The sequence below is a fragment of the Mesorhizobium sp. M0518 genome (genome assembly GCF_040321125.1).
Taxonomy (GTDB): Bacteria; Pseudomonadota; Alphaproteobacteria; order Rhizobiales; family Rhizobiaceae; genus Mesorhizobium.
The window spans coordinates 56,534-112,809 of record NZ_JAMYQY010000022.1 but is presented as its reverse complement, the minus strand read 5'-3'; the positions used below and the strand labels follow the sequence as shown (position 1 = coordinate 112,809).

The 56,276-nt window shown below is 62.8% G+C and carries 55 protein-coding genes (2 of these 55 running past the window's edge); 21 read left to right on the top strand and 34 right to left on the bottom strand.

Annotation, left to right across the window (positions count from 1 at the left end; all coding sequences use genetic code 11):
- The 9 genes from NKI66_RS26760 to NKI66_RS26720 all read right to left on the bottom strand — a co-directional run.
- Positions 1–2,764, bottom strand: the 5' portion of a protein-coding gene (locus NKI66_RS26760; RefSeq protein ID WP_023809414.1) for a nitrate reductase. Its footprint begins 113 nt before the window's first position; only the first 2,764 of its 2,877 coding nucleotides appear in the window; its start codon is at positions 2,762–2,764; its stop codon lies off the left edge, out of view.
- Between the two features lie 4 nt (positions 2,765–2,768).
- Positions 2,769–3,098, bottom strand: a complete 330-nt coding sequence (nirD, locus tag NKI66_RS26755; RefSeq protein ID WP_023809415.1) for a nitrite reductase small subunit NirD — start codon at positions 3,096–3,098, stop codon at positions 2,769–2,771.
- A 62-nt stretch (positions 3,099–3,160) separates the two neighbouring features.
- Positions 3,161–5,611: a nitrite reductase large subunit NirB gene (nirB, locus tag NKI66_RS26750; RefSeq protein ID WP_023809416.1), complete on the bottom strand. Its 2,451-nt coding sequence runs from the start codon at positions 5,609–5,611 to the stop codon at positions 3,161–3,163.
- 4 nt (positions 5,612–5,615) lie between these two features.
- Complete coding sequence (locus NKI66_RS26745) at positions 5,616–6,413, bottom strand: ABC transporter ATP-binding protein (protein WP_023809417.1); 798 nt, start codon at positions 6,411–6,413, stop codon at positions 5,616–5,618.
- 10 nt (positions 6,414–6,423) lie between these two features.
- Complete coding sequence (ntrB, locus tag NKI66_RS26740) at positions 6,424–7,314, bottom strand: nitrate ABC transporter permease (RefSeq protein WP_023809418.1); 891 nt, start codon at positions 7,312–7,314, stop codon at positions 6,424–6,426.
- Between the two features lie 70 nt (positions 7,315–7,384).
- Positions 7,385–8,701, bottom strand: a complete 1,317-nt coding sequence (locus NKI66_RS26735) for a CmpA/NrtA family ABC transporter substrate-binding protein (protein WP_023809419.1) — start codon at positions 8,699–8,701, stop codon at positions 7,385–7,387.
- 356 nt (positions 8,702–9,057) lie between these two features.
- Entirely contained in the window at positions 9,058–10,296 is a 1,239-nt protein-coding gene (locus tag NKI66_RS26730; RefSeq protein WP_031212563.1) for a CmpA/NrtA family ABC transporter substrate-binding protein, read from the bottom strand.
- Positions 10,297–10,298: 2 nt separating this feature from the next.
- The gene (locus NKI66_RS26725; protein ID WP_013530455.1) at positions 10,299–10,901 is read right to left on the bottom strand and encodes an ANTAR domain-containing response regulator; all 603 of its coding nucleotides are present in this window, start codon (positions 10,899–10,901) and stop codon (positions 10,299–10,301) included.
- A gap of 82 nt (positions 10,902–10,983) precedes the next feature.
- Entirely contained in the window at positions 10,984–13,053 is a 2,070-nt protein-coding gene (locus NKI66_RS26720; RefSeq protein WP_023809421.1) for an oxidoreductase, read from the bottom strand.
- 279 nt (positions 13,054–13,332) lie between these two features.
- Here NKI66_RS26720 and argE point away from each other — a divergent pair, with 279 nt between their 5' ends.
- Positions 13,333–14,493, top strand: a complete 1,161-nt coding sequence (gene argE, locus NKI66_RS26715) for an acetylornithine deacetylase (RefSeq protein WP_023809422.1) — start codon at positions 13,333–13,335, stop codon at positions 14,491–14,493.
- Between the two features lie 6 nt (positions 14,494–14,499).
- Here the strand turns inward: argE and NKI66_RS26710 are convergent, their stop codons facing one another.
- The 9 genes from NKI66_RS26710 to NKI66_RS26670 form a co-directional block, all read right to left on the bottom strand.
- Positions 14,500–15,456, bottom strand: coding sequence for a LysR family transcriptional regulator (locus NKI66_RS26710; RefSeq protein WP_023809423.1), 957 nt, complete (start codon positions 15,454–15,456; stop codon positions 14,500–14,502).
- Between the two features lie 151 nt (positions 15,457–15,607).
- The gene (locus NKI66_RS26705; protein ID WP_352721124.1) at positions 15,608–17,098 is read right to left on the bottom strand and encodes an aldehyde dehydrogenase; all 1,491 of its coding nucleotides are present in this window, start codon (positions 17,096–17,098) and stop codon (positions 15,608–15,610) included.
- A gap of 20 nt (positions 17,099–17,118) precedes the next feature.
- Complete coding sequence (locus NKI66_RS26700) at positions 17,119–17,793, bottom strand: DUF1028 domain-containing protein (RefSeq protein WP_352721126.1); 675 nt, start codon at positions 17,791–17,793, stop codon at positions 17,119–17,121.
- Between the two features lie 4 nt (positions 17,794–17,797).
- Complete coding sequence (locus tag NKI66_RS26695) at positions 17,798–18,214, bottom strand: RidA family protein (RefSeq protein WP_352721128.1); 417 nt, start codon at positions 18,212–18,214, stop codon at positions 17,798–17,800.
- Positions 18,215–18,256: 42 nt separating this feature from the next.
- Complete coding sequence (locus tag NKI66_RS26690) at positions 18,257–19,531, bottom strand: flavin-containing monooxygenase (protein WP_023809427.1); 1,275 nt, start codon at positions 19,529–19,531, stop codon at positions 18,257–18,259.
- 203 nt (positions 19,532–19,734) lie between these two features.
- On the bottom strand, positions 19,735–20,436 hold the full coding sequence (locus tag NKI66_RS26685; protein ID WP_352721130.1) for an ABC transporter ATP-binding protein: 702 nt from the start codon (positions 20,434–20,436) through the stop codon (positions 19,735–19,737).
- Positions 20,429–21,214 (bottom strand): ABC transporter ATP-binding protein, encoded by a 786-nt coding sequence (locus NKI66_RS26680; protein WP_352721132.1) that lies wholly within the window; start codon positions 21,212–21,214, stop codon positions 20,429–20,431. The genes NKI66_RS26685 and NKI66_RS26680 overlap by 8 nt, the downstream gene beginning before the upstream one ends.
- Positions 21,211–22,386 (bottom strand): branched-chain amino acid ABC transporter permease, encoded by a 1,176-nt coding sequence (locus NKI66_RS26675; protein ID WP_023809430.1) that lies wholly within the window; start codon positions 22,384–22,386, stop codon positions 21,211–21,213. The genes NKI66_RS26680 and NKI66_RS26675 overlap by 4 nt, the downstream gene beginning before the upstream one ends.
- 1 nt (position 22,387) lies before the next feature.
- Complete coding sequence (locus NKI66_RS26670) at positions 22,388–23,305, bottom strand: branched-chain amino acid ABC transporter permease (RefSeq protein ID WP_023809431.1); 918 nt, start codon at positions 23,303–23,305, stop codon at positions 22,388–22,390.
- Between the two features lie 193 nt (positions 23,306–23,498).
- Here NKI66_RS26670 and NKI66_RS26665 point away from each other — a divergent pair, with 193 nt between their 5' ends.
- From NKI66_RS26665 to NKI66_RS26630, 8 genes are all read left to right on the top strand, one after another.
- Positions 23,499–24,629 carry a branched-chain amino acid ABC transporter substrate-binding protein gene (locus tag NKI66_RS26665; RefSeq protein WP_127271535.1) on the top strand — a complete coding sequence of 377 codons (1,131 nt, stop codon included), beginning with the start codon at positions 23,499–23,501 and terminating at the stop codon, positions 24,627–24,629.
- 84 nt (positions 24,630–24,713) lie between these two features.
- The gene (locus NKI66_RS26660; RefSeq protein WP_352721134.1) at positions 24,714–25,808 is read left to right on the top strand and encodes an ABC transporter ATP-binding protein; all 1,095 of its coding nucleotides are present in this window, start codon (positions 24,714–24,716) and stop codon (positions 25,806–25,808) included.
- On the top strand, positions 25,805–26,704 hold the full coding sequence (locus tag NKI66_RS26655) for an ABC transporter permease (RefSeq protein WP_031212568.1): 900 nt from the start codon (positions 25,805–25,807) through the stop codon (positions 26,702–26,704). Before NKI66_RS26660 ends, NKI66_RS26655 begins: the two co-directional genes overlap by 4 nt.
- Positions 26,701–27,489: an ABC transporter permease gene (locus tag NKI66_RS26650; protein WP_127292325.1), complete on the top strand. Its 789-nt coding sequence runs from the start codon at positions 26,701–26,703 to the stop codon at positions 27,487–27,489. Before NKI66_RS26655 ends, NKI66_RS26650 begins: the two co-directional genes overlap by 4 nt.
- Positions 27,490–27,593: 104 nt before the next feature.
- Positions 27,594–28,625 (top strand): extracellular solute-binding protein, encoded by a 1,032-nt coding sequence (locus NKI66_RS26645; RefSeq protein WP_023809436.1) that lies wholly within the window; start codon positions 27,594–27,596, stop codon positions 28,623–28,625.
- A gap of 56 nt (positions 28,626–28,681) precedes the next feature.
- Complete coding sequence (locus tag NKI66_RS26640) at positions 28,682–30,292, top strand: GMC family oxidoreductase (protein ID WP_352753523.1); 1,611 nt, start codon at positions 28,682–28,684, stop codon at positions 30,290–30,292.
- 81 nt (positions 30,293–30,373) lie between these two features.
- Complete coding sequence (locus NKI66_RS26635) at positions 30,374–30,763, top strand: hypothetical protein (protein WP_155930552.1); 390 nt, start codon at positions 30,374–30,376, stop codon at positions 30,761–30,763.
- 176 nt (positions 30,764–30,939) lie between these two features.
- On the top strand, positions 30,940–32,067 hold the full coding sequence (locus NKI66_RS26630; RefSeq protein WP_128303908.1) for an NAD(P)/FAD-dependent oxidoreductase: 1,128 nt from the start codon (positions 30,940–30,942) through the stop codon (positions 32,065–32,067).
- Here the strand turns inward: NKI66_RS26630 and NKI66_RS26625 are convergent.
- The 6 genes from NKI66_RS26625 to NKI66_RS26600 all read right to left on the bottom strand — a co-directional run bounded on the left by NKI66_RS26625 (position 32,057) and on the right by NKI66_RS26600 (position 38,461).
- Positions 32,057–32,878, bottom strand: a complete 822-nt coding sequence (locus NKI66_RS26625) for a carbohydrate ABC transporter permease (RefSeq protein ID WP_352721141.1) — start codon at positions 32,876–32,878, stop codon at positions 32,057–32,059. The two genes, NKI66_RS26630 and NKI66_RS26625, sit on opposite strands and share 11 nt — an antisense overlap.
- Positions 32,879–32,880: 2 nt before the next feature.
- Positions 32,881–33,747 carry a carbohydrate ABC transporter permease gene (locus tag NKI66_RS26620; protein ID WP_352721143.1) on the bottom strand — a complete coding sequence of 289 codons (867 nt, stop codon included), beginning with the start codon at positions 33,745–33,747 and terminating at the stop codon, positions 32,881–32,883.
- Between the two features lie 56 nt (positions 33,748–33,803).
- Positions 33,804–35,099, bottom strand: a complete 1,296-nt coding sequence (locus tag NKI66_RS26615) for an ABC transporter substrate-binding protein (protein ID WP_245273091.1) — start codon at positions 35,097–35,099, stop codon at positions 33,804–33,806.
- 82 nt (positions 35,100–35,181) lie between these two features.
- Positions 35,182–36,750: a putative N-acetylmannosamine-6-phosphate 2-epimerase gene (locus NKI66_RS26610; protein WP_031212571.1), complete on the bottom strand. Its 1,569-nt coding sequence runs from the start codon at positions 36,748–36,750 to the stop codon at positions 35,182–35,184.
- Between the two features lie 46 nt (positions 36,751–36,796).
- Entirely contained in the window at positions 36,797–37,546 is a 750-nt protein-coding gene (locus NKI66_RS26605; RefSeq protein ID WP_023809444.1) for a GntR family transcriptional regulator, read from the bottom strand.
- Between the two features lie 129 nt (positions 37,547–37,675).
- Positions 37,676–38,461, bottom strand: a complete 786-nt coding sequence (locus NKI66_RS26600) for an IclR family transcriptional regulator (RefSeq protein ID WP_352753520.1) — start codon at positions 38,459–38,461, stop codon at positions 37,676–37,678.
- A 129-nt stretch (positions 38,462–38,590) separates the two neighbouring features.
- Here NKI66_RS26600 and NKI66_RS26595 point away from each other — a divergent pair, with 129 nt between their 5' ends.
- The 8 genes from NKI66_RS26595 (at position 38,591) to NKI66_RS26560 (ending at position 48,773) form a co-directional block, all read left to right on the top strand.
- A complete protein-coding gene (locus NKI66_RS26595; RefSeq protein ID WP_050592648.1) occupies positions 38,591–39,658 on the top strand; it encodes a succinylglutamate desuccinylase/aspartoacylase family protein in 1,068 nt (355 codons plus the stop codon).
- On the top strand, positions 39,648–40,586 hold the full coding sequence (locus NKI66_RS26590; protein WP_023809447.1) for a threonine ammonia-lyase: 939 nt from the start codon (positions 39,648–39,650) through the stop codon (positions 40,584–40,586). The genes NKI66_RS26595 and NKI66_RS26590 overlap by 11 nt, the downstream gene beginning before the upstream one ends.
- A 159-nt stretch (positions 40,587–40,745) precedes the next feature.
- Positions 40,746–41,765 carry a sugar ABC transporter substrate-binding protein gene (locus tag NKI66_RS26585; RefSeq protein ID WP_023809448.1) on the top strand — a complete coding sequence of 340 codons (1,020 nt, stop codon included), beginning with the start codon at positions 40,746–40,748 and terminating at the stop codon, positions 41,763–41,765.
- Between the two features lie 116 nt (positions 41,766–41,881).
- Positions 41,882–44,425: an ATP-binding cassette domain-containing protein gene (locus NKI66_RS26580; RefSeq protein ID WP_352551557.1), complete on the top strand. Its 2,544-nt coding sequence runs from the start codon at positions 41,882–41,884 to the stop codon at positions 44,423–44,425.
- Between the two features lie 11 nt (positions 44,426–44,436).
- On the top strand, positions 44,437–45,459 hold the full coding sequence (locus NKI66_RS26575; protein WP_023809450.1) for a Gfo/Idh/MocA family protein: 1,023 nt from the start codon (positions 44,437–44,439) through the stop codon (positions 45,457–45,459).
- A gap of 10 nt (positions 45,460–45,469) precedes the next feature.
- A complete protein-coding gene (locus NKI66_RS26570) occupies positions 45,470–46,444 on the top strand; it encodes an ABC transporter permease (RefSeq protein ID WP_023809451.1) in 975 nt (324 codons plus the stop codon).
- Positions 46,441–47,247, top strand: a complete 807-nt coding sequence (locus NKI66_RS26565) for a creatininase family protein (RefSeq protein ID WP_352753518.1) — start codon at positions 46,441–46,443, stop codon at positions 47,245–47,247. The genes NKI66_RS26570 and NKI66_RS26565 overlap by 4 nt, the downstream gene beginning before the upstream one ends.
- Positions 47,247–48,773 carry an aldehyde dehydrogenase family protein gene (locus tag NKI66_RS26560; protein ID WP_031212579.1) on the top strand — a complete coding sequence of 509 codons (1,527 nt, stop codon included), beginning with the start codon at positions 47,247–47,249 and terminating at the stop codon, positions 48,771–48,773. The genes NKI66_RS26565 and NKI66_RS26560 overlap by 1 nt, the downstream gene beginning before the upstream one ends.
- Before the next feature lie 67 nt (positions 48,774–48,840).
- Here the strand turns inward: NKI66_RS26560 and NKI66_RS26555 are convergent, their stop codons facing one another.
- Positions 48,841–50,403, bottom strand: coding sequence for a GMC family oxidoreductase (locus NKI66_RS26555; protein ID WP_352753515.1), 1,563 nt, complete (start codon positions 50,401–50,403; stop codon positions 48,841–48,843).
- A gap of 23 nt (positions 50,404–50,426) precedes the next feature.
- On the opposite strand from NKI66_RS26555, the gene NKI66_RS26550 reads away from it, so the two are divergent.
- Together NKI66_RS26550 and NKI66_RS26545 are read left to right on the top strand one after the other, a co-directional pair.
- Positions 50,427–50,810: a hypothetical protein gene (locus NKI66_RS26550; protein ID WP_352753513.1), complete on the top strand. Its 384-nt coding sequence runs from the start codon at positions 50,427–50,429 to the stop codon at positions 50,808–50,810.
- A 29-nt stretch (positions 50,811–50,839) separates the two neighbouring features.
- Positions 50,840–51,358, top strand: a complete 519-nt coding sequence (locus NKI66_RS26545) for a YciE/YciF ferroxidase family protein (protein WP_013530428.1) — start codon at positions 50,840–50,842, stop codon at positions 51,356–51,358.
- 125 nt (positions 51,359–51,483) lie between these two features.
- Here the strand turns inward: NKI66_RS26545 and NKI66_RS26540 are convergent, their stop codons facing one another.
- On the bottom strand, positions 51,484–51,681 hold the full coding sequence (locus NKI66_RS26540; RefSeq protein WP_013530427.1) for a hypothetical protein: 198 nt from the start codon (positions 51,679–51,681) through the stop codon (positions 51,484–51,486).
- Positions 51,682–51,939: 258 nt separating this feature from the next.
- Between NKI66_RS26540 and NKI66_RS26535 the strand changes: the two genes are divergently transcribed.
- Positions 51,940–52,266 carry a hypothetical protein gene (locus NKI66_RS26535; RefSeq protein ID WP_023809457.1) on the top strand — a complete coding sequence of 109 codons (327 nt, stop codon included), beginning with the start codon at positions 51,940–51,942 and terminating at the stop codon, positions 52,264–52,266.
- A 31-nt stretch (positions 52,267–52,297) separates the two neighbouring features.
- Here NKI66_RS26535 and NKI66_RS26530 read toward each other — a convergent pair whose 3' ends face one another.
- The 8 genes from NKI66_RS26530 to NKI66_RS26495 form a co-directional block, all read right to left on the bottom strand.
- The gene (locus NKI66_RS26530) at positions 52,298–52,630 is read right to left on the bottom strand and encodes a hypothetical protein (protein WP_352551568.1); all 333 of its coding nucleotides are present in this window, start codon (positions 52,628–52,630) and stop codon (positions 52,298–52,300) included.
- A 2-nt stretch (positions 52,631–52,632) separates the two neighbouring features.
- Positions 52,633–52,992: a hypothetical protein gene (locus NKI66_RS26525; RefSeq protein WP_352551665.1), complete on the bottom strand. Its 360-nt coding sequence runs from the start codon at positions 52,990–52,992 to the stop codon at positions 52,633–52,635.
- A complete protein-coding gene (locus NKI66_RS26520; RefSeq protein ID WP_023809459.1) occupies positions 52,992–54,212 on the bottom strand; it encodes an NRAMP family divalent metal transporter in 1,221 nt (406 codons plus the stop codon). Before NKI66_RS26520 ends, NKI66_RS26525 begins: the two co-directional genes overlap by 1 nt.
- Positions 54,209–54,664 carry a hypothetical protein gene (locus NKI66_RS26515; protein WP_352551570.1) on the bottom strand — a complete coding sequence of 152 codons (456 nt, stop codon included), beginning with the start codon at positions 54,662–54,664 and terminating at the stop codon, positions 54,209–54,211. The genes NKI66_RS26520 and NKI66_RS26515 overlap by 4 nt, the downstream gene beginning before the upstream one ends.
- Positions 54,665–54,821: 157 nt before the next feature.
- Positions 54,822–55,052 carry a hypothetical protein gene (locus tag NKI66_RS26510; RefSeq protein ID WP_031212583.1) on the bottom strand — a complete coding sequence of 77 codons (231 nt, stop codon included), beginning with the start codon at positions 55,050–55,052 and terminating at the stop codon, positions 54,822–54,824.
- Between the two features lie 84 nt (positions 55,053–55,136).
- On the bottom strand, positions 55,137–55,355 hold the full coding sequence (locus tag NKI66_RS26505) for a hypothetical protein (protein ID WP_352753510.1): 219 nt from the start codon (positions 55,353–55,355) through the stop codon (positions 55,137–55,139).
- Positions 55,356–55,359: 4 nt separating this feature from the next.
- Entirely contained in the window at positions 55,360–55,578 is a 219-nt protein-coding gene (locus NKI66_RS26500; RefSeq protein WP_352753508.1) for a hypothetical protein, read from the bottom strand.
- Positions 55,575–55,841 (bottom strand): hypothetical protein, encoded by a 267-nt coding sequence (locus tag NKI66_RS26495; protein WP_023809464.1) that lies wholly within the window; start codon positions 55,839–55,841, stop codon positions 55,575–55,577. The genes NKI66_RS26500 and NKI66_RS26495 overlap by 4 nt, the downstream gene beginning before the upstream one ends.
- 326 nt (positions 55,842–56,167) lie before the next feature.
- Between NKI66_RS26495 and NKI66_RS26490 the strand changes: the two genes are divergently transcribed.
- A protein-coding gene (locus NKI66_RS26490) for an SDR family NAD(P)-dependent oxidoreductase (RefSeq protein WP_352753506.1) crosses the window boundary here: on the top strand, positions 56,168–56,276 show its 5' end (the start). 677 nt of this gene lie beyond the right edge of the window; only the first 109 of its 786 coding nucleotides appear in the window; it begins with the start codon at positions 56,168–56,170; the stop codon falls past the right edge of the window.

The window sequence follows — 56,276 nt, the reverse complement described above, 5'->3', positions numbered from 1 at the left end:
AGCCGCCGCGCACCGCTTCCGCGATCTGGTTGGCGCCGACGCCGAAACAGGAGCAGACGATGGCGCCGCGGTCGACGTCGATCCCGCCCGGTCGTCCGGCTACGATCGCCAACCTGCCGCGCCGGTCGACATGATCGGCACTCAACTGTTCCGCCGCCCAGCCGCGCGACACGGCGACCGGGCCGGGTGCGACGAACAAGGCGGCTGACAGTTGATCGCCGTCGAAGGCGGCGATGCGATGCTGGCCGGCGTCGCGGTCATGATAGGCGAGCATTTCCGCACCCGGTGACACGCCGAACAGTGACCCGGCAAAGCCAGCCCAATCGATGTCGTCTTCGGCAAAGGCAAGCTCGACCCGCCAGCCGCCCTTGCATTTGGCCACGGCCCAGTAGGCCGCGGTATCAGGCTCAGGCCTGCGCCGCGTCACCGCAAAGCCAAAGGCCTTTGCGGCGAATTTCTCGATGCGGGCGGCGACATGTTTCAGCGCCGGCTGGCCGGAAATGGGATCGGTCAGCGGCGCGGTCAGCGTGTCGAGCCGGCCCCTTGCCGCAAACTGATCGGTCCAGTGCATCGGCGCAAACAGGCTGCCCTGGCGCTGGCGCGCCGTCACCAGCGCGCGCACCAGCACGTCGCCGCGCGGGCTGGAAACCCGCGCGATGTCGGCGTCGCCGATGCCGAAGCGCTGCGCATCCGCCGGGTGGATTTCTACGAAGGGCTCGGCGATGTGCTGCGACAAACGCGGGCTTTTGCCGGTTCGCGTCATGGTGTGCCAATGGTCGCGGATACGGCCGGTATTGAGGATCAGCGGATAGTCCGGGCTGGTGCGGACTTCCGTGGTGGGGCGGATGGCGATGAAGCGCGCTTTGCGGTCGGGCGTGTAGAAATTGCCGTCGGCGAAGAAGCGGGTGGTGTTACCTTCCAGCCTCTGCCCGGCCCGAAGATGCTCGTCCGACTGATGTCGAGCTTGAGCACCCCCCTCTGTCCTGCCGGACATCTCCCCCGCAAGGAGGGAGATTGGCAGCTTTGATGCTCGCATATCTCCTGCATTGTTTGTAATTGGCGAAGGCCGTGGTGGCAGCCGATCTCCCCCCTTGCGGGGGAGATGGCCGGCAGGCCAGAGGGGGGTGGCTGGGCTCGGCGCCGGCCATTGGAACGGCTCCAGCGCCTCATACTCCTCCGCATCAACCCCGGCATAAGCACCAATATCGAAATCCCGCGCGCCATCATTCTCGAATCCTGACAGCGCGGCATGCTCGGCAAACACCTCCCCTGGCGTCGCATAGGAAAACGCCTCGCCAAACCCCATCCGCTTGCCGACCTCAGCGACAATCCGCCAGTCGGGCCTTGCCTCGCCGGGCACGGGCAAAAACGCGCGCTGGCGCGACACACGGCGCTCTGAATTGGTGACGGTGCCATCCTTCTCGCCCCAGGCGGCGGCGGGCAGCCGGACATGGGCGTGGCGGACGGTGTCGGTCTGGGCCAGCACGTCCGACACCACCACGAACGGGCACGCCTTGATCGCCGCCTCGACGGCATCGGCGTCCGGCATCGAATCGACCGGGTTGGTGGCCATGATCCACAGCGCCTTGATCCGCCCGTCGGCCAGCGCCTGGAACATCTCGACTGCCTTCAGGCCGGGCTTTCCGGCAATGGCCGGCGCGTTCCAGAAGCGCTGCACGCGGTCGCGATGGTCGGGGTTTTCGATTTCCATATGCGCGGCGAGCATGTTGGCCATGCCGCCGACCTCGCGGCCGCCCATGGCGTTGGGCTGGCCGGTCACCGAAAACGGCCCTGCTCCGGGTTTGCCGATGCGGCCGGTGGCGAGATGGCAGTTGATGATGGCGTTGACCTTGTCGGTGCCGGATGACGACTGGTTCACACCCTGGCTGTAAACCGTCACCGTTTTCGCCGTTGCCGCAAACAGGCTGTAGAAACGGCCAAGCTCGTCCTCGCTCAGGCCCGTGCCGGCAGCGACGCCGGCCAGGTCGAGCGCGGAGGCCGCGAAAAGCGCTTGCCCGAAGCCGGTCGTGTGCGTCGTGATGTAGGCGCGGTCGAGCGCATTGTGCTGGCCGAGATAAGCGAGCAGCCCGGTGAACAAAGCGACGTCGCCATCCGGCGCGATCGCCAGATGCATGTCGGCGATGTCAGCGGTCATGGTGCGCCGTGGATCGACCAGGACGATCTTCATCTCCGGCCGCTTTTCCCGGGCAGCCGCGATGCGCTGGTAGAGCACCGGATGGCACCAGGCGAGATTGGAGCCGACCAGCACGATCAGGTCGGCCAATTCCAGATCCTCATAGGTTCCCGGCACGGTGTCGGAGCCGAAAGCGCGGCGGTGGCCGGCGACCGAGGAGGCCATGCACAGGCGCGAATTGGTGTCGATGTTGGCCGAGCCGACAAAACCCTTCATCAGCTTGTTGGCGACGTAATAGTCCTCGGTCAGCAACTGGCCCGAAACATAGAAGGCGACCGCATCCGGGCCATGCTCGGCGATGGTTTGCGAGAAGGTCGAGGCGACAAGGTCGAGCGCCTCGTCCCAGCCGGCGCGGCGGCCGTGGACCTCCGGATGCAGCAGCCTGCCGTCGAGGTCGATGGTCTCGGCGAGTGCCGAGCCCTTGGAGCAGAGCCGGCCGAAATTGGCCGGGTGGTCGGGGTCGCCGCGGACGGACACCTGCCCGTCCGCGGTGGCCTTCGCCAGCACGCCGCAGCCCACCCCGCAATAGGGGCAGGTGGTCCTCACCTCGCGCGCTTCGTCGATCTCCATGGGTTCAGGCCGCGCGGCTGGCCAGCGCTTCCAGCGCAATGAACAGACGCTCGCCTTCGACCCGCACCGGAATGGTGCGCACCGCGCCCTCGTCGGCGCCGAGCGCCTTGCCCGTCTCCAACGAAATCACCCAATTGTGCAAGGGACAGGTCACCGCCGCACCGTGCACGATGCCCTGGCTGAGCGGTCCGCCTCTGTGCGGGCAATGGTCGTCGATGGCATAGACCTGATCGTCCAGGGTGCGGAATACGGCGATTTTTCCCTCGGGCGTTGCGACGCAGCGCGCGCCGCGGCGAGGGATGTCGGAGATGGAGCCGATTGCTACCCAGTTCATCTAGATTTCCTCTTTGCGCGTGTTCTTGACCGAAAACCGGTTTCCACTTTTCGGGAACACGCTCACTCCGCCGCCTGCGCAAACCCGACCGAGGCCATCGGCCGGAATTCGTGCTTGTCCTTGCCGGAAACGCGTTCCGACCACGGGTCGACCTGGGCGAATTTCTGGCTGAAGACGAAACGGTCGTAATAGGCCTTGCGCTTGTCGCCATCGTCCATGATCTGACGCTTGATCTCGGGGATGCCGATGCGCTTGGCCCATTTGTAGATGCGCTCGAGATAGCGGCCCTGCTCGCGATACATCTGCGTCAGCGCCACGATATGCTCCAGCGCCTCGTCCTCGGTCCTGACCAGGCCGAGCACCTCGGTGCCCTTGATGTCGAGGCCGGCCGCCCCGGCAAAATGGATCTCATAACCACTGTCGACGCAGATCACGCCGACATCCTTGCAGGTCGCCTCGGCGCAGTTGCGCGGACAGCCCGACACCGCCATCTTGACCTTGGCCGGCGTCCACGAGCCCCACATGAATTTTTCGATGCGGACGCCGAAGCCCGTAGAATCCTGCGTGCCGAACCGGCACCAGTCTGAGCCGACGCAGGTCTTCACCGTGCGCAACCCCTTGGCATAGGCGTGGCCGGAGACGAAGCCGGCCTGACCGAGATCGGCCCACACTGCCGGCAGGTCCTCCTTGCGGATGCCGAGCATGTCGATGCGCTGGCCGCCGGTGACCTTGACCATCGGAATTTCGAACTTGTCGACGACGTCGGCGATGGCGCGCAGTTCGGCGGCATTGGTCACCCCACCCCACATGCGCGGCACCACCGAATAGGTCCCATCCTTCTGGATGTTGGCGTGGACGCGCTCGTTGATGAAGCGCGACTGGTAATCGTCGGCGTAGTCATCCGGCCAGTCGCAGACGAGGTAGTAGTTGAGCGCCGGCCGGCATTTGGCGCAGCCGCAGGAGGTCGTCCATTCCAGTTCCTGCATGACGGCGGGAATGGTCTTCAGGCTCTTGGCCTTGATCAGCCGGCGCACCTCGTCATGGCCGAGGGTGGTGCAGGAGCACATCGGCTGCACGGCGGCGGGGTTGTACGTGTCGCCGAGGGTCAGCACCATCAGCTTTTCAACCAGCCCGGTGCAGGAGCCGCAGGAGGCCGACGCCTTGGTGTGGGCGCGCACGTCGTCAAGCGAGGTCAGGCCCTTGGCCGTGATCGCGCCGGTGATCTTCCCCTTGCAAACGCCGTTGCAGCCGCAGATTTCCGCATCATCCGGCAAGGCTGCAACGGCCGCCATAGGGTCCAGCGGGGCACCCCCCTGGTAGGACTGGCCGAAGATGAGCGTGTCGCGCATTTCGGAAATGTCGGTCTGCTTCTTCTTGAGGTCGTTGAACCAGGCGCCGTCAGCCGTCTCGCCATAGAGCACGGTGCCGATGATGCGGTCATCCTTCAGCACCAGGCGCTTGTAGACGCCTGCGGCGGCGTCGCGCAGCACGATCTCCTGGCGATCCTCGCCCTCGGCGAAGTCGCCGAGCGAGAACAGCTCGATGCCGGTGACCTTGAGCTTGGTCGGCGTGTCCATATGGACGAAGGCCGCCGCCGCGTCGCCGGCAAGCTGGCTGGCGGTCACGCGCGCCATCTCGTAGAGCGGTGCGACGAGGCCGTAGACTTGGCCGTTGACCTCGGCACATTCGCCGAGCGCGTAGATGTCGGGATCGTTGCTGCGCATGCCGGCGTCGACGACGATGCCCCTGTTGACGGCGATGCCGGCCTGTTTCGCCAGCGCCGAATTCGGCCTGATGCCGACGGCCATCACCACAAGCGTTGCTGGGATAATGGTGCCGTCAGCGAGCTCCACCTGCCCGACCTTGCCGTTGCCTGTGATCGCCTGTGTGTTGGCCTTGGTGATGACCTTGATGCCGCGCTGTTCCACCGCACGCTGCAAGAGATAGCCGGCCGCGGGATCGAGCTGGCGCTCCATCAGCGTCGGCATGACATGCAGCACGGTGACGTCCATGCCTTGCGCGTTCAGCCCTGCTGCCGCCTCCAGCCCGAGCAGGCCGCCGCCGATGACCACCGCCTTGGCCCGCGACTGGGCGGCAAGCATCATCGCCTGCACGTCGTCGAGATCGCGATAGGTCAGCACGCCCGGCAGGTCATGGCCGGGCACCGGAATGATGAACGGCACCGAGCCGGTGGCGATGACGAGCTTGTCATAGGGTTCGGTGACGCCATGATCGGAGGTGACGGTCTTCGCCGCTCGGTCGATGGCGACGATCTTGTGGCCCTTGTAGAGGGTGATGTTGTTGGCGATGTACCAGCCGTCGCCGTGGATGATGATCTCCTCATAGGCTTTCTCGCCCGACAGCACCGGCGACAGCATGATGCGGTCGTAATTAACGCGCGGCTCGGCGTTGAAGATGGTGACGGTGTAGCGGCCCGGAGCCTGTTCCAGCAGGTGCTCCAGCATGCGCCCCGGGGCCATGCCATTGCCGATGATGACAAGTCTTTCGCTCATGGTGCTACTCCGCGGCTTCGACGAAGCGGTGGCGTTCGTAGAGGAACTTCAGCACCGCCTCGCGGCAGCGCAGGAAGGTCCGGTCGGAAGAGAGTTCGACGCGCCGGCGCGGCCGCGCCAGCGGCACGGCAAGCACTTCGCCGATGGTTGCCGCCGGGCCATTGGTCATCATGACGATGCGGTCGGACAGCAGCACCGCCTCGTCGACATCATGGGTGATCATGATCGTCGTCGAGCCGAGCCTGGAATGGATGTCCATCACCGCGTCCTGCAGATGCGCGCGCGTCAGCGCGTCGAGCGCGCCGAACGGCTCGTCGAGCAGCAGGATCTTCGGCTCCATGGCCAGCGCCCGGGCGATGCCGACGCGCTGCTTCATGCCGCCCGATATCTCGGCCGGGCGCTTGTCCTTGGCATGCGCCATCTGCACGAGGTCGAGATTGCGCATGATCCAGTCATGCCGCTCGGCCTTGCTTTTCGAGCGACCGAAAACCTTCGACACCGCCAGGTTGATGTTTTCATAGACGGTCAGCCACGGCAGCAGCGAGTGGTTCTGGAACACCACGGCGCGTTCGGGACCGGGGCTGTCGACCTCCTTGTCCTCGAGCAGCACGGCGCCGGCGGACACCTTGGTCAGCCCGGCGATCAGATTGAGCAGGGTCGACTTGCCGCAGCCGGAATGGCCGATGATGGAGACGAATTCGCCCTTGTCGATGGTCAGCCTGATGTCCTTCAACACCTCGCTGACCTGGGCACCACGCGAGAAGGATTTGTCGATATGGTCGAGCTTCAGATAGGCCGTCATCGCCCTCTCCTCACTTTGCCGTTGTGCCGCGGGTGACGAAGGCGCCGACCGCCGCGACCAGACGGTCGAGGCAGAAGCCGGTGACGCCGATATAGGCGAGCGCCACGATGATGTCGGGCAGCCGCGACGAGTTCCACGCGTCCCAGATGAAGAAGCCGATGCCGACGCCGCCGGTCAGCATTTCGGCGGCGACGATGGCGAGCCAGGACAGGCCGATGCCGATCCTCAGGCCGGTGAAGATGTAGGGCGCGGCGGCCGGTACCATGATCTTGACGAAGAATTCGAACTGGTTGAGCCGCAGGATGCGCGAGACGTTGCGGTAATCCTCGGGGATGTTGCGCACGCCGACGGCGGTGTTGATGATGATTGGCCAGATCGACGTGATGAAGATGACGAAGATCGCCGACGGGCTGGAATCGCGGAACGCCGCCAGCGACAGCGGCAGCCAGGCCAGCGGCGGCACCGTGCGCAGGATCTGGAACACCGGGTCGAGGCCGCGCATCGCCCAGATCGACTGGCCGACCAGCGCGCCGAGCGCGACGCCGACCACCGCCGCCAGGCCGAAACCGATGGCGACACGCTGCAGCGAGATCAGCACGCGCCATGCCAGGCCGATATCCTGCGGGCCATTGTCGAAGAACGGATGCGCGATCAAATCGTAGGCCTCGTTCCACACCTGGGTCGGCGGCGGCAGGCTTGATGTGGGCGACGAACAGGCGATCTGCCAGACGACCAGCATGACGGCGATGACTACGATCGGCGGTAGCAGCGCGCTCGCCAGTTTGCCGGCAATCGCCAGCGGATCGAAGCGACGTCGTGCCTTTGCGGTGAAGGCGATGACCTCCGCCGGCTTCGCAGGAAAGGCCTTCACCTTGGTGTCCTCGATAGTCTGGATCGACATGTCTGGGGAAAACTCCGTGGGGCAGATAATTCGAGCGACAAACGGCGCAATGCGCCGTTTGCGCAGAGGTTCAAGCCGATGCCTTGATCTTCAGGCTGTCGAGATAGGCCGACGGGTTGGCCGGATCGAAGATCTTGCCGTCGAAGAAGGTCTCGACGCCGCGCGACGACGACGCCGGAACGTCGGCTGCCGCGACGCCGAGATCCTTGGCCGCCTCGCGCCACAGATCCTCGCGGTTGACCTGATCGACCAGCGCCTTGATGTCGGTGGTCGGCGCGAATTTGCCCCAGCGGATGTTCTCGGCGAGGAACCACGCATCATGGCTCTTGAACGGATAGGAGACGCCACCTTTCCAGAACTTCATGTAGAGATCGGTGCCGTTGGCGACGCGGCCATTGCCGTAGTTGATGTCGCCCTTGAGGCGGCCGATGATGTCGGCGACAGGCACGTTCATCCATTGCCGCTTGCCGATGATGGCGGCCATCTCGTCCTTGTTGTCGCTGGCCTCGCACCATTGCTGGGCTTCCATGACGGCCATCAGGATCGCCTTGGTGGCGTTCGGGTATTTCTCGATGAATTCGGCACGCAGGCCGAGCGCCTTTTCCGGATGGCCCTTCCACAATTCGCCCGTCGTGGCGGCGGTGAAGCCGACGCCCTGATGGACGAGCTGCTCGTTCCACGGCTCGCCGACGCAGAACACGTCCATGTTGCCAACCTTCATGTTGGCCACCATCTGCGGCGGCGGCACGACGATGGTCGAAACGTCCTTGTCGGGATCGATGCCGCCGGCGGCCAGCCAGTAGCGCAGCCAGAGATCATGGGTGCCGCCCGGGAAGGTCATGGCGGCCTTGATTTCCTTGCCGGCCGCCTTCTTGGCGGCAAAGGCGTCTTTCAGCTTCGAGGCATCGAGGCCGACGCCGGTGCCGGCATATTCCTGGGCGACCGAAATGCCTTGGCAGTCGTAGTTGAGCCGCGCCACGATCGCCATCGGCATCGGCTGGTTGTTCTGTGTCACCTTGCCGGTGTGCATGAGGTAAGGCAGCGGCGTCAGAATATGGGCACCGTCGATGCCGTTGGCGGCGCCGCCGAGCATCAGATTGTCGCGCGTCGCGCCCCAGGAGGCCTGCTTGAGCACCTCGACATCGGGCATGCCGAACTTGGCGAACAGCCCCTTCTCCTTGGCGATCATCAGCGGTGCCGCATCGGTGAGGGCAATGAAGCCGAGCTTGGCGCCGGTGACCTCCGGAGTGGCGGTCGCAGCATAGGCGCCGGAAGGGAAGAGCTTGCGGGCCGCCACGAACAGGCCGGCCGTCATTGCACTGCTGACCAGAAAATCGCGGCGCGTCATGTCTTTGAGGGTCGTTCCAGTCCTGATCCGTTTCGTCATCGTCGTCTCCGGTTGGGCGCGGCTTGGGATCCGCGTCGTCGATTGTGTGTTGATCAAAACAAAAAAGCCGCCAGCCAGGTCTTCGCGTCCGGGTGACCGGGAGCGCGTATTAACCTGAGCGGCAGCTTTGCCTGTGGCGCCCGCCATTGGGCGCCTGTTCCGTGACCCGCGAAGGGCCTGTCTATTTCAAAGCAGGAACCGTGCCAGTTTTGAGAGAGGCGAAAAAGATCAATTAAATCAGTAACCAGCGCCGATCGCGGACGCGCCGGGTCCTATGGCCGGAAGGTCAAAGATTGCTCATTCGGGCAATCGCGCGCACAATTTTTGTGCAATGCACAAGAATGACGCGGAAATGATCAGGCTTCCGCGCGAGCCGATTTCTGGCCGGTAATGTACGCGTCGACCTCGTCCGGATCGAAGATCTGGCCGTCGAAGAAACCGTCCGGACCGAGCACAAGGCCGGCGCCTGTCGCGCCGACCGCGGTTGCAACTTGGAGCGCGCCCTCGACCTTCGAATTGGCGCCGGGAAGTGCGATGCCGAGCGGCTTCAGCGCCGAACGATAGAGATCGGGACGATAGCAATCCCGCGCGATGGCGAGGTTTTCAGGCGTATGCGCCACATGCCCCCAACGCACCATCTGCGTGTAGAACCACAGCGCATGGCTCTTCCACGGAAAGTTCGCCGCCTTGTCGAAGGGGAGGAAGAAGTCGTCGATGCTCCGCTCCGCGCCGCCGCCCAGTCGGAGATGGCCGGTCAGGATCGGCATCTGCACGGCCGGCGGCAGGCCGAGAAAGCCGGCCTGCGCCATGACGGCAGCCAATTCGCCATGGTTGGCCGGATCCTGGCACCAGCGTGCCGAGTGATGCAGCGCGCGCAGCAGCGCCGCCAAGGCCTCGGGGTTTTCGTCTGCCCAGGCCTTGCGCACGCCGATCACCTTCTCCGGGCTGTTACGCCATATCCGCGCCTTGACGGTGACGATATGCCCGGTGCCGGCGGCAACCGCAGCACTGTTCCAGGGTTCGCCTACGCAGTAGCCGTCGATGCGGCCGGCGGCCAGTGCATCGGCCATGAAGGGCGGCGGCACGATGACGATCTCGATTTCGCGCGTCGGATCGATGCCGCAGGCGGCGAGCCAATAGCGCAATTCGTAATTGTGCCCGGAATGCGGATGCACCACGGCGAAGCGCAGCGGGTCGCCACCGGCCGCAGCGCGCTCGCGAATGAGCGCGCGCAGCGCCGCACCGGCGCGCGCGGGGTCGAGATCGGCTTCGGCGCTGTGCGCCACCATTCCGGCCCACACAGTGTTGGAGACGGTGACGCAATTGCCTCCGAGTCCGAGCGAGAACGGCACGATGGTTTCCGAAGCGAGCGGCGTCAGCCCGAGATTGCAGGCGAGCGGCATCGGTCCCAGCATATGCGCCAGATGGAAGTGACCGATGGCGATGCGGTCGCGGATGTTAGCCCAGGACGTCTCGCGGTGCAGGGTGAGGTCGATGCCTTCTCGTGCGGCAAAGCCAAGCTCACCGGCCGCGACCAGCACGGCGCTGTCGAAAAGCGGCATGAAGCCAGCGGTGATCTGGTGCGCGGCGTCCATGCTCATTCGTCCTCCGCCGGTCCCAGCAACCCGGCGGCAGTCACCAGGCTCTGGGCGATGTCGCCGATCTTGCGGTTCTGGTTCATCGCCGTCTTGCGCAGCAGCGTGTAGGCGGCCTCTTCGGAGAGGCCGCGCGACTTCATCAATATGCCCTTGGCACGATCGATCACCTTACGGCTCTCGAGCTCGCCGCGAACCTCTTCCAGTTCGCGCGCCATGCGCGAAAAAGCGTTGAAGCGGCTGACCGCCATGTCGAGAATGGGTTTGACGCGCTCTTGCCGCAGACCGTCGACGACATAGGCCGAAACGCCGGCATCGACCGCCGCCTCGATCGAGGCCTGGTCCGAGCGGTCGACGAACATGGCGATCGGCCGTTTTACGGCACGCGAAAGCTGGAACATGTTTTCCAGCATGTCGCGATTCGGGTTTTCGAGATCGATGACGATGACATCGGGCTCGATCTCGGCGATCCGCCGCGCAATGCCGGTCACATCATGGATGACGGTGACCCGCTCATGGCCGGCCTCGCGCAACCCCGCCTCGATGATCGCGGCGCGGATGCGGTTTTCGTCGATCACCAGGACGGCGAGTGCGGTTCGAACCATGCCTGCATTGTGACCAAGCGAAGGAATTGTGCAATGCGGTATGGTTGAACAACCCGAGATTCGCTAACCGCGCCGCAGGCGCCTAATCCGCCGCCAGCGCCGTGACCTCGCGGCGGAAGGGCAGTGCGTCGCCGATATCGGCTTCGTCCAGCTCGCGCGCGAAGCGGTGGCCGGCGTAGGTTGCCCAGGCGATCGGACCCGGCGCCTCGGCATCGCCGATGATTTTGATCGAGCGGATGCCGCTGTCGGCCCACTCGTCGCGCCGCGCCTTCAGCTCGTGCCAGACGCTATCGTCCTGCTGGCGCGATGTCACCAGCACTACTGCGTCCACGGCGATGTCAAATTGGCTGCCCGTATAGGCGCAGGCCGTGGCAACACCGCCCGGTACGATGCGCGTCACGATCCGGTTCAACACGATCTCGACGCCGAGTTCGGCCAGCCGGCGGTGGATGGCGCCCTGCTCCAGCGTGTTGCGGGTCCAGTCGGACACATAGGCGGACGGCGTCACCAGCGTCACCTTCGCGCCCTGGCGCGCCATCAGCTCGGCCAAAACGCCGCCCATGTAATAGTGATCGTCATCGAACAGCACGACAGTGCCGGTCGGCACATTGCCGCCCATCAGATCGTCCGGCGTATAGACCGGCATGGCCGGGTCCGCCGGCATCGGCACGACATGCGCGCGCGCCACGCCGTCACGGCGCCATGTCGAGCCGGTGGCAAGCGCAATGTTCTGAAAGCCGAAGTCCAGTATCTCCTGCGCCGACAATCGGCTTTCGAAATAGACATCGACATTGGACATCTGGCTGATCTGGTACTGGCGGTAGTCGCGCACGCGTCCCCATGCCGAGAGACCGGGCAAGCGGCATTCGCGCGCCACGCGGCCGCCGAGCTCGGTGCCGGCTTCGGCGATGGCCACCTGATAGCCGCGCAGGCCGAGCGCACGCGCCGCCTCCAGCCCGGCCGGGCCGGCGCCGACGATCAGCACGCTGTCGCTATCGCCCTTGGCCTGCATGCGTTCGGGATGCCAGCCCTTGCGCCATTCCTCCATGAAGGTCGGGTTCTGCGTGCAGCGCGAGATCGACATGGTCATGTCGCCGGTGATGCAGATGTTGCAGCCGATGCATTCGCGAATGTCCTCGATTCGCCCCTCCTCCACCTTCTTCGGCAGGAAGGGATCGGCGATCGATGGCCGCGCGCAGCCGATGAAATCCAGCGTGCCGGACTTGATCATCTTCACCATCACATCCGGCGAGGTGAAGCGACCGACGCCGACGACCGGCTTCGAGGTCAGTTTCTTGATGCCGGACACCAGGCTCTCCTGCGCGCCCTCCTCCTTGAACCGCGACGGCCCCGAACAATCCTCCCAGGCGCCATGTGCCAGGTCCCAGAGGTCTGGCAGGTCGGCGTGCATCTCGATCATGTCGCGCACTTCGGAGTTGGCGAAGCCAAGCTCGCCGATCATCTCGTCCAGCGACAGCCGCAGCGTCAGGCCGCAAGTGCCGCCGATGGCATCCCTGCCCTCTTCGATCAACTCACGCATCAACCGCGAGCGGTTTTCCAGCGAGCCGCCATATTCGTCGCTGCGCTGGTTGGTGGCGGTGGACAGGAAGTGCTGGATGATGCCGAAGCCATGCGCGCCGTAGAGGCAGACCAGGTCGAAGCCCGCAAGCCTGGCACGCTTGAATGCATTGCGGTGCCAGCGGCGCAGGTCGCGTATATCTTGCTTGTCCATGGCGCGCGCCTGAACCGGATCGTTGGTGAAGGTACGGATCGGCAAGGCCGACGGCCCGCGCGGCACTTCCTTGGTGTAGAGGTTGGGACCGTTGATGCCTGAATAGGCCAGCTGGATACCGGCCAGCGCGCCATGCTGGTGCATGGCCTTGGCCATCTTCGCCAGTGCCGGGATATCGGCATCGTCCCACAGCCTGAGCTCGATGAAGGGCGTGATCTCCGAAGTATGGTGCATCTCGGTCTGCTCGGTGAAGATGACGCCCCAGCCGCCTTCCGACTTGATGCGGCGCATCTCGGCTGCGGCCGAAGGGTCGCGGTAGCCGCCGCCATTGCAATGCGGAACCTGGTAGAAGCGGTTCTTGGCGGTCACCGGACCGATCTTCACGGGCTCGAACAGAATGTCGTAGCGCGGATCGCGCATGGAACGTGCCTTCCTGCCAGCGTCGCCTTGCACATGCCCGATCATGGTTTCGAGCCAAGGTGCAAGCCGGCCAGCCCAGTGGGTTGATGCCGTGAGACCATTCATAAATTGCGACAAGCGCCGGGAAACAACAGATTTCTTCTGTGCCGGTTAGGACGCGCCTAATCGATCAGCACTGCCTGGATTAGCATCCGCTGAATCCCGGCTGAGCCAAATGCGACTTCAAGGCCGCGGCCGCGCGATGCTAGAAGTGCCGACGGCCAATGAGACACAAGACGCATGGACAGCATCCAGATCCTTGAAAAACTGATCGCGTTCCCGACGGTGAGCCGCGATTCGAACCTCGCCCTCGTCGGCTACGTGGCGGAGCTGCTGGACGCGCATGGCATTGCCAGCCAGATCATCCACAGCGAGGACGGCCACAAGGCCAACCTCTTTGCCACCATCGGACCGGCCGACGCTTCCGGCATCATGCTGTCCGGTCACACCGACGTCGTCCCCGTCGACGGCCAAGCCTGGACGCTGCCGCCCTTCGAGATGACGAGCCGAGACGGCAAGCTTTACGGACGTGGCACAGCCGACATGAAGGGTTTTGTGGCCTGCGCGCTCGCGGCGTGCCTGAAAGCCTCGAAAATGACGCTGCGCACGCCGCTGCATTTGGCACTCTCCTACGACGAGGAGATCGGCTGCATTGGTGTGCGCAGCCTGATCGACATGCTGCAAGCAGCCCCGCAGCGGCCCTTGCTGTGCATCGTCGGCGAGCCCACCGATATGCAGGTGGCGACGGGCCACAAGGGCAAGCTTGCCGCACGCGCGCTCTGCAAAGGCCGCGAAGGCCATTCGGCGCTGGCCCCGTTGGCGCTCAATGCCATCCATCTCGGCTGCGACTTCGTCGCCGCCTTGCGCCGCGAGCAGGATCGGCTGGTGCGCGATGGCGCCCGCGACGGCGACTACGACATTGCCTACACGACCGTCCATGTCGGCAAGATCAACGCCGGCGTGGCGCTGAACATCGTGCCGAACCTCTGCCAGGTCGACTTCGAGATCCGCAATGTCGCGGCCGACGATCCGCACGAGATTCTCGACCGTCTGCGCAAGGAGGCTGCTCATATTGCATCCGAAGCCTCGGCCACCGCCCCCGAGGCGGCGATCGACATAGACATCACCAACACCTATCCCGGCCTGGACACGCCGGCCAGTTCGCAAGCCGTCGCTTTCATCAAATCGCTGACCGGCGCCAACAACACCATCAAGGTTGCCTACGGTACGGAGGGCGGCCTGTTCAGCCGCGATCTCGGCACGCCGACGGTCGTGTGCGGACCGGGATCGATGGCGCAGGGACACAAGCCGGATGAGTTCGTCAGCGTCGAGCAGATGCGCCGCTGCGACGGCATGCTGGAAAAATTGCTGCAGCGGCTTGCCGACCAGCAGTTGGCTTAACCGGGGCTACTTCTGTGGAAGTGCTGCCTGGCCGACAGCCCGCTCGGCGCCGAACACGCCTTGCTCGACGACGAAATGCCGGCAGTGGTCGATGAACGCCTGGACGGTTTGCGTGCGGTGTTCGGAACTGGGCAAGGCGACGCCCATGGTCAGCGGCCGCAGATCGCCGTCCAACGGCACGAAGACCAGCGGCTTGCCGTCCGGCGCCAGCGTGTTGAGCGGCCGCATATTGGCGATGCCGTAGCCGAAGCCGTTGGCCACCATGGAACGCATGACGGCGATGTCGCCGGTGCGCTCGGCAATGTTGGGGCGGATCCCGCGCTGGTGGAATGCAGAAAGGAAATATTCGCGGCTGAACGGCAGGTCGAGCAGCACCATCGGCTCATCGGCCAATTCCTCCGTCGTGATCGACGCCTTTGCCGCGAAGCGATGCCCCGCCGGCAGCATGACATAGGCCGGCACCAGCATCAGCGGCTCGAAGGTCATGTCCTGCGACAGTTCGAGATCGTAGGTCAGTGCAAGATCGATTTCACCGCGCTGCAGCATCTCGAGCAATTGCCCCTGATTGCGCTCGAACTGGCGCACGCGCACATCGGGATAGGCGCGCTCGAACCGCATGCGCAGCGCCGGCAGCACGATCTGCGCAAACGTCAGCAGGCATCCTACCGCCAGCGGACCACGCACCTTTTCGGCAAAGTCGCCGGCGACGTCGTGCAAGGCGTCGGCATCGTTGAGCAGCCGGGCGGCTTCCTTGAGGAAGACGCGGCCGCCGGCCGTGAGCGAGAGACCGTGCGAATGCTTGCGGACAAAAAGCTGGACGCCGAACTCGGTTTCCAGTTGGGCGATGGAAGCCGAAATCGACGGCGGCGAGACATTGACCTGTTCGGCCGCCTTGGCGATGGAGCCGGCTTCGCCCACGGCGACGAAATATTCCAGCTGTCTGAGCGTGAAGCGTAGCGGCATGGCTGGCTATGTTGCCGGTTTGAGGGCTTCGATCAAGCCTAATGCATGTCGCGCAAAAGTGGCCCCGGTTTTGCGCAAACGACATGCATAGAGCAAAGGCCTAAAGCGCATCGCGTGAATCCGTTCAATCGCGATGCGCTTTAGGCGCCCATCAGTACTTGATCCATGTCGTTTTGAGCGCGGTGTATTTGTCGAGCGCATGCAGCGACAGGTCGCGGCCGAAGCCGGATTGCTTGAAACCGCCGAACGGCGTCATCGGGCTCAGCGCGTCGACCGTGTTGACGGAAACCGTGCCGGCATGCAGCCGGCCCGCGATACGATGCGCGCGCGACAGGCTGTCGGTCCACAGCGATGCGGCCAGCCCATAAGGGCTGTCATTGGCGATGCGGATCGCGTCGGCCTCGTCGTCGAAGGCGATGACCGAAAGCACCGGCCCGAAGATCTCGTCGCGGGCAATCGGATCGGCAGACGCGACATCGTCGAAGATGGTCGGCTGGACAAAGCTGCCGCGCCCGTTGACCGTGACCAGGTCGCCGCCCGCGACCAGGCGCGCGGTTTTCTTGCCGGCCTCGACGAAGCGCATGACGTTGGCGGCGTGGCGACTATCGACCATCGCGCCCATTTTCGAAGCCGGATCGAGCGGATCGCCGGGCTGCGTGACCGCCGCACGTTGCACCAGTTTCTCCACCAGAGCATCCTTGATGCCGCGCTGGACGAGCAGGCGTGAATTGGCGGAACAGACCTCGCCCTGGTTGAAGAAGATGCCGAAGGCCGCCATGTCGGCTGCCGCGTCGAGATCGCCGCAATCGGCAAAAATGAGGTTCGGGCTCTTGCCACCGGTCTCCAGCCAGACCTGCTTCATGTTCGACTGGCCGGAATACTGCAGGAACATCTTGCCCACGGCGGTCGAACCGGTGAAGGCGAGGCAATCCACATCCATATGGCGGCCAAGCGCCTGGCCGGCGGTTTCGCCAAGGCCGGGCACGACATTGAGCACGCCTGCAGGCAGGCCCGCTTCCATTGCCAGTTCCGCCAGAAGCAGGGCCGACAAAGGCGACTGCTCGGCGGGTTTCAGCACCACCGAATTGCCTGCCGCCAGTGCCGGCGCGCATTTCCACGTCGCCATGTCGAGCGGGAAATTCCAAGGCACCACCGCGCCGACCACGCCAAGCGGTTCGCGCCGTACCAGCACCAGATCACCTTCGCCGGTCGGCGCCACTTCGCCATAGATCTTGTCGATGACCTCGCCATACCATTGGAAGATCGCTGCCGAGCTGGGGACGTCGACCGCGGCCGCATCCCTGACCAGTTTGCCCATGTCGAGCGATTCCAGCAGGGCCAGTTCATGCAGGTTTTCGCGCAGCAATTGCGCCAGCCGCAGCAGAACCTCCTTACGGTGCGCCGGGCTGGTCCGCGACCAGACGCCGGTGTTGAAGCTGCGCCGCGCTGCGGCAACCGCCAGATCGATGTCTTCCTCACCGCAGGACGCCACTTCGGCCAGCACCTCGCCAGTTGCCGGATTGACGCTGGCGAAGGTCCGGCCCGAACGCGCCGCAACCGTCTTGCCGTCGATGAACGCCTTGTCGCGAAAACGGATCGCGGACGCCTTGCCGATCCAGTCCTTGTGGCTGAGTTCGCTCATCGCAGGTGACCCTGTCTTGACTATTCGTCGCCCGGCACGCCGTAGCTCGGCGCATCGGATGGGTTTATGGCGCGGGTCACATAGGCATCGAGCTGCGGCTTGTAGAGTTCCCACAGCGTCGCCAGCTGCTCGATCGGGCAGTCATCGGTCCAGTCACAGCGCAAATCGGCGACCGGCCACGCAACCTCGCGCACCAGCTTCATGCCGGCGGAATGGACAGGACCAGCCTCGCCGCCCGCTTTCAGCGCGGCGCGCATGGTCGCGATGAGGCGGTCGCCCAGATGCCCTTCCGACGCCAGGAAGGCGTCGACCATGGCTTGCGGAACGCCGTCATGGGCCAGCATGTTGCCGCCGCAGGCGACATTGTCCGCACGCGCCTCCGCCCAGATGCCAAGCGCCTTGGGACCCGAATGGATCGCGGTCTTTCCAGCGGCATCGACAGCCAGCACCTGCCGGTATTCGGGATAAGCGCCGGTGCGCTTCAGGATGGCAACCGCCTCGGCGGCCGACGCACCGCGCGCCAACAATTCGAGACCTCGCAGCCCCAGCGTCGGATCGGTGACGTTCTGGCTGGCAATGGCGCCGGCGCCCGCCTGCGCATAGCCGCAGCGCGCCGCCACAGCAGGCGACGAGGAGGACACCGCGACCCCGAACATGCCGGTGCGGCTGCACCGCGCGACGATGGAGAATGTCATGACTTTAATCCGGGATAACTGCGGTGCCGTCGATCTCGACCAGCCAGTCCGGCCGCGCCAGGGCCTGCACGACAAGGCCGGTCGAGACGGGATGCACGCCTTTGATATACTCGCCCATGGTGCGGTAGACCCCCTCGCGATGACGGACATCGGTAATGTAGACCACCACCTTGACCAAATGCTCCATGGTGCCGCCGCACTCCTCGATCAGCTGGCGGATGTTCTGCATGACCTTGTGCGTCTGCTCGACCGGATCATGGCTTTCGATATTCTTGGCCGTGTCGAGATCCTGCGGGCATTGGCCGCGCAGATAGACCGTCCTGCCGCCCCGCGTAACGACCGCCTGGCACAGATCATTGTCGAGTTTCTGCTCGGGATAGGTGTCCTTGGTGTTGAACTTGCGAATTCTTGTATGCGCCATCTTGGTCTCCGTCAGTCAGGCTCGAGGTCGGGACGTCCGTTTCTATGCTACCCTGGTCTCGCGCTTTGCGGACGCATGGTAGGCCAGGTACTTGCGCTGCGTGGAGATATGGTCTGCCACATGCTGTGCGTCGTGCCAGACGCCCCAGATGAAGCTCGAGCCCCGCCGCGATTGCCACGGCAGGCCCAGGAAATAGATCCCCGGCTCGGTCGACACGCCGCGCTGGTGCTTCGGCTTGCCCTTTTCGTCAAACACATCGACTTTCAGCCAGTTGTAATCGACGGTGAATCCCGTTGCCCAGATGATCGAACCTATCCCGGCTTCCGCCAGGTTCAGCTCGAGAATGGGATCAGTCATGCATCGAGGGTCCGGTCCGATCTCGCGGGCCGCGGGCTCCTCGGGAAGGTCGAGGCCGTTGCGAGCGACATAGGCGTCGGCCTCGTCCAGCACCGACATGTAGTTCGCATCGCCGCGCGCGATATTTTTAGCCAGATCCGGAGCGAAGGTCATGACCCCTTCCTTATAGGATTCCGTCCGGCCAACCAGCGTCATCCCTTGCGCGGCAAGACGCCGGAAGTCGATCGTCTGGCCGCCCCGCGCGCCGCTCACCGCGATGGTGACGTGTTCGGTGCCAGGCGCCGGCGCTTGGGCGTCCCATTTGCCCAAAACCCCCAGCCACCAGCAGAAGTCACGCTCGCGATAGGCCCGCGGCGGCCGATCATGCGGCCCGACCGAGAGGTAGACGCGCCGTCCCGCGCGCTGGAGTTCGTCGGCGATCTGCACCCCCGAGGACCCGGAGCCGACCACCAGCACCGCACCTTCGGGCAACTGGCCCGGATTGCGATAGGCGCTGGAATGGATCTGCATCGCTCCGGCATCCCCGGGGACAACCGCCGGAATGACCGGATGCTGGAAAGCCCCGGTAGCGGCAACCACGCTCCTGGCCTCGATCACGCCATCCGAGGTTTCGACCCGGAAGCCGGGACGGCCGACAAGCCTTTCCACGCTCCTGACCTCCACGCCGCAGCGGATGGGGGCAGCGATCATGCCGGCGTAAGCGACAAAATAGTCGGCGACCTTCTCCTTGCCGACAAAGGCGTCGGGACCGGCGTCCGGAAATTCCATGCCGGGAAAACGATCATGCCAGGCGGGACCATTGGCAACCAACGAGTCCCATCTTTCGGTACGCCAGCGTTCGGCGATGCGGCTCCGCTCGAGCACGAGATGCGGCACCCCGCACTTGCTCAGATGCTCGCTCATGGCCAGCCCCGCCTGGCCGCCGCCAACAACAAGCGTGTCTACCGTTTCGACTGGCATTTCAGCGGCCCTTTCTGGCTCTCCCCGGGAGTGTCTGCGGATGCGGCGGAGATCTGATCGTTGGTTTACTGGAGGCACCGGGCAGCGAAAATTATGATTTCATGTGGCAGTGGTTAGCTTGTCCCTAAATGCCGGAAAGCATGGCCGAAGATGTGGAGCGCGGGGCGTGGATCATCACTGTCGAGACAGAAGAAACGGACGGCTCAGAGATAAAGGCTTCTGGCCGCCTTGGACGAGAGCAACTCCTTTGCCGGCCCCTCCTGGGCGACCTTACCCTTGACCAGCACATAGCCGCGATCGGCGATGCCCAGCCCCATTTCGGCATTCTGTTCGATCAACAGGATGGTCGTGCCTTGGCGATGGATCTCCCTTGTGATCTCGAAATACTCGCCGATGAGTTTTGGCGAGAGACCGAGCGACGGCTCGTCCATGATCACCAGTCTGGGTTCGCCGATCAGGGCGCGCGCCAGCGCCACCATCGCCTGTTCGCCGCCCGACAAAGTCCCGGCGACCTGGCGCAGGCGCTCCCGGATGCGCGGAAACAGCTTGCACATCTTGTCCAGTTGCACCGCGAAGTTGGGTCCCCTGCCCGACACCGCGTCATAGCCCAGGCGCAAATTCTCCATCACGGTCAGGCCGGGGAACAGCCGGCGCCCTTCGGGAACGAGCCCGACGCCGAGCGACGCGAGGTTTTCCGTGCCGAGCGTCGCCATGTCCTTGCCCATCACCTCGACCTTGCCCCGCTGCGCTCGCACGACGCCGCAGACTGTCATGAAGGTTGTCGTCTTGCCGGCGCCGTTCGGCCCCAGCAGGCAGACCAGTTCGCCGGGGCGCACGCTCATCGCCACGCCGCGCAGCATCGGCACCGCGCCATAGGAAGTATCGACATCCCTGAGTTCAAGCATGGGCGAAAGCCTTCCCGAGATAGGCTTCCTGGACGCGCGGGTCGGCGCGCACCGCCGCGAAGTCGCCCTCGGCGATCTTGCTGCCATAGTCGATGCAGGTGACATGCTGCGGGAACGCTTCGACCACCCGCATGTCGTGCTCGATCAGGATCACCGACAGAGCAGGGTTTTGTACGCGCAGCCGCGTGATGTCGGCCACCAGTGCGTCGGTTTCCGTGTCGTCCATGCCGACCGAAGGTTCGTCGAGCAGCAAGAGCTTGGGCTGTGATGCGAGCGCGCGGGCAATTTCCAGCCGCCGCCTGTCGGCTTGGGCCAGCGTGCCCGCTGGCCGGTAGCGTTGTTCGAACAGGTCGCCGGAGCCGAGCTTGAGCAGGGTTTCGGCCTTTTCCACGCAGGCCGCCATCTCACGGCGCGACGCGCCGGGCCGAAACAGCGCGGTCAGCACGCCGGTCCTGGTGCGGGTGTGCATGCCGATGATCACGTTGTCGAGGACGCTGAGGTCGGAGAACAGACGCGACGACTGGAATGTGCGGGCGATGCCGCGGTCGACAACTTCGTAGGACGGGCGGCCGGTGATCTCGGCGCCGTCGAAGGTCACGCGACCGGAGGTTGGCCGGTAGACGCCGGTCACGACATTGAACAGCGTCGACTTGCCGGCGCCGTTCGGGCCGATGACGGCGAGCACCGCGCCCTTGTCGATCGACAGGCTGACATCGTTGAGCGCGACCAGGCCGCCGAAGCGCATCGTCAAATTCTCGACCTTGAGAAGCGCGCTCACGGCTCGCCTCCGTAGCGCCGCATGCGTTGCGGGAACAGGCCTTGCGGCCGGATCATCAGGAAGCCGATGATGACGACGCCGAAGAACAGCAGGCGGTAGTCGGCGAACGCGCGCAATTTCTCCGGCAGGATGGTCAGCAGGAACGCACCGACGATGACACCGAAAATATTGTCCATGCCGCCGACGATGACCATGGTCATGATGGTGACGGAGACCAGGAAGGTGAAATTGTCGGGAGAAATGTAGGACACGTAGAAGGCGTAGATCGTGCCGGCAAAAGCGGCGAGAAAGGCATCGACCGCGAAGGCCAGCACCTTGAACCACGCCACGTTGATGCCTTGCGCCTTGGCGGCGATCTCGTCGGCGCGCAGCGCGTTCCAGGCCAACCCGATGCGCGAGCCGTGCAGCCGGTGCGCGGTGACGATGGCGACGACGACCAATGCAGCCGACAGATAATAGAAGTTCGCCTGGCTCGGCAGCTTCCAGCCGAAGATCACCAGCGGATCGGCAAAGGAATGGCCGAACAGGCTGGGCGCCGGAATGCCGACCAGTCCGTTCGGTCCGCCGGTCCAACTGAAATTGTTTAGCAATTGCTGGACCACGACACCGAAGGCGATGGTGACAAGCGCCAGATAAGTGTCGCGCGTGCGCATCGACGGGATGCCGATGATGAAACCGAACAAGGTCGCGGCCAGCGCCGCGACCGGCAGCGTCAGCCAGAAGCTGACGCCGAAATTGATCGCCAGCAGCGCCGACACGTAGGCGCCGATGCCGTAGGAAGCGCCGGTGGCGAAGTTCGGGATGTTGGCGCTGCCGAGCTGGAAATTGAGCGCCAGCGCCAGCACGGCATAGAGCTCGGCGACGATCAGCAGATGAAGGATATAGGTGTTCGAACCGACGAAGAACGGAAAGGCCAGGACGATGACCGCCGCAGTGATCATCGCCACGAGCGGAACCCGGGCAAAGCTCGCCAACGCATAGTCGGCGATCCACGGCAGCCTCTCCAGCAGATAGAAACCGAGGCCGAGCAAGGCCAGCAGGCCGACCACCTGCCAGCCGCCGTCGACTCTGAGGATGAGGTACAGGAACGCTGCCCCGATGATTTGCGAGGCGATGGCGAAGACCGTGGCCGCGGCTATGCCCGGCACGTCGGGTGAAGCACGACCCTGCATGCTAGACTTTCTCCATGACGGTGCGCCCAAGCAGGCCGGCGGGGCGGAAGATGAGCACGGCGATGACCAGCAGGAAGACGAAGACCAGCCGGTAGGAAGCGCCGTCCGGCACGAATGTCTGCGCCAGCACTTCGATGCCGGCAATGATCAGTCCGCCCAATATGGCGCCCGGCATCGAGCCGAGGCCGCCGATCACCGCGGCGGAAAAGCCGAGCAGGCCGGCCATGACGCCGAAGTCGAACCGTGTCACGCCGGCATAGCTTGCGAACAGAAGTCCGGCGATGGCGCCGATAGCCGAGGCAATGAAGAATGTCGCACGGAAGACGCGTGCATCGCGGATGCCCATCATGCGCGCTACAACCCGGTCCTCCGAGGCCGCCCGGATGCGCAGTCCGAGCGGGGTCATGCGCAGGAAGACAAACAGCATGGCAACCAGCGCGACGGTCAGCACCACCACCAGCAGCGCGAACCAACTGATGGCAACACCGGAGATTTCGAAAGCCATGCCCGACACCAGGCGCGGGAAGGCATGCGGGTTCGATCCCTGCGGATAGAGATGGCGGATCAGCTCGCGGATGACGATGCCGAGCGCCACCGTCGCCACCAGCGCCATCATGGCGGGCGCATCGCGGAAGCGCCTGATGACCACCTTGTCGAGCAGGACGCCGATCAAACCGACGGCGAGCACGGCGACCGGAACCGCAAGCACCAGCCAGGCGGGCCCCGAGGCGCCAAGAGCGGTCGCCAACGCCTGGGCAAGCGCCAGCGTGATGAACGGCGCCGTCATCGCGACATCGCCATGCGAGAAATGAATGACGTTCAAGACACCGAAGATCAGGCTGAATCCGATCGCCAGCAAGGCATAGATGCAGCCAAGGGTTATCCAGTTCACCAGTTGCTGGACAAGCAGTTCCGCCATGCGGTCCGTCTCTCGATTGAAGCCGACAGGTATCAACCGCCATCCCGGGCGGACAGAACGAATCTCCGAACTCACGAGTCACAATTTCCGAATTTCGTCACTGAATACGCGCCCGTACACTGATGATCAGCCGACGATCACGATCGGCCGGGTCGCTACGACGGCGGCAGATAATTCTGTTTGAGGTGGAACCATGCAAAACAGGCGCAGTGCGCTTATCCGCGTATCGTCAATTCTGGCCGGCTCTCTGTTTGCCATCGCCCTGGGCGCCGCCCAGGCGCAGGCCGACCAGATCAAGCTCGGCTTCATCGGGCCGCTCTCCGGCGGCAACGCCCAGCAGGGCCTCGGCGCCCGCAACGGCTTCCTGCTCGCCATCGAGCAGGCCAATGCCAGCGGCTATCCGCACCAGGTGGAAGGCGTCGTGCTCGATGACGCCTCCGATCCGGCCGTCGGCGTTTCGGCGGCGCAGAAGCTGGTCAACGATCCCGCGGTGGTCGCGGCAACGGGGCATTGGAACAGCTCGGTCGCGCTGGCGACGATCCCGGTCTTCAACCGCTCGCAGATGCCGTTCATCGTCTGGGGCGCGGTCAGCCCGAAGATCACCGAACAGAACTTCCCGAACGTGACCCGCGTGACGCCGACGCTGGTCAACGAGAACAAGCCGCTGGCCGAAGCCATCGCCAAGCAAGGCAAGATCAAGAAGATCGCCATCATCTCCGACACGACCGACTACGGTGCGGCCAACACCAAATGGTTCGGCGATTTCTTCAAGGCGGCCGGCGGCGAGGTCGTTTCTTCGGATGCCGCGGCTGTCGGCACGACCGATTTCCGCGCTATGCTGACTACCGCGAAGGCAGCGTCGCCCGACGCGGTCTATTTCGGCGGCGTCGTCACCGAAGCAGCGCTGGTGCGCAGCCAGATGGCCGACCTCGGCATGGGCAATCTGCCGATGTACGGAATTTCAGGCATCTACGACCCGAAATTCATCGAGATCGCGGGAGCTGCAGCCGAGGGCACCATCGCCGGAACTCCGGCCGTCCAGTCGAACCCCAAGCTCGAGGAATTCAACAAGGCCTATGAAACCAAGGCTTATCCCGATCCTGCCGGCTCCTATGCGAAATATGCCTACGAGGCGACGCAGATCCTGCTTCAGGTCATCAAGGAAAAAGGCCTCGACGACAAGGAAGCGCTGAGCAAGGCCATTCGTGACATCCACCACGACGGCATTCTGGGAGACGTCTCGTTCGATGCCAACGGACAGACCAACATGGCCATCGACATCGACATGTTCGTCGTTCGCAGCGGCAAATGGGAGAAGATGTAACTACCTGATCGACGCCGCCCGTTCTCGTGGCGCGGCGTCGATCACCGCCGAGCTCGCAAAAAGTCCTGACCGGAGCGCCTGACCATGAATGACGAGGCCGGCAACGGCGCACCTCGAAAGGCCGTCGAGATCAAGGGCGTCTCCAAGGTGTTCGGCACCTATCAGGCGCTGAAGCCTGTTTCCTTCGACATCTACGACAACGAGTTCTTCACGCTGCTCGGCCCGAGCGGCTGCGGCAAGACCACCCTGCTGCGCATGATCGCCGGTTTCGAGCGGCCGACGGCGGGGCAGATTTTCCTGCACGGCTCGGACATACAGGGACTTCCCCCTCATAAGCGGCGGGTCAACACCGTCTTCCAGAGCTACGCCCTGTTTCCGCATATGAGCGTCGAACAGAACATCGGCTTCGGGCTCGAAAACCTCGGCTGGTCAAAGGACCGCCGCGATACGCGCGTCGCCGATATGCTTCGTCTCGTCCATATGGAGGCCTTTGCCGGGCGCAAGCCGCAGCAATTGTCGGGCGGCCAGCGCCAGCGCGTCGCGCTCGCCCGCGCTCTGGCGCCGGAACCGGAAGTGCTGCTGCTCGACGAACCGCTCTCGGCACTCGACCTGAAGCTGCGCCAGGCCATGCGCGACGAACTGCGCATCCTGCAGCGCAAGACCGGCATCACCTTCGTCTTCGTCACCCACGACCAGGAAGAAGCGCTCGACATGTCGGATCGCATCTGCGTTCTCGGCGATGGCGAGATCCAGCAGCTTGGCACACCCGCGGCGATCTACGAGGAGCCGTCGAACCGCTTCGTCGCCGATTTCATCGGCGAGACCAACTTCCTCGATGCTGACGTGATTGCCGTGGACGGCGAGCAGGCAACCGTGAAAACGCAGCTCGGCATGACCTTGACGGCCTCTCACAAGAAAGCGGTCGCCGGGCAGAAGGCCTTCATCTCGATACGTCCGGAGAAAATCAGCCTGCCCGCCCAGGACAACCCGATCGCTATCGACGGCACGATCATGAGCACCAACTATCTCGGCGGCTACACATACTATCTGATTGAAGCGGGCGGCACCAAGCTGCGCATCTCCAAGCGCAACAGCGTCAGCCGCGGCCAGATGTTCGAAATCGGGCAATCGGTAAAAGTTGGCTTTGCCGCCGAATCCGTGCGGATCCTCGGCGCATGAAGGCACCCACAAAAACTCCTGACTGGAATGTCCTCGGCCTGCTGCCGGCCCATCTCATCATGCTGCTGACGCTGATCATCCCGATCGGTATCATCATCGTGGTGTCGTTCTCGACGCGCGGACCTTACGGCGGGTTCGAATATGTGTTCACCACCGCGCCCTACAAGCAGCTGCTGTTCAACGAAGGCTGGACCGGCGAGCTGGAGTTCAATCCGCAATATCTCATCGTCGTTGCCAGGACGCTGGTCCTGTCGGCCGTGACAACATCGATCTGCCTGCTTCTGAGCTTCCCGGTCGCCTATTTCATCGCGCTGCAGCGGCCGGCGATCAAAGTGCTGCTGATCTATCTCGTCACGCTGCCATTCTGGGTTTCAATGATCGTGCGCGTCTATTCCTGGATCATCATCCTTGGCAAGGATGGTGTCGTCGAAAAGACCCTTCGCGGTCTCGGCCTCGTCGACAACATGGACTCGCTGCTGTTCGGCAACACCGCCATGCTGCTCGGTCTCGTCTACAGCTACATTCCGCTGATGATCCTGCCGATCTTCGCCTCGATCGAAAAGCTCGATCCTGCGCTCATCGAGGCGTCGCATGATCTCTATGGCAACCGCCTCACCACATTGCGCCGCGTTATCCTACCCCTCACCCGGCCCGGCATGATCGCCGGCGCGATCCTGGTGTTCGTTCCAAGCCTCGGCGCGGTCCTGGAGCCGACCCTGCTCGGCGGCGGCAAGACCATGATGATGGGCAATCTCATCCAGCTGCAGTTCGGTGGCGCCCGCAACTGGCCGCTCGGCGCCGCCATCGCCATCGTGCTGATGGCCGCGGTCATGGTCTTCCTGATTTTCCAGGGTCTGCGCTCGATGCGCACCGAAGGCCTGGAGCGTGCGGCATGAACGCGGACGATGATGTCAGGCGCTATCCGGGCTTCGGTCTCTTCAGCGCGATCTTCTTCGCCTATCTCTATTTGCCCATCGCCGTCGTGGTGTTCTACTCTTTCAATGCGAACCGGATCGTCTCCAATTGGGGCGGCTTCTCATTGCACTGGTACGCCACCGCTTTGTCCAACGCGAACCTGATGACGGCGGTGAAGACCTCCCTGCTCGTTGCCGCGGTCGCCACAGTCGCCTCGACGCTTGTCGCGTTGATGGCGGCATTGGTGCTGGTGCGCGGCCGCGATGTCCGGTTCCGCCGGATTTCCGAAGCGGTGGTGAACCTGCCGCTGCTCCTGCCCGAAATCGTCGTTGCTGTCGCCGTCCTGATCCTCTTCTCCGAGATCGGGCTCGCCAACGGAATGGTGAAGCTGATGATCGCCCACACCACCTTCTGCATCCCGTTCGCCTTCCTGCCGATACGCGCCCGCCTGCAGGGAATGGACTTCGATCTGGAGGAAGCCGCCCGCGATCTCTATGCAACCGGTTGGGTCGCCTTTCGTCGCGTCACGCTGCCGCTCATCCTGCCGGGTGTGTTCGCCGGCGCCATGCTCGCCTTCGTCATCTCGATGGATGATTTCATCACCAGCAACCTGTTGAATTCCGGTGGCGCCACCACGCTGCCGGTCTACATTTTTTCCCTGATCAAGCAGGGCGTGTCGCCGCAGCTCAACGCAATCTCGACCTTGATCATGATTGTTTCGGTAGTGCTGGCGACCGTGGCCTTCCTGCTTCAGCGACGGCAGTAGCAGCGGCGTAGTTTTTCCTAATCAAGGCGTCGGGCAAATCGAATTTATCGAACCCGACGGTTTGTTATCGTCGCCCTTGGGAGAACAACAAACAGGGGAATGACATGACGACTAAAATTGCAGCGCTCGCCATGGCCGGTGCCATGAGCCTCGCCTTTAGCGTGCCCGCTCTCGCCGAGGGCAGCCTGGCCATCTACGCATGGGCGGATTCCATCTCGCCCGAGATGGTCACGAAATTCGAGAAGGAAACCGGCATAAAGGTCACGGTCGACGCCTTCTCATCCAACGAGGACCTGCTGACCAAGCTGCAGGCCGGCTCGTCGGGCTACGACATCGTCACGCCTTCGCAGCACTTCGTGAAGATCATGATCGATAGTGGGCTGCTCGAGGATTTCGGCGCCAGCTCGATGGCGGCCTACAGCCAAGTCCTGCCGGACTGGCAGAAACCGTGGTGGGATGCGACAGGCAATCATTCGATCCCGCTCGCCTTCGGCAATGCCGGCTACACCGTTAACCGCGACCTCTACAAAGGCCCGGTCGACAGCTGGAAGACCTATTTCGAGCCACCGGCGGAGCTGCGCGGCAAGATCGCCAGCCTGGCGCAGCCCGACGAAGTCATACCGGCAGCGGAAAACTATCTCGGCATCAAATATTGCAGCGAAGACCCGCAGGAGATGAAGCGCGTGCTCGACCTCTTGCTGGCGCAGAAGCCATTCGTGGCGGCCTATTCCAGCGACAACATCGAAAACCGCATCGGCAGCGGCGAGGTTGCCGCCCATTTCTGGTGGGACGGCAACACCATGAGGCTTCGCCGCAACGACAAGGCCAATGTCGAATACGCGATGCCGAAAGAAGGTCTGGTCGGCTGGCTGGATTCCTATGTCGTGCCGAAGGGCGCGGCCAATATCGAGAACGCCAAGAAGTTCATCGATTTCATGACCCAGATCGACAACGCGACGGCGCAGTACAATTATTACGGCCACTCTTCGCCGGTGAAGATCGACGAGAGCAAGGCGCTCTACAACAAGGAGAACGCTCCGGAGCTGTTCCCGACCGTTCCCGTCAAGATGGGCCAGGCCTGCTCGCCGGCGGCGCAGGAACTCGTCACCAAGGTCTGGACGCAGCTTCTGCAATGAGCCGCTCAGCCGGGGCGCGCGCCGCCCCGGCATCTCCATTCTCAAAGGGGCTGGCCATGCAGACCGAAAATCTTGACTACGACTACATCGTCATCGGCGCAGGCTCGGCCGGTTGCGTCCTTGCCAATCGCCTGAGCGCCAACCCGTCCCACAAAGTGTGCCTGATCGAAGCCGGCGGCAGCGACAGCGGCCTGCGGGTCAAGGTGCCTGCCGGCATCCTCTCGCTCTACGGCAATCCGAACTATGACTACTGCTATGTCGGCGTGCCTCAGCCCAACCTCAAGGGCCGCAGGATTCCGGTCAATCGCGGCAAGGCATTGGGCGGCTCCAGTTCGATCAACTCGATGGTCTACATCAGGGGCGCCGCGCAGGACTATGACGAGTGGTCGCGACTCGGCTGCGCAGGCTGGGCATTCAGCGACGTGCTTCCCGTCTTCAAGAAGCTCGAGCGCAACCTGCTTGGCCAAGACCCGCACTACCACGGTACAGGCGGGGAACTGCTGGTCGACAAGCCGCGCGATCCGAATGTGCTGTCGTCGATGTTCGTCAAGGCCGGCAACAATGCCGGTCTTCCGGCCAACAGCGACTTCAATGCCGAAAGCCAGTTCGGCCTCGGCATCTACAATGTCACCCAGGATCGCGGCCAGCGCTTCAGCAGTTTCACCGCCTTCATGCGCCCGGTGCTCGATCGCAAGAATCTCACAATCCTCAGCGAATGCGAAGTGATCGACCTCGATATAGCCCAGGGGCGCGCGACAGGGGTACGGGTGCGGCACAAGGGCGAGCAGAAGACGCTGTCGGCCCGCCGCGAAATCGTGCTTTCGGCCGGGGCCATCAATTCACCGAAGATCCTGCTGGCGTCCGGCATCGGCGCAGCCGCCGAGTTGCAGGCGATCGGCATAAAGCCGGTTGTCGATCTGCCGGGCGTGGGCAAGAACCTTCAGGACCATATCGACGGCATGATCACGGTCCGCTCCTCGAGCACGAAGACGCTCGGCCTGTCGCTGCCCAACTTGCCCCGCGTGCTGGCTGCGCCTTTCCGGTACTTTGCCGGCCGCAAGGGCATGCTCACCACCAACTATGTCGAAGCCGGCGGCTTTGCCCGGACGAAGTATGCGATCGGCACTCCCGACATCCAGTTCCACTTCGTGCCCGGCTATCGCAGCCATCGCGGCAGGCTGGTGGAGTACGGCCATGGCTACGCAATCCACACCTGCGTGCTCAGGCCCAAAAGCGTCGGCGAACTCAAACTGTCAGGCCAGGCATCGAAGCGGGATGTGCTGATCGATCATCGCTTCTTCTCGAACGACGAGGATGCCAGGGTGTTGGTCGAAGGCATCAAGATCGCGCGTCAAATCTTTGCCGCATCCGAGTTCGACCCGATCAGGGGGACGGAGATGCTGCCGGGCAAGGATGTTCGCAGCGATGACGAGATCCTCGCCTATTTGCGTGCCGAAGCGCTCACCGTCTATCATCCGGTGGGGACGTGCAAGATGGGGACCGACGCGATGGCCGTCGTCGACCCGGCAACGCTCAAGGTGCGCGGCATCGGTGGCTTGCGGGTCGCGGATGCGTCCGTGATGCCGAAGCTGATCGGCGGCAACACCAATGCCCCCAGCATGATGATCGGGCAGCGGGCAGCGGAGATGATCCTGGGCCGGGGATAATTTCTGTAGCGCAACTCCAGGAAAGGCGTACAGCGGCCTTCCTTCAGTAGCCGCGCAAAAACAATAAGTTGGAGCGGTTCAGTGAATCAAACATTGAACCGCTACCTTTTGCAGCTGGGCTGCGGCGGGCACGCGCCATCGAATTCAAGCGGCTTGATCGTCCCGCTCATCCGCCTCGCCGTTGATCTCGCGCAGCAGCCTTTCGATGTCGGCCTTCGCGAACCGCTGGCGAAACCGACGGTCGAAGGTCGTGAAGATGCCGACGAAGGAGTTGGCGCAGTGCTCCAGCATCGTATCCGCCTCCTGCGCGGAGATGCCGAGTTGCCCTTGCAGAAAGACGATGAACTTTCGCCGCGCGTCTGGGTTCTGAAGCACGACCTTGGCAGGGCCGCCGAGATCGCGGTTGGCATCAATGCAACGGGACGCAAACAAATTGCGCTGCGTGCGCCACACAACGCAAGTTTGAATTGAACCCAGCAGCCGATGAACGGCATCGGTCTGGACATCTCGTTCTATTTGCTCGGCGGTGGAGTGACATGTCATGCTTGTGGTGACATCTCATGCTGGCGGCGCCTTCGGTGGGTCCGCAATTCTGGTGAGGCCTGCTTGCACGTCCTGCATTGTTCCCTAGGGTCTGGCGACTGACGATGGAGGTCCCCGACGAGAAAGTCGATTGCATCGTCATCGGCGCCGGCGTCGTCGGCCTGGCGATTGCGCGGCAGCTGGCGCTCGATGGACGCGAAGTTCTTGTCGTGGAGGCCGAGGACAGCCCCGGGCTGGGCACGTCGAGCCGCAACAGCGAGGTCATCCATGCCGGCATCTACTATCCGAAGGGCAGCCTGAAAGCGCAGCTATGCGTCGAAGGAAAGAACGCGCTTTACCGCTATTGCGAAGCGCGCGGGATTCCGCACAAACGCATCGGCAAGCTGATCGTCGCCGCCAGCGACGCGGAATTGCCGATTCTGGAGGGGATCCGGACCAAGGCTGCGGACAATGGTGTTGCGGACCTGGAGATGCTCAGCCGCTCGGATGTGGAACGCCTTGAGCCTGAACTGGACGTTGCCGGCGCGCTTTTGTCCCCAAGCACGGGGATCGTCGACAGCCGCGCGCTGATGCTGGGGCTACAGGGCGATGCCGAGAATGCCGGTGCCACCTTTGCGTTTCGCGCGCCGGTTCTCGGCGGGAGCGTCGACGAAACGGGCTGCGAGCTCCAGTTTGGCGGCGATATGGAAGGCTATAGGATCGCCGCAAATCTGGTCATCAATGCGGCCGGATTGTCAGCCCATCTCGTTGCCCGAAGCCTCGCGGGCGGGCATGGCGGCAAAATCCCAGATGTCACCTACGTCAAAGGCAATTATTTTGCGCTTGGACGCCGCCCGTCCTTCAACCATCTTGTTTATCCGGTTCCGGAACCAGGCGGCCTCGGAGTTCACCTGACGCTGGATATGGGCGGATCGGTTCGTTTCGGGCCGGACGTCGAGCCCGTCGATGAGGTCGGCTACGCGGTCGACCCAACTCGGGCCACGCCATTTTACGCGGCCATCCGACGCTATTGGCCGGGGCTGAGGGACGGGGAACTGGAGCCGAGCTATTGCGGGCTGCGGCCTAAAACGAACGGGTTGCAGTTCGGCGATTTCGACATTCTGGCAGATTCGTCCGGACGGCTGATCAGTCTTTTCGGAATCGAGTCACCTGGCCTGACAAGTGCGCTCGCCCTGTCGGATAGGGTTGTCCAACTAGTCAGAACGACGAACTCGTCTTGCCTTAGCCTTTGACCGCTCCAGCGGTCATGGATCCTGATATCTGCCGATACATCACAAGACCCAGCAAGGCCGGCGGCAAGGCGCCCAGCATCATGACCGCGGAAGCGGTTCCCCATTTTACGCCGCCGCCGCTTGCGGCGAAAAAAAACGATGCGCCGACCGTCATCGGGACGGCACGGCTGGTTGTCAGCATGAGGCCGAAGAGGAACTCGTTCCAGGCAGTGATGAAGCCGAAAATGAAGGTTGTGACGAGCGCCGGTCGGATGACGGGCCGGACGATCATCATCATCACCTGCAAGGAACTTGCGCCATCGACTTTCGCCGCCTCGTCGAGTTCGACCGGTACATCTGAAATCGCGTTCACCAGGATGACGAGCGCAAGCGGCGCGTTGACGATGGTCAGGATGAGCCCGAGCCCGATCCGCGTATCGAGCAGGCCCAGCCACTGGTACATCATGTAAAGCGGGATCGCGAAGATGATCAGCGGCACGGCGCGAAGGTTGATGACGATCGGCAGGACCAAGCGCTTTCCCGCCTCGCTACGCGCGATCGCATAGGCAGCCGGGAACGCGAGCGCGATCGCAAGGCCGGTTCCAATCAGCGCCGCCACGGTGCTGTTCAGCAGATAGGCATAGATGTTGAAGCGGCTGGTCTGCGTCAGGACCTCCAGATAGTTTTCGAGCGTCGGCTGGCTGATCCACAAACCGGGGTTCGTCGAAAGCTCGCGCTGGCTTTTGAGCGATGTGATCAGCGTCACGATAATGGGGAAATTCATCGCCAGCACGGCGATGGCAAAAACGATCCAGCGCAGTGCCCTGACCATCGTCAAAGCTTCCTGCGGCCGGCAAGCCGGTTAAGGCCGTGGAGAACGATGAACGAAGCCAGGAACAGCACAACCGAGGCGGCGACCGCCTTGCCGATAGCCCCTTCCTTGAAGAAAGCCTGATAGATGTAGATCGACAAGGACGTCGTTGAACCGCCAGCGCCACTGCCGGTCAGTGCGTAGACATTGTCGAACACCCTGAAACCGTCGATGAAACGGATGAAAAACGCGATGACCAGCGTCGGCTTCATCAACGGCAGGTCGATCCAGCGGACGATCTCAAACTGTGATGCGCCATCGAGCGAGGAGGCTTCGCGCACGTCGAGCGGTATGGCCGAATAGGCCATGTAGAAGAGCAGGAAGGCGAAAGGCGTCCATTGCAGCGTCTCCACGACGACAAGGGTGCGGAAGGCATTGTCGATGTCGAGGAAGGCCGGGCTGTCGCCGAACCATTCGAAGAGATAGTAGGGGACGGGGCCCGCGAATTCATGCAGCACCAGCCGGTACATGAGACCGACCATGGCCGGCGCGACCATCAGCGGCAGCATCAACGGCGCCATCAGGACTGGACGCTTGCTCAGAAGCGGCGCCAGGAAGATGGCAAGGAAAAGGCCGATCAGACATTCCGCCGATGCGGTAAGAATACCGAAGCGCAGAGAGAACCAGGCCGAGCTCCAGAATTCGCGGTCGTTCAACACCGCGACATAGTTACCGAAACCGCTCAACACCGGACTGCGCAACGTCTCGAATGTGACGGTCGAAACGGAATAGATCAGATTGACGATCGCCGGAAAGCCGAGAAACAGAAGCAGGAAGCCGACCAGCGGCGTCAGATACTTCCTGCCTTCGGCACGTGTCACAAGGGCCATGTCGATCCGCCAAACGCGCCGGATACCGGGCCTCGGCCCGGCGTCCGGCCAATAATTTATTTCTTCAGAAGGTCCTGCATGCCCGCCTTGGTGTGGGCGAGCGCATCCTCGAGGCTCTGCTGGCCGGACCAGTAGCCGGTGAACTCCTTTGCCTGCAGCTCATAAACCGGGAGCGCACTCGCGGACGTCGCTCCGGTCATGACATAGCCGTACTTGCTGGCGAATTCGCCGAGCTTGACGAGGTCGGGACGTTCCTTCGCAACCTTGCCGACGACATCGGGAGACAATGCCGGCGAACCGCCGCTGCGCGCATAGAGCAAGGCCGCATCCTCGGTGGCGAGCCACTTCAGGAACTTGACGGCGCCTTCCTTGTTCTTGGCGTTCTTGTTGAGGCCCAAACCAAGGCCGTGGATATGATCGGCGCGTCCGTCGGGACCTGCCGGCGGCGCGATGATCCCGGTCACCTCGGCGACGGCCGGGGATTTTTCGGTGCTGGTCAGATCCGCCGCCGCGGCGTTCCACTGGAGCGCTGTCGCGGCCTGGCCGGATGCGAAGGCCGCGTTGGTTTCCGCATATTCGTAGCTCAGCGAATCCTTGGGCGACGACCCGGCATCATAGAGCTTCTTGTAGAGCTCGAGGCCTGTCCTGTAGGCATCGGAATCCACCGTGACATTGCCGTCCTTGTCCATCCAGTCGCCGCCGTAGGAGCGCGGCAGCGACTGGAAGACCATCATGTTGAACAGCAGGTTCTTCATCTGCAGGACCGTGCCGTAGCGCACCGGGCTGTCGGGGTTCACCCGCTTGGTGAAATAGAGGGCGGTGGCCCCCCAGTCGTCCCAGGTCCAGCTGTCCGGGTCTTTCGGCTGCAGCGGCTTGCCGAGATACTTCTGGGCGATTTCACCATAGGTCTTCCTGGCGGCGTCATCCCTGATCAAGGCGTCGATGAGATCCTTACGGTAGTACATGAAGTGCAACGAAAGGTCTGTCGGCACGCCGTATTGCTTGCCGTCGAACTGCATCGTCTTGAGAACGGATTCGCCGAAAACCTTGGCCGCGTCCGCGCCAAGATCGATCGGCTCCATATAGGGCGCGTAGCGACCGAGCGAGTAGGTGGCGACGAGGTTCACGTCGAAGGCACTGGATCCGGCCGCCATGTCGGCCTGCAGCTTGTCGTAAAAGCCTTCGCGGTTGAAGAACAGCAACTCCACCTTGTCGGCATCACTGGCCTGCGTGTTGTAGGTTTCCACGGTTGCCCGCAGTGCGGTTTCCTCGGAGCCGCCAGGCCAGCCGAGCACGGTCACGGTTGCGTTGGCAGAGGTCGGCAAAGCCGTCCCCGCAAGGAGGGTGGCCATAAGCGCAAAAGACGTCCTGCTCAATTTCATGATCGTTCCCTTCTTTTTTGATGATTTTTGCATGACATGATCGGGCGCGCCGTTACCTTGCCCATTCGGCAAGATCGGCAACACCGATGACGCCGGCGTGGCCTCCGAGCTTCGCCGCTACGAGATCGGGGGAAAGGCGCGGCGGGACCTCGCTCAGATGTGCGCGCACCCGGTCGAGATAGCCTTCTGCAAGACCGATGCTGCCGCCGATGACGATCAATTTGGGATCGAACATCATCTGAATGTCCCGGCACAGCGTCGCGACCCGCGAGGCGCTCTGCGAGACGATGGCGCCGGCCCAGGCCTCGCCCTTCAGCGCACGCCTGAACACATCGACGGCATCGGCCTTGAAGCCGGCCTTGAGGGCTTGCGAAGCGATCCAGCGGCCGGAGGTGCCGTCCTCGAGCGGAGCCCGGTCTTCAGACAGACTACGGATCAGACCGAAGTGACCGGCAAGACCGGACAGCAATCGGCCGTTGCAAACGATGCCGCCGCCAATTCCGGTCGAGATGGTTAGAAAGACGATGTCGCGACCTTGCCCGGCGCCGAATTTGTATTCGCCCCAGGCAGCTGCCTGGGCATCGTTGACCGCACAGACCGGCTTGCCGAAAACAGAGGACGCCCTTTCGACCAGCGGGTAGCCGTCGGGAATGCCGAGGGTTGCCGGATTCAACGCCGACCAGCGTCCATCCTCTACCAATCCGGTCACCGCAATGCCGATACGACTGAAGCGGCTCGACCAGGCCGACGTGCTTTGCGCCAAGGATGCAAGCCAGGCGTCGGGTCCAGCCTCTCGCGCGGTCGGCACGATCATGTCCTCGATCACCTTGCCGCCGCTGACCAGCGCGGCCATGGTCTTGGTTCCCCCGATGTCGATGCCCAGAACGGTTGGGCCCAGGACACTTGTGCCAAGGGCGGTTTGCGCGCCCCTCGCCACATAGGCGTCGGAAAGCGCCTGATGGAACCATGAGGTGACGTGCTCGGTACGGGTGATCGCCGAGCCGACAACCACGGCACAGGCGCCGGCGCGCGCGGCGGCAGCCGCCTGCTCAGGCGACCGGATACGCCCTTCAGCAATGACGTAGGGGGTCAGGGTTCGCATTTGAGCAATGAGGGCGATGTCCGGATCCTCCGGCTCCGGCCCACCGACATAGCCGGAAAGCGTCGTGCCGACGAAATCGACACCCGCGGCAAGGGCCCGGCGCGCATCGTCAAGGCAAGAGCAATCGGCCATGGTCAGCTTGTTCCTGGCCTTGACGGCTTTCACAAGCGCTTCGACAGGAACGGGACGGACACGGTCCGTCGCATCGAAAGCGATGATATCGGCGCCCGCCTCTGCCAAGGCCTCGATATCGGCCAGATAGGGTGTGATGCGCACCGGGCTGTCGGTGAGATCCCGCTTGACGATACCGATGATCGGCACGCGGACGGCCAGGCGTGCGGCCGCGACATAGAACACGGATTCGATGCGCAGGGCCTTGGCTCCGGCTTCAACAGCGGCCCTGGCAAAGCCTGTCACGAATTGCGCACTATCCATCGGGCCGCCGGGAACCGGCTGGCAGGACACGATGAGACTGTTGGTGATGTCTTCCCGCTGCACGTCGGCACTCCCTGTCGCCATCACGATAAATGGAAAATACCAGATTACAACCAGTTCATAACTGGTATTATCTTTGCAGCTCGAAGACGAAATCGTAGACGTCGCCCTTGTATCGTGTCTCGCAGTATTCGACGATTTGTCCGTCGGCGAGAAAGCAGCGGCGCTCGGTCATCAGCAGCGGTGCGCCCGGCTCGCAATGAAGATGTTTCGCATCCTCCAGCGACGCGCCGCGCGAGCGCATGCGCTGGACTGCCCTCTGAGGCAGGAAGCCGCGTGCATCAAGCGCTTCATAAAGGGAATCCTGAACCATCTCGGGCGAAGGAAGGAAGCGAACCGGCACGGCCGAGACCTCGACGGCGATCGGCGCGCCATCGGCCGTCCTCACACGACGCATGCGAACTACATTGGTATTGCCTGCAATACCCAAGGCCATCATTTCGGCTGGGGATGGGCGGCTTATCTGCTTGGAAAGCCATAGACATCCAGGCTTCAGGCCGCGCGCCAGAATGTCCTCCGAAAAGCTCGTCAGCGTCGAAAGCGATTTCTCGACCCGCGACCCGATCTCGGTTTTGGAACCGTGCCGGCGATTGAGCTGCCCTTCCTCTTCGAGCAGCGCCAGGGCCTTTCTCACAGTGACTCGCGAGATCGACAGGGCTTCCGCCAGAACCCGCTCGCCTGGCAGAACCGCGCCGGCCTTCAATGCATTGGAGCGGATCGCTGCCTCGATCGCCGATTTCAACCGCCTGTAAAGCGGCACATCGGACGCTGTCGCTTCCATTTCCCGACTGACAAGCCCGATCAGGTTCACGGTTGTCATTGCCTTTCCTCCGCGCGAGAAGCACCCTGGATCGGAACATTCCTGACTGGACCTATACTGGTATTACCAATCCGGTGCAAACGGCCAGCGGACGGTGCTTCGTCCGCGCCCCCGGCCCACCACGATCCCTCAGCGAACCCGCGGTGACAACTTCATGGAGATGCGATCGCAGGCCGCGCGCAGGACCTCCAGAGTAAAGGCATGGCGGCTTTCACGCGTATGGCGATTGATATAGGCGACGATAATGGAGGCGACGGCGCTGCCGTCCGGTCCGATGACCGGACAGCAGATATCGGTGATGCCGACGAAGTCGCGGCTTTCGCGCATCCAGCAGCCGTCCGCGCGGATGATCCGAAGCTGCTTTTCCAGCGCGTCACGATCCAGCGGCGCCGGGGAGTGCGCCTCACTTTCATCGATCATCCGCGCCGCGACCTTTGGCGGCTGGAAGGCAAGTATCACATGGCCGGAGGTCGCGTCGGTGGCCAGACGACCGTATCCAAGGCGAAGCGTGAACGCCATGTCCTCGCCCCCGGGAACGGCCGCGGTTACGACGGTCAAGCCGTGATTGAAGACGACCAGGTGCGGCGACTGATTTGAGTCCCCGGCAATCTGCGTCAGTTCGGGCATGGCGGCGGACATGAGATCCTGAGCGCTCGGCGTGTGCAGCCCCAGCTTGAAAAGCTTGTCGGTCAACGAATAGGCGTCGGTCTCGGCGTTGCGCTCGATATATTGACGCTCCTGGAGCGCGATCAGCATCCGGAAAATCTCATTCTTCGAACGGCCGAGGCCTTCCGCGATCTCCTTCATCGTCAAGGGCGCCCGCGCCTCCGCCAGCAGCTCCAGGACATCGAGGCCCTTGGTCAGCGCCGGGGCCGAATAGGTCGGTTTGCCACTCTCTTTTGCGTCATCTGCCATTCGAAGAATCCCCGGTGGTCCGCGCACGATAGAGATAAGAAATCGGAATTGCCATTGGTTTTATATCCAAACTTGACACCATATATAAAACTGACATGATGGCCGGACAATGAATTCGAGGCCGACCCGATGACCGTACCGAGACCTGCAAACACTGTGCGCGCAACCATCGCTCCCCGGAACAACAGTGTTTACACGTCGGTCGATTTCGATCGCGAGGGCAAGCAGATCGGCTTCTTCCATGTGCCCCAATCGCCGCACGACGATGCCTGGGGCACGGTCCGCGTTCCGCTCGCCGTCATCAAGAACGGAGACGGTCCGACGGTCCTGATCGAGGGCGGCAACCACGGCGATGAATATGAGGGGCCGATCGCGCTCGGCGAGCTTCTGCGCGAGATCGATTCACGGGATATTGCCGGTCGCATCATTGCGATTCCGGCCATCAACATTCGGGCTGTCGAGGCCGGCACCCGCACCTCCCCGGTCGACGGGTTGAATTTCAACCGCAGTTTCCCGGGCGATTTCAACGGCACGCTGACAAGCCAGATCGCGGCCTATGTGCATGACATCCTGTTTCCGAAGGCCGACTACTTCCTGGATCTCCATTCCGGCGGTTCGTCCCTGATGATCTTGCCGAGCGCAATCATTGAGCCATCCCCGACCGCGCAAGGGCATCGCAAGAACATCAGGGCGACGCTCGCCTTCGGGGCGCCGACCGTTGTCATGGTCGACAATCTCGGTGAAACCCGGACTTCGACCGCGTCCGCCAACCACCAAGGGCTGATCGTTATCGGCAGTGAGATGGCCGGCGGCGGCCTTGTCAGTCCGGATGCGCTGGCCATCTGCCGCAGGGGCATCCGCAATGTGCTGAAACATGCAGGCGTCCTGAAAGGCGCGCCTGACATCGCCCCTGGCGCCAACGCGCGCGTGCTCAAGGTGCCCGGAAGCGAAGGCTATCTGCTTTCCGAGGAGGACGGTGTCTTCGAGCCCTTGAGCCCGCTCGGCAGTGCCGTCAGCAAAGGCGACCTTGCCGGACGCATTCACTTCCTCCACACGCCGTCACGCGCGCCCATCGATCTCCTTCACCCCATCGACGGCATCGTTTTCGCCAAGCGTCAGCCCGGCCGCGTGCGTCCGGGGAATTGCTGCTTCGTGCTTGCCAACGAATATCCGGAGGCACTGACCGATGAGCCATGAGGACATCATTGCGGCTGCCCGGCGCATTGCCCCCTTCATACGGCGCACCCCGGTCGTCAAGCTCGACCATGCCACGGGCGCAAACCTTCAAAATGATGTCTATCTGAAACTGGAATGCCTCCAGGTAAGCGGCTCCTTCAAGATTCGGGGCGCCACGAACCGGGTTAAAACGCTCGAGCCAAGCCGGATCGAAAACGGACTGATCGCCGCATCCGGTGGCAATCACGGCCTGGCCACCGCCTATGTGGCTGCCCAGGCCGGCGTTCCCGCCACCATTTACCTGCCGAACAATGCAAGCCCGCTGAAGGCGGAAAAGCTGCGCAAATGGGGCGCTGACGTTCGCTTCGCAGGCAATGTCTGGGATGAAGCGCATGAGGCGGCATCGGCCGAGGCAAAGGCGCGCGGCGCCTTCTACATGCATCCATTCGCCGATGCGCAGATCGTGTCCGGTCAGGGAACCGTGGCGCTGGAGATGGTCGAACAGATTCCCGATGCCGACATCTATATCGTCGCGATCGGCGGTGGCGGCCTTATCAGTGGCATGTCCGAAGTCCTGAAGCACGTCAAACCTGAAGCCAGGATCATCGGTGTCGAGCCGACCGGTTCACCGACCCTTCACGCCTCCCTGGCTGCCGGCCGTGTCGTTCGCTTGCCCGAGATAACGACGAAGGTGGCGACCATGGCCTGCGGCCGCACGGATGAAAGCATCTACGCGATCGTCGCCAAGCACGTCGACGATATCGTCCTTGTCGAGGATGCGGACATGCAGAAGGCCGCTGAATTACTCTGGTTCGAATTCGGCATTGCCGCCGACCTCAGTGGGGCGGCATCGCTGGCCGCGTTGACGAGCGGAGCTTTCAAGCCACCGCGCGGCGCCCGCATCGCCGGGCTTGTCTGCGGCGCCGGTGTCGAAGGCCTGAATGGCTGAGGTTGAACAAGGTCGGTCCACGCAGGACGCGGCCCTGACATGGATACGGCACGAGTGCCGCGGAATACCGCCGGAATGCCTGTCGCTGGGACGGTCGTCGTGCGGGACATGAAAAAGAGGCGAAGAATCGCCCTGTCGCAACAAGAGGAGAACTGAAACATGCGCCTTTCCTTAAAAGCATCCATTGCTCTGCTCGCACTCGCCACCGCGACGCCCTCGCTTGCCGCGGAAAAGGTTCTTGGGCTTGCGGCAATCGACCTGCAGAATTCCTTCTTTGTCCGCATGAAGGAAGCGGGCGACGTGGCTGCCGCCGACTATGGGGTGAAATCCACCTGGCAGAGCGCCGAGGGCAGCCTGGAAAAACAGGTCAGCATCATCGAGAATTTCATCAATCAGGGCGTCAGCGCGATCCTGATCGATCCGATCGACAAGAACGCGGTCATTCCGGTCATCCAGAAAGCCACCGCCGCCGGTATTCCGGTGATCACCATGGGCAACAAGGTCGAGGCCGGCTCGAACTACTCGACGCTCTATCCGGACTACGACAACATGTCGATGGTTGCCCGCGCGCTCGGCAAGTCGCTTGGCGGCAAGGGCGAAGTCGCCCTGCTCGTCGGTTCGCGTGGCAACTTCGTGTCCGACACGCGCGAAAAAGGCTTTGTCGAAACCCTGAAAAAGGAGTTTCCGGACATCAAGGTAGTCGGCATCGAGCCGACAGGCTGGGACGCAGCCAAGGCAACCAATGCCGCCCAGACCTGGCTCACCACCTATCCGGATCTGAAGGCCATCGGCTGCATCTCCGACAGCCTTTGCCTGGCCGCCGATTCCGTTGCCAGCTCGATGGGAACCCAGCTGCTCTACGGCGGCTATGACGGCGACGCCGAGATGAAGCCGCTGATCGACGACGGCAAGATGGTGATGGACGTGCTGACCGGCGCCTACCGTGTCGGCTACTGGAACATCGCCGTTGCCGCTCGCCTGGCCAACGGCGAAAAGCTGCCGCAGGATCTCTACATGCCGACCTATTTCGTGACCTCGGATGCGACGGCGGCGAAGCTCAAGGCGGATGGCCTCACCTTCGAATACATCAATACCGACAAGGAGGCGGTGGAAGCCAAGAACTATACCGAGCAACTCGGTCCCAAGGTTCCGGCGACCGCCATGACCCTGGCAAAGTAACAGCCTAAAGCGGCTCAAGCGCCGGATGACATATCATCCGGCGTCCCCTTTTCCTGACGATCGCCGTCGCCGCTTCCGTGGTGACCGCGCATGATGCTCGACAAGAGGACCAACCCATGTTCCAGTCCTGGACCTCTCCGTTACTGCGGCGCAACGAACCGGTTCTCATCGCGGTGCTGCTGGTCGCCATCGCCGTCTTCGGCTGGATCGATCCGCGTTTTCTGTCGACCGGCAATCTTGTCAGCATCGCGCAGCAGAGTGCGGTCATCGCCCTCATCTCTTTTGCCATGACGGCCGTGATCATCGCGCGCGGCATTGATATTTCCGTCGGCAGCAACCTTGCCTGTTCCGGCATCGCCGCGGGCCTTGCCTACACGGCAACCGGCTCGGCGAGCTTGAGCCTTCTCGCCGCGATCGGTGGCGGTGCCGCAATCGGTCTGCTCAATGGAGCGCTGATCGGCTTTGCCGGCATCTCTCCATTCATCGCAACGCTCGCCACCATGGCGTTTGCGCGCGGCCTGGCGCTCAGTCTCTCAGGCGCATCCAGTATCGCGGTCGCCGATCCGGTCCTGCTTTTCGCGGGACGCGAGACGATCGGCCTCCTGCCGGTCTCCGTCATCATCGCCGCCATCTGCCTAGGCCTCTGGTGGTTCGTGCTCAATCGCACGGTGTACGGGCGCTGGATCTATGCGGTCGGCGGCAATGCGGGAGCAGCGCGGGCCTCACTGGTTCCCGTCGACCTCGTGCGCATCTCCGTCTACCTGATTGCCGGCGCAACGGCCGGGCTCGGCGCGATACTCACCATCGGCCGCCTTGGTTCGGCACAGCCGCTTGCCGGCACCGGCCTCGAATTTACAGCCATCACAGCCGCCATCATCGGCGGCACGAAACTGTCCGGCGGCCAGGGCTCCATCTGGGGAACGGCGATCGGGGCGCTGCTGCTGGGCGTCATCAACACCGGCCTGTCCTTCCTGCAGGTACCACAGATCCTGATCTACTTCGTGACCGCGAGCCTCATTCTGGTGGCCGTTCTCACCAGCCAGCCGGAGAGTGTCGCCGCCCTGTTCAAAACCAGTGGCCGCAAGTCCACCCCGTCGCCCCGCAACACCGCCGCAACACCGGTCGGCAAACACAGCATCGCCTTGCGCGGGCTTGGCAAGTCTTTTCCGGGCGTCAAGGCACTCGACGGTGTCAGCTTTGCCGTCTCGGCCGGCGAGGTGGTAGGACTTGCCGGCGAGAACGGGGCCGGAAAATCGACGCTGGTGAAGTGCATTTCCGGTCTGCATCGTCCGGACGAGGGTGAGATCGTCATCGACGGCAACGCCGTCCAGTTCCACTCCCCCAGCGACGCCAAGGGCATCAGCGTCATCCATCAGCATTTCAGCCTTTCGCCGGACCTGACGGTGGCGGAGAATCTCTTCATCGGCCGCGAACCGCATACCCGCCTGGGATTTCTCGACCGGGCCCGGATGCGGCGCGATGCGAAATCCATCATGGACGAGCTGTCGCTCGATATCGACATTGGCGCGGAGCTGCGAACGCTTTCCGTCGGGCACCGGCAGATGGTGGAAATTGCCCGTGCCGTTCTGTCCGATGCCTGGTTCTTCATCATGGACGAGCCGACCAGCGCGCTCTCCAACCGCGAGCGCGACCAGCTCTACGACCTGATCGACAGGCTGAGAGCTCGCGGCGCCGGCATCCTCTACATCTCGCACAAGATGGAAGAGATCTTCAGCCAGTGCGACCGCGTCGTCGTTCTGCGTGACGGACGGTTCATCGGCGAGCGCCAGACCCGCCAGACCAACGAGGCCGAGATCGTCTCCATGATGGTCGGGCGCGATGTCGGCGACATCTTCCCCTATCTCGAAGCGCAAGTCGGCGAAACCGCGATCGAGATCAGCAACATCTCCGATGGCAAGCTCTTGAAGTCGGCCACGCTCAGCGTGTGCAGGGGCGAAATCGTCGCGCTCGCCGGCCTGATGGGAAGCGGCCGCTCCGAGGTGCTCAGGCTGATTGCCGGCCTCGAGACCATGCATGGCGGCACGCTCAGAATTTTCGGCGGGCAGCAGACCGGCGGCGACACCAAGGCCGCCAATCGCGCCGGCATCGTCTACATACCCGAAGACCGGCATCTGGAAGGCTTCGTCGGCACGATGTCGATCAGGGACAATCTGTCCCTCGCCTGGATTCGCGATAACAGTCACTTCGGCCTGCTGAGACCTCGCCGCATCCTGGCACTCGCCCGCGATCTCATCGGCTCACTCGGCGTGCGGCCGGCCCAGCCCGACAAGATGACCATCGAGCTTTCGGGCGGCAATCAGCAGAAGGTCGTCATCGGCAAATGGCTTGCCACTAAGCCGAAGATCATCCTGCTCGACGAGCCGACACGCGGCGTCGACGTCGGCGCAAAATCCGAACTCCATCACCTAATCGCAAGATTGAAGGCCGAGGGCGCGGCGATCCTCATGGTGTCGAGCGAGTTGCCCGAGGTTCTCGGCGTTGCCGACCGCATCGTCGTCATGCGCGAAGGCCACTCTGTCGGCACGCTGGCTCGTGGGGCGACGGAAGAAGACGTGATGACGCTGGCCTTCGGTGATCGCACGATCACACCACAAGCTTGCGCACCCCGGCCAGCATCCAACCTTGCACCATGCCTGTAAGGAGAAACCCTTTGAGCAAGCTGAAAATCGCCATCGTCGGTGCCGGCTACATGGGTCTCCTGCATGCGCAGGTGGTTGCCGCGAGTCCTGTCGCCGAACTGTCGGCATTCGTTGATCCGAATGCTGCCACGGGGAGCAAGGCCGCGTCGGATTTCGGTGCCCGGTATTTCCGCGATGCCACCACCGCGCTGACCGCCAATGCCGCCGACGCCTATATCGTGGCGGCACCCGACACGCTGCATGAAGACGTCTGCCGCATTCTGCTCGATGCCGGCAAGCCGGTGCTGCTCGAAAAGCCGATGGCTCATGATCTGTCCCCTGCCAAGGCGATCGCGAAAGCAGCGGAGAGAAGCGGCGCACGCCTGTTGGTCGGCCACATCCTGCGGTTCGACCCTCGCTATTGCGAGGCCGCGGCAGCGGTAAGATCCGGGCGGATCGGCGAGCCGATCCACGGCAGCAGCGGCCGTTTCACCAGTCGCGAAGTCGGTCTTCGCATGAACGGAAATTCGAGCGTCTGCTTCTACCTCGGCGTGCATGACGTGGATGCGCTGCAATGGATCTCGGGTTCGGACATCATCGCCGTCTACTCCCGGCCCGTCGCCAAGCTCATGCCTTCGCTCGGAGTTAGATCCGAAGATGCGATCTTCTCCACCGTCGAGTTGTCGAACGGAATGAGCGGACAGCTCTATTTCGGCTGGACGCTGCCACCGACCGTTCCGACCGGCATCTGGGCACGCACGGAAATCATCGGCACCGAAGGCATGATCGACCTCGACGTGCGCGACCACGGTCTACGCATCCTGTCGCATGGACAGTGGTCGCAACCCGACGCCCTGCACTGGCCGACCGTCAATGGCCGTATCACCGGGGATCTCTTCGAGGAGGTCCACCATTTCATTTCGGCGGTTCGCGACGATACCCCTTTCGTGATGCCGGTTGGCGACGCCCTGCGCGCCGTCGCCCTCAATGATGCAATCCTGCGCAGCGTCAAATCAGGCCTGCGCGAACCGGTCGAAGACTGGCACATCCGATGAGAGAACCCTCATGACCCGCCAACAGAACATCTGGTGCAGGCGCTTTCTCGACCTCTCGCCGTTGATCCTGCTGGTCATCCTGCTGGCGATCTTCGCGCTCATCGACGCCCGCATCGTTTCAACCGCCAGCCTCATCAACATCGTCGCCCAGGCGACCCCGATCGCCATCCTGGCGCTTGGGGCTCTGATCGTTCTGCTGACGGCGGGCATCGACCTGTCCGCCGGCGTCGGCGTCGCCTTCTGCGCCGTCTTCATCGCCAGCCTGATCGACGGCGGCGCCGGCCTGCCGCTTGCCTTGCTCGTCGGCTTTGCCGTGATGGTGGTGATCGGCCTCGCGAACGGCGCCGTTATCGCACTGTTGAAGATACCGCCCTTCGTGACGACACTGGCCACAATGGTCGCGCTGCAGGGCGCAACGCTTGCCGTTGCCTCCAAAGGCGTCCTGATGCTGAAGGATCCGACGCTTCGCGCGGTCGGCATTGAGCGCAGCTTTGGCATTCCCAATGTCATCTTCGCAACGCTCCTGATCGTTGCCGTAGCAGCAATCCTGATGCGGCACAGCCGTTTCGGGCTGCGTACCTATGCGCTCGGGTCGGATGCCGGAGCCGCGGAACTTGCCGGCATCCCGGTGACGAAACACACGATCCTCGTCTATTGCGCCTCCAGCATCTTCGTCTTCCTGACGGCCGTGATCATGATCAGCCGGGTGCCTGTCGTGACGCCCAATATCGGCGGTACCTCGCTGCTTCTGGACGCGATCGCCGCTGCCGTGCTTGGAGGCACCAGTATCTTCGGCGGACGGGGAACGGTGTGGGGGGCGGTCGTCGGCGCCCTGATCGTCAGTCTGCTGACAACTGCGCTTCGGGTGTTCGGCACGGATCCTTCCAGCCTCGAACTCTACAAGGGTGCAATCATCATGGTCGCTCTCCTGGCCGATTCCGGCATGACTTACGCCAAGGCGCGGCTCGTCGAGGCAGCACGATGAGCGAGCCAGTTCCGGCCTTGCCGATCCCGCCCAGGTCCAGCTTTGCGCTGATGACCTCGCCGGATACGGAAAGACACGCGACAGCCGGCGTGCATAAACCCGTCGTCATTCTGCCGCTCGGGGCTGTCGAGCAACATGGCCCGCATCTGCCTCTCGGCGTCGATTGCTGGCTTGCGGAAGCAGTCGCTCTCGCCGCGGCGGAAGGACAGGCTTCCATGCGTGTCGCCGAACCTTTCGCCTATGGCTCGTCCGAGCATCATCGCTCCTTCTCCGGCACGATGAGCCTCAGTCCGCGGACCTTCATCGCCGTGCTCGTCGATCTCTGCACCTGCCTTGCCGAAGACGGCTTCCTGCCGGTCATGCTGAACGGCCATGGCGGAAACCGCGCCGCCATCCAGGTGGCGATCACCACCCTTGGCCAGCGTGGCATCGTCACCGCGGGTTTCTCGTATTTCGATCTCATCGCCGACGTGGCGGCGGAGGCCCTGCCCGATGCCGCCACGGGCACCGGTCACGCTTGCGCGCTTGAAACCTCGTTGATGATGCATGTGCTTGGCGACGGCGTTCGCCGCGATCTCATCCCACCAGGAGGCACCCCGCCATCCTGGCCGGATCCTCACCTTTACGCGGCGCCGGCCGTCACCGTCTGGCGCCGTTTCGAAGCCATCCGCGACAACGGCGTCATCGGCACGCCATCGCAGGCGAGCGCTTCGGCCGGCAGCAGACTTTTCATCGCAGCCGTGGAACGCAGCCGCGCCGCCATTTTGAACATCCAATCCGAATTCGGCCAAAGGAACGCATGATGACAGTCCATTTCAAATCTTCTCTCGAAGGCCCCAACCTGCGTGGCATGGCGATCGTCTCGGAGCCCGAAGCAGCCGCCCGAATCGGCATCAACCGCATCGGCGGCGAGTGGATTGCGGGCAGCTCGGGCAAATTCCTGAAAATCGACAGTCCTTCGACGGGCGAGCATCTCGGCTATCTCTCCCTTTCCACCCGCGCCGATGTCGGTCGCGCGGTGAAAGCCGCCGAAGGCGCACGCGAGACCATGCGCAAGATGGGAACCTTCGCGCGCGCTCAGCTGTGCATGCGCATCGCCGACGCGATCGACAGGCGCGCCGAGGAGCTTGCGCGCCTGCTTTGCCTGGAACAGGGCAAGCCCTTCCACAGCGAGGCAAAGGCCGAAGCGTCGGCGGCAGCTCTCGGTTTCCGCAATGCGGCAGAGCAAATGAAATGGCTGGAGACGGCGGCGTTTCCGCTTGCCGATGCCAACAAGCGCGCCTTCAGCTTCCTGCAGCCGAAGGGCGTCTTTGCCATCATCACACCCTGGAATTTCCCGCTCGCCCTGCCCTGCCTCTACTATCTCGGACCGGCCGTCGCAACGGGCAACACCGTCGTCTGGGTGCCCGCGCCGACGACGTCGCTGATTGCCACTGCACTTGTCGAATGCTTCATCGAGGCGGGCCTGCCGGACGGCGCCATCAATCTCGTTCTGGGTGACGGTGCGGAGGTGGGCGACGAGGCGGTCGTTCATCCGGGCACCCATGCCATCGGCTTCACCGGCAGTTCCGCCACCGGCGCGACGATCGCCCGGCGTGGCGCGGGCAAGCCGCTTCTGCTCGAAATGGGCGGCAACGGTCCGACCATCGTGCTGGCCGATGCCGATATCGACATGGCTGCCGCCCAGGTCGGGGCCGGCTGCTTTGCCAATGCCGGGCAGATCTGCACGGCCACCGAACGCGTGCTGGTGCATAAATCCGTCCATGACCGTTTCATCGAAGGTCTCGTGAAAGCGGCCGCGAAGGTGAAAATGGGCGACCCTTTCGATCCCGCGACGACGATGGGTCCGATCAACAATGCGGTGGCCGTCGACAAGGTGCTCAGCCACATCGCGGACGCCCGCGCGCGCGGCGCCGAGATCGTCACCGGCGGCAATGTGGCAGCGGGCTTTGCCACCAATCTCTATTTCGAGCCGTCGATCGTCACAGGACTGACCCGGGAAAGCCTGCTCAATGTCGAGGAATCCTTCGGGCCGATCGCACCCGTGTTGACCTTCGAGACCGACGGGGAGGCGATGGAACTTGCGGCGTCCAGCCCCTACGGCCTGTCGGCCGCAGTCTTCACCAGCACCATCAAGAACGCCTTTGCCTTTGCTGAAAGCCTGAAGGTCGGCATCGTCAACATCAACGAGATGAGCTGCTATTGGGAGCCGCATATTCCCGCCGGCGGCGCCGCCGGGACGCAGAGCGGCCTCGGTCGCACCGGTGGGCGGCACACGCTGATGGAAATGTGCGACCTGAAGACGATTACCGTGGATGTCACTCGCTGACATTCAAGGCCCGCGCCTTTTTGCGCGGGCCTGCCCTCGCGACCATATGCAGTTCGGCAGAGAGCTGTCAGGTGGACCGGCGCAGGCTGTCGGCCATTTTCTCGCCAATCATGATCGAGGTGAGATTGGTGTTTGCCTGGCAATCGAGCGGCATGATCGACGCATCGATAACCCGCAATCCTTCCAAACCGTAGACCCGGCATTCCGGATCGACCACGGCCTCGCCGGGCCCCCCCATGCAACAGCCTCCGATCCCATGCTGCGCATCGGAAGACTGCGCCAGCAGGAAATTGTCGACCTCCTCGTCGCTTGCCGTTTCGAGCCATGACAAAGGCAGATCGGAATCCCCCAGCAGGACGCGCTCGGCGATCGCCTGGATCGGCGCCTGCCGGGCAATATCGCCAAGGTGGCGATAGGCGATACGCATGCGCTGGAGATCCATTGGATCGTCCAGCATGTTCTCTTCCACGATCGGCTGGTCGAAAGGGTTGGCGGAACGCAGTTGCACGGTGCCGCGGCTCTTGGCCTCCATCAGGATCAGATTGACCATGGCCTCGCCGAACTGGGCGCTGTCGGACTCCACGCCGATACCGCCATGGTTCATGGCGACGTAGAGAATGTCGTCGCGCTCGGCACCCGGCACGCCGGAACTCATCCGCACACAGCAGTTGGTATGCCGCGCGTCGACATCGGTCGCCTTGAATTCCGGCTTCAGCTTCAGTTCGATGCGGCAATAAGGATGGTCGAAGAAACCTTCGCCGACCGGCAGGTCGGCAAGCACCTCGATGTCCTTTCGTTTCAAGAGAGCCGCCGGACCGATGCCCGAGCGCTGCAGGATGGCCGGAGAGTGGATGGCGCCGGCCGAGACGATAACCAGCGGCGTCTCGAATTTGCGAACCTGACCGGCCACGATGGCCAAAACGCCGATCGCTTTCTTGCCATCGAAAAGCACCTTGTCCACCGTCGCCTGCCCGATGATGGTGAGGTTCGGCCGGTCGCGGGCAGCTTCCAGATAGCCGTCATTGACCGACACGCGCTTGCCGGCTCGACTGTTGATGGGATAGGTGCAAGCCCCTTCGGCATCCGGAGCATTGAGATCGTCATGCCAGGGATGGCCGAGAGCCATCGCGCTTTGGCGCATGGCCTTGTCGACGCTTCCCCAGCTTTCGACAGGCGCGCGGTAGATCGGAATCGGGCCGCCGCTGCCGTGAAAATTGGCCGCGATCGGGTCGTCCTCCAGGCGGCAGAAGAAGGGCAGCACATCCGCTCCCGACCAGCCCTTGCATCCGATTTGCTCCCAGCGGTCGAATGCATTGAGCACGCCGCGAATGGCAATCTGCCCATTGACGGCCGTCGAACCGCCAAGCCCCTTGCCGCGCCAGTAGACCCGATGCTCCTGCCGCTTGGTGCGGCGAGCCATCAGGTCGGGATACATGTATTGTTGCTGAAAATGATCGGGAAGCAGCAGGTTGAAGGGATTTGGGCTCGCCATCTCGGCAGGTTGCTCGCCGCTTCGGTAGTCCGGCCCCGCTTCCAGCAAAAGCACGGTCGTGGCCGCATCTTCGGTGAGCCGGGCGGCAAGAACAGCCCCGGCTGCGCCGGCTCCGACAACGATGACATCAAACGGCATGCCGTACTCCCCGGATCCGACCAATGCACGGCTGGCTCGACCGCGACATCATGTTGATTTCATTTGTGCACGATCATCTGCTGGCATTCAGGCTCAGGCGATATACGCCGGAACCAACCACCTTAGCGTTGCACGACTGCAAGATCATCATGATTTGTTTTATATGTAAATATGATTTTGTATATGAACCCATCGGAAGGGTTTCTTTTCACCATCTGCTCCATATCGCGCGAAGAACCCCGGTGCTCTCCGTCCCCTGCCGGCGGTTCTCACACCGTCATCATCCATCGCCTTTTGACAGCGATCGGTTTTCGACAAAAGCGGTGTTTGGCGTGCTGCCCTTCCGAGTCGCGCCCAGGGAACAACTGCTTCCATGGAAAGTTAGTCCATGGCTACACCGCCGGTGAGCTTTCACGACAATCCAGGGAGACAAATCATGGCGACTGCAAAAAGAGCGACGACAAAGGGACTGGAGGCTTTGTTCCTCGATGGGCTGAAGGACATTTACTACGCTGAAAAGAAGATACTCAAAGCCTTGCCGAAGATGGCAAAGGGCGCCGAATCCGAGGAGGTGGCCGCGGCCTTTGAGAAACATCGCATGGAAACCGAAGGCCAGGTCGATCGGCTCGAGCAAGTGTTCGAACTTATGGACAAACCGGCCCGCGGCAAGACCTGTCCGGCGATCGACGGCATTCTTGAGGAAGGGTCGGAAATTCTCGACGAATACAAGGGTGACCCGGCGCTGGATGCAGGGCTGGTCGGCGCGGCACAGGCCGTCGAGCATTATGAAATCGCGCGCTATGGCACGTTGGTCGCGTGGGCTGAACAGCTTGGCAAGAGCGACGTGGTCAAGCTCCTCAACGAGACATTGAAAGAGGAGGTCGCGACGGACGAAGCGCTTTCCGGGCTGGGCGAAGGCGGTGTCAATGAGCGCGCCCTGGAGCAAGCTGCCTGACTGGTTGTGCCCGGCGCCAAAGCCGCCGGGGCGACTTCGCGACCCGGCCTCTTCGTCGGTACCCCTTCAGATGCAATCAGACCCACCCCGATACTTCGGGGTGGGTCTGCTGAAATCAACCGCGATCAGCGGTTCTTGTGGCTTTGTTCGCCAGCTTTCACGTGCTGTTCGTGGGTTCCACCACGCATGCCGGATCCATCGCCCTGCTGCCGTTGACCACCACCAGCGGCCTGCTGTTGCTGACGGTTTTTATTGTCGGCGTTCTTGTGGCTCTGCTGGCCTGCCTTCACATGCTGTTCGTGACTACCACCTTGATTGGGCATTCTTCTTCTCCTTCAAAATCCACGAGGCGACAACCGCCTCGAGCCAAATTCTTGAGCGACACAGCCTCGTGTGAACCGACTCAGGCCGTGGGTGTTGCTGCTTGGAACAAATCGGCGGCGGCAGAAGTTTGGCGTGCGCTACGAGGGACCGCATGGCGAGCAAATCGACCGTGGTAGGCCGCTCCGGCGCACGCAAGCTTTGCTCTCGCCGCGCTCACAAGTGCAAGTCTGCCAGGGCGTGGTTGAAAGGGAGAAATCATGGCCAAGGTTTCAAGTCCGACCCCTGCCGCGGCCAGAGGCGAAGTTCAGGCAGGAGCGACGCAGGACAAGACGCCGGGGTTCGATCCCGCCATTGCCCCGCTTGAGACAGACGCAGAGGCCGCGGACACACAAAATCCGGTCGCTGGGACAAGTCCGCCGCGCAATCGTCCAGAATTCGAAAACGATGCCAGCTTTGCCAATGCCATGCGCCCGGTCGAAGGCGAGCCGGAACTGCGGCCTGGCGCCAACTGGCCGGTTTTGGTGATTGCAGCTGTCGTTTTGATAGCAGCCGTGGTTTTCCTGGCGGCAAGCATGCTGCGCTGAGAACGATCCCGACGATGCAGCACCCCACGGCCTATTCATGGAGGTCTGGTGCGCCCTTCATGCCTGAGAGTTCGGTCATTGGGCACAGCAGCCGCGGTCGCGCGGGATCGGAGATGTCGAGCTTGTCCCAAGGGATGCGGTATAGACCGTCGCGGCGGCGCAATCGGAAAAGATCCAGCACCGCCACGCCTATGGCCGAGGCCGAAAGACGCTCGAAAGCAGCGTAGACCCCGACATGGAATTCGGTGACGAGGAAATCGTCACCGTCCCGTTCGGCGTGGATCTCCTCGATATAACCGACATTCTTGCCGCGCTGCGAGAGTACTCGTCGCCCTGCCAGATGCTCGAGATTGACCGTGGTCATTATCAAGCTCCCGGAATGCGCCCGATGACATGGTCGCGCAACCAGTCCTGCCAGGCGAAGATCGACGTTTCTCGCACATCGATGTCGAACTCGACATCGATGCCGATATCTTTCACCTTGTGCCAGGCGATCCGATGGGGTTCGCCATGCTGCTTGCCACCCAGCTTGACCGCGAGCCGCGCCATCCAGCGCCCAGGCCCTGCGCCGAGGCGACGTGCCAGGGTGATGGAGCCGAGCTCGATGGCAATGATCCGAGGCGGCTTGCCAGGCCGCAACTCCGCCACCAGCCCGTCGACCTTGCCGATCTTGATCTGCTCGCGGTCGACCACCTGCTTGTCGAGGAGATCACGCAGCAACTTCATCATGTGCCCCCGAATATCTGCAGCGGGATGGTCACCACCGCCAGTACGAAGCCAAGCGCGATGATGAAGATGACGGCGGCATTCGACAAAAAGCCATTGCGATGCTCGCCGACATAACGTTTGTCGTTCAGCAGAAACAGGAAAGGAACGACCGTCAGCGGCAGGCTGGCTGCCGTCAGCGCCATGGAGAAGATGGTGAGCCTCAGCGGATCGAGACCAAGCGCGATGGGAATAGCCGCCAAAAGCAATGATATCGTGTAGGTGGCGCTGAAACCCGGATCGTCGCGCGGCTTGCGATCCTCGCCCCAATTCCAGCCGAAACCCTGGGCCACAAGATAGGCCTGTTGCAACCCGACCTCTAGTGCGGCGCCGAAGCAGGCAATGGCGAGGGAGGCAACAAACAGCACGAAGCCCCAGAAGCCGAATATGGATATCAGCATCAACGGCAATTGGTGATAGTCGTCCACCTGGGTGACGCCATGCGTGGCGAGCACGAGAGCGGCCACGATCAACACGCCGATCGAGATGGTCCCCCCGAAAGTCATGCCCAACCCCGCTATGGCCCGATTGGCTCCGAGATAGCTTTTGTCCCACCTGTCCTCGATGGCCCCCGAGGAATAGAACATGAACAGGTAGGGCGATATCGAGGCGCCGAGAATGCTCACCGCCATGAACCAGTAATTGGCGGCATCGTGGACCGGCAGCGAAGGCACGGCGCCCCTTGCGACTGCCGTCCAATCGGGTCTCAGCATCACCGCTCCGACGACGAAACACAGCGTCACCAGACCGAGAATAGATACGCCCTTCTCGATGAAGCCGAAGGTGCCTTTCCAAAGCAGCAGCCACGCCAGCAAAGCCACCGGCAGTGCCCACCACTGGAAGCCTATGCCGGTGGCAAATTCGAGCGCAATGGCGACGCCGCCGATCTCGGCGGACAGCACCAGGAAATTGACCAGCAGGGCGGCCAGCAACGGCCATAGAAAGACGTTGAAGCCGAATCTCTCGCGGATGCCGTCGGAGATCGTGTGATGGCTCACGGCCGCGAACCGGCCGGACATTTCGACAAGGAAGATGATGCAGATGGTGCCTAGCACCACCGCCCAGATCAACTGGAAGCCAAACATCGCGCCTGCCTGCGCCGCCGTCGCCATGGACCCGACTTCGAGGAAGCCGCCGACGCTGGTGACGACGCCGAGGGATATTTCCATGAGCTTCTTCATGGCTTCGGCGCGAAATACTTGGCGTAGGCGGTAGCGAGCGAACGCGACGCCAGCCGTAGATCCTGTTGCGCGTCTTGGACTTCCGGCCGGTCGCCCGCCTGCAATCCGGCCTCTGCACGCGCCACCGCGACCGACAAATCGTAGACTGCCTTTGTCAGTGAAGCTTGCTCGGCGGGTTCACTGGTTTGCGCGGACCGGATTTGCGCCCCGGCGTCGGTAAGCGTCTCGCCGATCGATTGCAGCGTACCCACCGTGTATGCGGTCGGCGCCGCCCCTGCCGCCCAGGCGTCCAGCGCCATCAACACGGTCTGCGATGCGGAGGCCGCTGTTCGTGATTGCTGCTCGATCTGATCGGAAGATGAGCATGCCGACAACATCAGCAACAGCAAGCACAGGCAGTCGTGCCTGAGATAGCGGCGTCTAACGATCAAATCAGGCGTTTGGTGCGCCACCGAATAGTCTCCCCCGACCCAACAAAACCGTGGCCGGCGTAAATCTGATCTAGAGCACTCGTCGGGTCCGTCAACGACCGCGCCCGCCGATCCGGAGCACGAGGCGGCGAGCCAGGTCCCGATCGGTTTCAATTGCCGCATCAGCGTAAGCTGAAGGTCAGGCGGGGCGATCCCCGTTCGGCGCGTCTTGGATTCTGTATTCGTGAATGAGGCCGAGAACCTGAGTTCTGACTGTATCGCGCGCGTCGGGCTGGATGAAAAACATCAGCCGTTCGACCGCTTCCACGACTGCTTCCGGCAGATCCGAAACCGCATCGGTGAATTCGCTGCCATGCTCGTACATATTGTCCGTCAGCTTCTTGTCGAGGTCGGAAAGGATGCCCATCATCCACACTCCAGATCGGTGCTGTATTGAACTCAGTTCGGCAGGGTCACCGCGAGGTCGCCCTCTCCTGTTGCTGCCGGCCGTCGATCACTGTTGCCCCGGCATTTCCGTGTTTTCCCTGGGATTTTTCTGGACGCCCGCAGCCGGGGCGGTGTCCGCCGGGGCATTGCCGCCCTGGTTCTGCTCCGGCGCACGTTTCAGCGGGGAGGTCTGCCAGCCCATGTCAACGTAGAAAAAGCCGACGATGAAACCGACAATGATGACCGCCGCTATCACCAGCGAGATTATTACGTTGCGTCGCTCCATAGGCCTAGTCGCCACTTGGCTTTGGAGATGCGGGCTGCGTTGGCTGCGTACCTTGCTGGTCGCCGCCGGTGCTGGTCTGCGGCGTCGGGTTGGTGTCCGTCGTGGGATTCTTGTCCACCGGCTGGCTGTTCGTAGTGTCCGTCTTGGACTTGGCTGGATCGGCATTGTCGTTGCACCCCGCCAAGGCGAGGAATGCAGCCGACACCAAAAGGACTGCCCTCATGCTGATTTCTCCTGGCTGAGTTCGGGCGAAGCCGCCTGCCAATGACCTATTCGGTCGAACCGCACCGAGAGCCCCTGTTTGACCGCGCTTCTAGCCAGCAAATGGTCCAGTTCGGCGTCTTCGATCGGACTTCGTACGACTTGGCGAATGGCCTTGCAGGCAAGTTCCGTCGAGACGAAATCATATCTCCTGCTCCTGGCGACAACATATTGTTCGACCAGCATTTTCACGCGCCTGAGCGCGATTTCTTCGGCGTATTGCATTTTATTCCTCCTGCGCCCCGAACTGCCGAACGGGTTTGTTGTTCCAAAAACATGATTGTCGAGGTGATTAGATGCTCGCGCTTTCCGATAGAAAGCGCGAGCGGATCAGGCTGAGGGGACCCGATCGTGCAGCATCAAACAAGGGGAGCAACGATGCTGCATGATATCGAACTCGCCCAGACCTGAGTTGTTCCACCTCTCCACGCCGCGTGTTCATTGAACTCAAGAACAAATCGTTGTCACGGCCCGCATACGGCCGCGCATCAACCCGCACGGAACAATCAGCTCCGACAGTGGTTCGGCCGAAGCGAAGTTCGGAGGACGTGATGACGAATGAAAAGTTGGCCGTGGTGACGGGCGCCTCGAGCGGCATTGGGAAGGAACTTGCCAAACTGTGCGCAAAGGACGGCTACCATCTGATCATAGCCGCCGACG

Bases quoted from the DNA above. Each gene is read 5' to 3' on its own strand.
- NKI66_RS26685 (WP_352721130.1), bottom strand. From the start codon at position 20,436: ATGCTTGAACTCAGGGATGTCGATACTTCCTATGGCGCGGTGCCGATG.
- NKI66_RS26520 (WP_023809459.1), bottom strand. From the start codon at position 54,212: ATGAAGAAGCTCATGGAAATATCCCTCGGCGTCGTCACCAGCGTCGGC.
- NKI66_RS26695 (WP_352721128.1), bottom strand. From the start codon at position 18,214: ATGGCGCATACAAGAATTCGCAAGTTCAACACCAAGGACACCTATCCC.
- NKI66_RS26730 (WP_031212563.1), bottom strand. From the start codon at position 10,296: ATGGACGCCGCGCACCAGATCACCGCTGGCTTCATGCCGCTTTTCGAC.
- NKI66_RS26660 (WP_352721134.1), top strand. From the start codon at position 24,714: ATGAATGACGAGGCCGGCAACGGCGCACCTCGAAAGGCCGTCGAGATC.
- NKI66_RS26670 (WP_023809431.1), bottom strand. From the start codon at position 23,305: ATGGCGGAACTGCTTGTCCAGCAACTGGTGAACTGGATAACCCTTGGC.
- NKI66_RS26655 (WP_031212568.1), top strand. From the start codon at position 25,805: ATGAAGGCACCCACAAAAACTCCTGACTGGAATGTCCTCGGCCTGCTG.
- nirD (WP_023809415.1), bottom strand. From the start codon at position 3,098: ATGAACTGGGTAGCAATCGGCTCCATCTCCGACATCCCTCGCCGCGGC.
- NKI66_RS26530 (WP_352551568.1), bottom strand. From the start codon at position 52,630: ATGACCACGGTCAATCTCGAGCATCTGGCAGGGCGACGAGTACTCTCG.
- NKI66_RS26495 (WP_023809464.1), bottom strand. From the start codon at position 55,841: ATGCAATACGCCGAAGAAATCGCGCTCAGGCGCGTGAAAATGCTGGTC.
- NKI66_RS26735 (WP_023809419.1), bottom strand. From the start codon at position 8,701: ATGACGAAACGGATCAGGACTGGAACGACCCTCAAAGACATGACGCGC.
- ntrB (WP_023809418.1), bottom strand. From the start codon at position 7,314: ATGTCGATCCAGACTATCGAGGACACCAAGGTGAAGGCCTTTCCTGCG.
- NKI66_RS26535 (WP_023809457.1), top strand. From the start codon at position 51,940: ATGGCCAAGGTTTCAAGTCCGACCCCTGCCGCGGCCAGAGGCGAAGTT.
- NKI66_RS26510 (WP_031212583.1), bottom strand. From the start codon at position 55,052: ATGATGGGCATCCTTTCCGACCTCGACAAGAAGCTGACGGACAATATG.
- NKI66_RS26585 (WP_023809448.1), top strand. From the start codon at position 40,746: ATGCGCCTTTCCTTAAAAGCATCCATTGCTCTGCTCGCACTCGCCACC.
- NKI66_RS26650 (WP_127292325.1), top strand. From the start codon at position 26,701: ATGAACGCGGACGATGATGTCAGGCGCTATCCGGGCTTCGGTCTCTTC.
- NKI66_RS26690 (WP_023809427.1), bottom strand. From the start codon at position 19,531: ATGCCAGTCGAAACGGTAGACACGCTTGTTGTTGGCGGCGGCCAGGCG.
- NKI66_RS26665 (WP_127271535.1), top strand. From the start codon at position 23,499: ATGCAAAACAGGCGCAGTGCGCTTATCCGCGTATCGTCAATTCTGGCC.
- NKI66_RS26590 (WP_023809447.1), top strand. From the start codon at position 39,648: ATGAGCCATGAGGACATCATTGCGGCTGCCCGGCGCATTGCCCCCTTC.
- NKI66_RS26600 (WP_352753520.1), bottom strand. From the start codon at position 38,461: ATGGCAGATGACGCAAAAGAGAGTGGCAAACCGACCTATTCGGCCCCG.
- NKI66_RS26565 (WP_352753518.1), top strand. From the start codon at position 46,441: ATGAGCGAGCCAGTTCCGGCCTTGCCGATCCCGCCCAGGTCCAGCTTT.
- NKI66_RS26705 (WP_352721124.1), bottom strand. From the start codon at position 17,098: ATGAGCGAACTCAGCCACAAGGACTGGATCGGCAAGGCGTCCGCGATC.
- NKI66_RS26505 (WP_352753510.1), bottom strand. From the start codon at position 55,355: ATGGAGCGACGCAACGTAATAATCTCGCTGGTGATAGCGGCGGTCATC.
- NKI66_RS26720 (WP_023809421.1), bottom strand. From the start codon at position 13,053: ATGCGCGATCCGCGCTACGACATTCTGTTCGAGCCCGTGAAGATCGGT.
- NKI66_RS26710 (WP_023809423.1), bottom strand. From the start codon at position 15,456: ATGCCGCTACGCTTCACGCTCAGACAGCTGGAATATTTCGTCGCCGTG.
- NKI66_RS26610 (WP_031212571.1), bottom strand. From the start codon at position 36,750: ATGGCGACAGGGAGTGCCGACGTGCAGCGGGAAGACATCACCAACAGT.
- NKI66_RS26525 (WP_352551665.1), bottom strand. From the start codon at position 52,992: ATGAAGTTGCTGCGTGATCTCCTCGACAAGCAGGTGGTCGACCGCGAG.
- NKI66_RS26500 (WP_352753508.1), bottom strand. From the start codon at position 55,578: ATGAGGGCAGTCCTTTTGGTGTCGGCTGCATTCCTCGCCTTGGCGGGG.
- NKI66_RS26550 (WP_352753513.1), top strand. From the start codon at position 50,427: ATGCACGGCTGGCTCGACCGCGACATCATGTTGATTTCATTTGTGCAC.
- NKI66_RS26605 (WP_023809444.1), bottom strand. From the start codon at position 37,546: ATGACAACCGTGAACCTGATCGGGCTTGTCAGTCGGGAAATGGAAGCG.
- NKI66_RS26545 (WP_013530428.1), top strand. From the start codon at position 50,840: ATGGCGACTGCAAAAAGAGCGACGACAAAGGGACTGGAGGCTTTGTTC.
- nirB (WP_023809416.1), bottom strand. From the start codon at position 5,611: ATGAGCGAAAGACTTGTCATCATCGGCAATGGCATGGCCCCGGGGCGC.
- NKI66_RS26700 (WP_352721126.1), bottom strand. From the start codon at position 17,793: ATGACATTCTCCATCGTCGCGCGGTGCAGCCGCACCGGCATGTTCGGG.
- argE (WP_023809422.1), top strand. From the start codon at position 13,333: ATGGACAGCATCCAGATCCTTGAAAAACTGATCGCGTTCCCGACGGTG.
- NKI66_RS26630 (WP_128303908.1), top strand. From the start codon at position 30,940: ATGGAGGTCCCCGACGAGAAAGTCGATTGCATCGTCATCGGCGCCGGC.
- NKI66_RS26595 (WP_050592648.1), top strand. From the start codon at position 38,591: ATGACCGTACCGAGACCTGCAAACACTGTGCGCGCAACCATCGCTCCC.
- NKI66_RS26560 (WP_031212579.1), top strand. From the start codon at position 47,247: ATGACAGTCCATTTCAAATCTTCTCTCGAAGGCCCCAACCTGCGTGGC.
- NKI66_RS26540 (WP_013530427.1), bottom strand. From the start codon at position 51,681: ATGCCCAATCAAGGTGGTAGTCACGAACAGCATGTGAAGGCAGGCCAG.
- NKI66_RS26725 (WP_013530455.1), bottom strand. From the start codon at position 10,901: ATGGTTCGAACCGCACTCGCCGTCCTGGTGATCGACGAAAACCGCATC.
- NKI66_RS26555 (WP_352753515.1), bottom strand. From the start codon at position 50,403: ATGCCGTTTGATGTCATCGTTGTCGGAGCCGGCGCAGCCGGGGCTGTT.
- NKI66_RS26570 (WP_023809451.1), top strand. From the start codon at position 45,470: ATGACCCGCCAACAGAACATCTGGTGCAGGCGCTTTCTCGACCTCTCG.
- NKI66_RS26675 (WP_023809430.1), bottom strand. From the start codon at position 22,386: ATGCAGGGTCGTGCTTCACCCGACGTGCCGGGCATAGCCGCGGCCACG.
- NKI66_RS26645 (WP_023809436.1), top strand. From the start codon at position 27,594: ATGACGACTAAAATTGCAGCGCTCGCCATGGCCGGTGCCATGAGCCTC.
- NKI66_RS26620 (WP_352721143.1), bottom strand. From the start codon at position 33,747: ATGGCCCTTGTGACACGTGCCGAAGGCAGGAAGTATCTGACGCCGCTG.
- NKI66_RS26745 (WP_023809417.1), bottom strand. From the start codon at position 6,413: ATGACGGCCTATCTGAAGCTCGACCATATCGACAAATCCTTCTCGCGT.
- NKI66_RS26615 (WP_245273091.1), bottom strand. From the start codon at position 35,099: ATGGCCACCCTCCTTGCGGGGACGGCTTTGCCGACCTCTGCCAACGCA.
- NKI66_RS26580 (WP_352551557.1), top strand. From the start codon at position 41,882: ATGTTCCAGTCCTGGACCTCTCCGTTACTGCGGCGCAACGAACCGGTT.
- NKI66_RS26640 (WP_352753523.1), top strand. From the start codon at position 28,682: ATGCAGACCGAAAATCTTGACTACGACTACATCGTCATCGGCGCAGGC.
- NKI66_RS26625 (WP_352721141.1), bottom strand. From the start codon at position 32,878: ATGGTCAGGGCACTGCGCTGGATCGTTTTTGCCATCGCCGTGCTGGCG.